Source organism: Planococcus sp. S3-L1, assembly GCF_030063085.1.
GTDB lineage: Bacteria > Bacillota > Bacilli > Bacillales_A > Planococcaceae > Planococcus > Planococcus kocurii.
This window is the reverse complement of sequence record NZ_JASISN010000008.1, coordinates 57,672-113,420: the sequence shown is the minus strand read 5'-3', so window position 1 is coordinate 113,420 and position 55,749 is coordinate 57,672. Positions and strand designations below refer to the sequence as shown.

The following is a 55,749-nucleotide window of genomic DNA, read 5'->3' as shown; positions in this document are numbered from 1 at the left end:
TAATGGAGTGATTAAAATGAGCAAAGCAAAAGCGAAACCGAAAAGTGGTACGGGTCAGGGAACTGGCAAAAAAGGATGGACTCGCTGGAAATCTGGCGCCAACAAAGCCAAGAGCTTTAAACCGTATACGAGCAAAAATACTAAAAAAGCGGACGAGCCGAAAACAGAAAAAGAACTAGCTTCTGAATGGGTCGATGCATAGATAGGAAAGTAGGGGGAGTTGCTCAACTGGCAGCTCTTTTTTATTTGATGTGAAATCGCAATGGATGATAAGAATTTTTGTCTCATGAGTGGTAAAATTAGTAAGAATGAATGAGTTATTTTCGCGTATTGGTAAATACTGAAAGTTTTTTCGAAAAAGTGTAAAATGAGTAATAGATAGTTTCCGAAACGAAAGGGGTGAAGGGATATGACGAATGGACCAACTTCGTTAGTAAGTATTCCAGAAAAAGAAAAAATGTATCAAGAAATCGTGAATTATTCCGACGAGACAACAATTATCCATTCAAATCAGAAGGTTTTATATATAAACAAATCAGGTGCTGAATTTTTTAAAGCGAAGCAAGAAGAAGTTGTAGGGGCAGATGTAGTAGGAGTTTTTACAGATGACTTTAAAGAATTAATCACGAAACGGATTCAAAAAGGAATGGAAGATCGAACGATTGGAGAATTAATGGAGACGACTGTTAGACGTTTTGACGGAACTTTAGCCGATGTAGAATTGTATTGTTACCCGGTTCAGTACGGAGAAACGATAGCAATCCAGTCTATTATGCGGGACATCACGCTTCAGAAAAAAATGTCGCATGACTTTTTGCAACTTAAAAACGAAATTTCGGCACCAATTGTTCCGATCATTGATGGACTAGCTGTACTACCACTTGTAGGATCAGTCGATGGGGACCGAAGTATGCGCCTGCTCGATGTTATCCCGCAGAAAGTTCAAGGAGAAAATTTGCACTGTCTCATTATTGATGTTTCGGGGATTTACAATATCGATAATGTGGTTGCAGAATTTCTATACAAAATTGATCAAATCATGCGCTTATTAGGTATTCAAATTATTTTTACAGGAATTCGACCAGAACTGGCATTAAAAGCTGTCGATGTGCGCATAGACTTTAGCAAATTAAAGACAATAGGCACAGTAAAACAAGCTTTAAAACAATATTTGTTAGCTAATTAAAACGAGTTTTTAAATAGTCTTGTTAAAAGTATGAAAGTGGTTTATAGTGTATAGATACAATATTTAGTGTTTTTTATCATATTAATAACTATATGTAGTAAAAATAGTGATGAAGGTGCCTGAGAAGGCTTAAAAGGGAATCCGATAATACCGGAGCTGTACCCGCAACTGTAAGTGCTGACGAGCTATCACAATCCACTGTCCAATGGACGGGAAGGAGATAGCAGAGGACGACGCACAAGCCAGGAGACCTGCCTTTGTTTTAAGTTTATGATCTTCTCCGGGAGTTGAGAAGGATAACGAAGATATTCTGCGTAAGCAGCTGGTTTTTTGCTGCCTTTATTCGCTATTCTGCGTTTTCCAACCCATCCTCCTTGAGAGGATGGGTTTTTTTGTTTTACATAGAAGGAGGAAATGCAATCATGACAGAACCATTAGCAGCAGGTGTAGCAAGAACCATTCAAACAAAGTTAGTGTTGCCACCTGATACGAATCATTTAGGAACGATATTCGGTGGAACCGTACTCGCGTATATTGATGAAATTGCCGCGATTACTGCCATGAGGCACAGCGGAAAAGCAGTCGTAACAGCTTCGATTGATACGGTAAATTTTTTATCTTCTGCTAAAGTAGGGGACATCTTCATCCTAGAAGGTGTTGTGATATCGACAGGTAGAACATCGATGGAAGTGTACGTTAAAGCTGAATGCCAACAAATTGAAACCGGCAATAGAAATTTGACGACGACAGCCATTTTGACAATGGTTGCAGTCGACGGTGACGGCAAACCGACGCCAGTCGTTGGTGTTATACCGGAAACTCCTGCTGAAAAAGAATTATTCAAAAGCGCACAAGAGCGGAAGCAACGACGCATGAAAGTAAACGAATTCGCAAAGGAGTTATGCTGATATGAATATGAAAACAGATACAACAGAAATGGACGCAGTAGAAAAAGCGCTCAAGCGAGCAACTGAGGTTTATGGACTAGATACGCGCGAGCTACTAGAGCGAGCAGCAAAACTCGCTGAACAAGCAAAAGGCGAGCAATCCTTACTTTATGCATTAAATCGTATCACCATGGACGAGCCAGACTGGACTTACGTAGCGGCAGAGTTGTATGTCAGTGATTTGTATAAGAAAGCCGCAAGCAGCCGCAATTATTCCGCTACTGAAAAATATGGTGACTTTTATAAGTTAATCAAAGTATTAACACAAGTCGGGATCTACTCAAAAGAGCTCTTAGCTTCTTATTCACAAGAGGAGATTACAGAAATAGGTCAAGAAATCGAGCCGAGTCGGGATTTGCTATTTAACTACATCGGTTTGTTTTTACTGGCAGATCGTTATTTGGCAAAAGACTATGAAGGGCAGTTGTTTGAACTCCCGCAAGAGCGCTTTTTAGTTATTGCCATGACGTTGATGCAAAATGAGCCGCAAGAGCGTCGATTAGAGCTTGTTAAAGAAGCGTATTGGGCGATGAGTCATTTGTATATGACCGTTGCGACTCCAACTTTATCGAATGCAGGTAAAAGTTTTGGGCAATTGTCTTCGTGCTTTATCGATACGGTAGACGATTCTTTAGACGGCATTTACTTAAACAACTGGGATATCGCGCGTCTTAGTAAAGATGGTGGGGGCATCGGCATTTATTACGGCAAAGTAAGAGCGTTAGGCTCAGACATTAAAAAATTCAAAGGCAATTCCTCAGGCGTTGTACCGTGGATTCGCTTGCTTAACGATACGGCGGTCAGTGTGGATCAATTAGGTCAGCGTCAAGGAGCTGTCGCGATTTACTTAGATGTCTTCCATAAAGACATTATGAATGGCTTCTTGGATTTGAAAACCAATAATGGCGATGAGCGCCGTAAAGCACATGATATTTTCACAGGTGTGTCACTTCCAGATTTGTTTATGGAGCGTTTGCAAGAAAAAGACGAAAACGGACGCAGTATTGGCGAGTGGCATACGTTTTGTCCGCACCAAGTTAAGCAAGTGATGGGTTGGAAAGACGCAAATGGCAATGCCTTAGGACTTGAAGATTTTTACGATGAAAAAGACACCAAATACTTTAGCGAAAAATACCAAGAAGCAGTTGATCATCCGTTGTTGCCGCGTAAAACTTACCGCGCAATGGAGATTATGGCGCGCATCATGGTGTCTCAGCTAGAAACTGGCACACCGTATATGTTTTACCGTGACGAAGTCAATCGTCAAAACCCGAACAAGCACACAAGAGGTCGCGGGCTGACATCGATTTATTGCAGTAACTTATGTACAGAAATTATGCAAAATATGTCAGCTACTACTATTGTTAAAGAATATACTGATGAAGACGGCAACCTCGTCATGATCCGCAAACCAGGCGATTTTGTGGTTTGTAATTTGTCATCGATCAACTTGCCAAGAGCGGTTGGAGCGGACGTATTAGCGCGTTTAGTGCCGATTCAAACACGCATGCTTGATAATGTCATTGACTTGAATACGATTTCAGTAGGACAAGCTGAAGCAACAAATAAAAAATACCGCGCAATTGGTTTAGGAACGTTCGGATGGCACCACTTACTTGCACTTGAAGGCATCCATTGGGAAAGTGAAAAAGCGGTTGAGTTTGCCGATAAGCTTTACGAGGAAATTGCTTATCAAACGATACGTGCTTCTATGCAACTAGCAGAAGAAAAAGGCGCGTTCAGTCAGTTTTTAGGTTCTGAATGGCACACAGGCGAGTATTTTGAACGTCGCAACTACACAAGTGAGCGGTGGAATGACTTGCAACAGCAAGTGGCAACAACAGGAGTTCGAAATGGCTGGATGATGGCTGTTGCACCTAACTCATCAACTGCGAAAATTGGTGGTTCAACAGACGGCATTGATCCGCTATACGCAGTGGAATACGCAGAAGAGAAAAAGAATTTCAAATTTAAAGTGACTGCACCAGACTTGGATCACAACACGTATGATTATTATCGTCGTTCGCGTCACGTATTGGACCAAAAATGGAGCATTCGACAAAATGCAGCGCGTCAACGCCATATTGATCAATCGATTAGCTTTAACTTTTATGTGCCGCACACGATTAAAGCAAAAGAGTTGTTGGAATTACATTTAGAAGCATGGAAGCAAAACTTAAAAACGACTTACTATGTCCGCAGTACGTCTCAGGCAGAAATCGAAGAATGCGAAGCATGCCAAAGCTAAAGGAGAATGATCATGACCATACATGAACCGTTAACAAAGATTAAATTATTAAATCCGGAGCACCCAAACAAATCGACTGGCGTGTTGAACGGCCAGTCTTCGGGGCTGTTAAACTGGAACGACATTGCTTATCCGCAAATGTATGATTTGTATCAAGCATTGCTTGCTAACTTCTGGAAAGCACAAGAAATTAATATGCAAGACGACATCAAGCAATGGGATAGCTTGAGCGATGTAGAAAAGGATGTCTTTTTACGGATCAACACGCAATTAGCGTCACTCGACAGCTTGCAAACACCAACAATGAGTCAAGCAATGGATTATGTGACCGATTCGAGCTTCAAAGCCATTTTTGCCGTCATTTCTCAGCAAGAAGCGGTACACACGGAGTCATATTCGTATATATTGAGTTCACTGGTATCCGTAAGCGAACAAAACGCACGCTTCGATCAAGCGAAAAGCGATCCGGTTGTTCAGAAACGAAATGAATTGATATTAGACGCATACGAGGAATTTCGACAAAATCCAACGCCGCAAAACTTATTTAAGCTGAGCGTCAATTCCATCAATCTCGAAGGCATTTATTTTTATGCTGGCTTTGCGTTTTTCTACCATTTGGCGCGTCAGCAAAAAATGCTAAAAACCAGTACGATGATTAGCTATATTCAACGCGACGAAATGCAGCATGCCTATTTTATCGCGCAATTTATCCGCATTATGCTGACAGAAAATCCGGAATTGCATACAGATGAAAACATTCAATATATTTATACAACGATCGACAAAGCAGTACAGCTAGAAAAAGAATGGGCGCATTACATTTTGGCTGATATTGAGGGCTTGGATTTGGTTGAGTTTGAGGGCTACGTTGAGTATTTGGCCAATAAGCGTCTGCGTCAGCTAGGACTAGATAATTTATACGAAGAACGCAGCAATCCGATGCCTTGGATTCACGTATTTGGTGATGACATGATGAACGACACAAAATCGGATTTCTTTGAACAGAAATCACGCACGTATACGAAAGTGTCGCAGTCGAATGGTTTTGACGAGCTATAAGCCGAAACTGGCGATTGTCTATGCTTCTGTTACCGGCAACACAGAACAACTAGCAGAGATGCTACAAGCAGCTATTTTGCAACAAGGACTTCATACCGAGCTATACAAAATAGAAGATTTTCCACTAGCAGCCTTGTCGGATTTCGATACGCTGTTAATTGGAACGTATACGTGGGGAAGTGGTGAAATTCCTGGAGAACTGCGCGATTTATATCATGCGATTGAAAAACTAGAACACAAAGAATTACAAACGGCGGTTTTCGGGACGGGCGATAGTTTTTTCGCAGAGTTTTGTGGAGCAGTCGATCGTTTTCGAGACATGCTGTACGTAAAGACAACACTAGTTGCCAGTTTGAAAGTAGAATTGACACCGCAGCCGCGTGACTTTATTCGCTGTGAAAAATTAGCTGAGCTGATTCAATCTACTAAATGACAAAACCCAGATAGTGAACTAGCCCCTAAACGATAGCCACTTTTAATGTGAGCCATTTAGGGTTTTTTTATTTTCCGAAAAGTGTTTACTTTTCGGAAACAGGGTATAGAAGATAAAAGAGCGAAAATGTAAATTCTCTCTACTTCCAGTCGTATAAAACGTTGGAACTTTTTGTTGTGAACTTTTATTTGCTGTATTTTAAGATGCCAGATACACCTATACGAGAGAGCAGATTAAAAAGTACGGAAATTCGGCGTTCCCGTCAAAAAAATCTACTCCATAGATGTCTATAAATGTAATCATATATATCGTTAATGATTTGGCTGGATGTAACAGACAATAGTGCTGTAAACAACGCCGAAGAGAATCGTACGGTTCTTTTCGGCGTTTTTCTGTCTACATTTCTTTTCCAAAAGGATAGATAAGTTTGTGCAAAAAATAGAGAGGGTGAGCTGGATGAAGCAATTGCAACAATTAGCTGAACGAGTAGGTATGCTGATGAATGCAGAGGTAGAGTTGCAGGCAGGAGAATGTTTAGTTAAAAGAAAAAGAACAATCAATATTGTTTCTCATAATAAAAATTTTAGTTGTACGTTAGATCACGATATTTCTTTTAAACATGTACAAGAAAATGGAGATGCACTCAATCAGGCAGAGATTTTTTTGCTGCCAAGCGAGCTAGATTCGTTTATCAATGCGCTTCATCAATATCCGATTCCATTGCCAACGACTTATCAGCATCGTGTGGATACGAATCCGGACATCATCTGCGTTTACTTGTCGTCAGAAGAACCACCTGAAGATTTTGCTAGGAGACTAGCAACTGCTCTCGATGCCATTCAACAAAATTCTTTAGTTTGAAGGACTAGCGAAAGAGGGGGGTATTGGTGATTCACAGATATAGAAAATCGCATGAAAAAATTGCAATGGGTTTGCTAGCATACATGCCCCAAGAGCGAAATGTGAAACAGTTGAAAAAGACGATGGCGCTATACAACGAGCGTCCGAATTGGCAACTTTTCTTCTGGAAAGCAGACAATTACTATGTGGGCATTATTGGTATTCACGTAGAAGACGACGAGTTTTTCACAGTCCAGCATATTTCCGTGCTTCCTTCATTTCGAGGAGAAGGTATTGGTCATGAAATGATAGTATCTGTCGGAAGAGTAATGGGGAACCGCCAAGCAAAACCTTCTAAAGAAACAAAGAATTTTATGACGAAATGCAGCGCATAAAGGGGGTTTCAAAATAGATTGATGGAGAAAAATGATTGGTTTTCCTCCATCAATTTTTATTTTGTAGCCCTAGTAAAAGCAGGCTAATTGGAACGGGGGCGGAAAAGGGCAAACATCACTACGCTAAATTCGTCGCAAAGACATTGCTCAAACTCTTGTATTTGCTATGGATAAATTTCCATCAAACGCTTTTCACAGCGTATAATAAAAATAGCGAAACGATTCACTAAAGTAGAGTTAAGAGGTGTGCCCGTGATTATCATCATCGATAACCAAGATTCATTTACTTATAATCTCGTTCATTATTTTGAGCAGTTGGACGACGCTGTAATCGTTTTTCAAAATGACGAACTTACTGTAACACGACTAGAAAATCTCGCGCCGGACCTCATTGTACTGTCACCTGGACCTGGACGTCCGACTGCAACTGGCGCGAGTCAAGCTGTATTGACAGAGCTAAGTGGACAGATCCCAATACTAGGTGTTTGCCTTGGCCATCAAACTATTATTGAACATTTTGGAGGACAGGTTGTAAAAGGAAGTCGGCCAATGCACGGGAAAGTTTCCATCTTAACGCATGATGAAGGCGGATTGTTTAAAGGAATAACCAATCCAACAGCTGTCACTCGCTATCATTCACTAGTAGCACAAGAACCTCTTCCTACCTGTTTAGTCGTGACCGCACGTTCAGAAGACGGAGCAGTCATGGCCGTTCGGCACCAAAGCATGCCGGTTGAAGGCATCCAGTTTCATCCAGAATCGATTTTAACAGCTGAAGGCTTTGCCATGCTGAAAAATTGCTATGAACTTGCGAAGTGGTGGAAAGAAAATAATAAGGGAGGTGCTGGAAATGTCAAACCCTCACCTATTGTATGAGTTTCGAAATGAAGCAGGCGAAATTGAACCGCTTTTTTTTAGTGAGCCAGTAAGCATCTTCGAAACAGCTGTATTAGCAGAAGTGCCAACAATTATGGATAAGGTAGAGAAGGCAGTCGGAGATGGATTTTACGCAGCGGGCTATGTTTCTTATGAAGCAGCTCCAGCTTTTCACCCCGAAATGCGCGTGCAGTCACAAGGAGAAATGCCACTCGTTTGGTTTGGCATTTTCAATGAACCCCAACAATATGCACCTGTTGAAGAACTACAAACATATGCTGTTTCAGAATGGAACATGACGAGCTCTATCGATCACTACAAAACAGGCATTCAGCAAATCAAGCAGGCAATTGAAAGAGGTGACACGTACCAAGTAAATTACACAGAACGGCTGTCTGCAAAGTTCACAGGGAACGATTTGGCATTTTATCGTCAACTAGCGAGAAACCAACAAGCAGATTACGGGGCCTATTTAAACCTCGGCAGGTTCCGTGTACTTTCCGCGTCTCCAGAACTGTTTTTTAAAGTGCAGGGAGGCAAAATTACTGCTAAACCAATGAAAGGCACAGCATCAAGAGGTCGCACGACACATGAAGATAACGAGCACGTAAAGGCATTAGTAAGTTCTGAAAAAGAACAGGCTGAGAATTTAATGATTGTCGATTTGCTTCGAAACGATATGAGCCGATTAGCTAAAAAAGGAACAGTCAAAACAGAGGCACTGTTTACAGTAGAAACGTATCCAACAGTTCATCAGTTAACATCTACAGTTCAAGCGGAACTAGATGAAACAGCGACAATTTTAAACTGGTTTCAAGCCTTATTTCCATGTGGTTCGATTACCGGTGCACCTAAAATTAGCACGATGAAATACATAGCTGATTTAGAACAAACACCACGAGAAGTATATTGTGGCGCTATCGGATTTATAACGCCTGAAAAACAAGCCGTCTTTAATGTGCCAATTCGAACCGTTGTCATCGACCGGGAAAGAGATACTGCGCGTTTCGGAGTGGGTGGGGGTATTACATGGGATTCAACTTCTGAAGGGGAATTTCAAGAACTTCATACAAAGGCACAAGTGCTAACAGCGAAAAGGCCTGTGTTTCATTTGTTAGAATCCTTGAAACTAGAAGACGGAAATTATCCATTGCTGCCGTATCATTTAGCTCGTCTTAAAGATTCCGCAGAATATTTTCATTTCCCGGGAAATATTCAGAAAATCGAAAGTGAATTAGGGAGACTTGCAGAGAAACATGCAGTAGGGTTATACAAAATTCGGTTGCTAGTGGATAAAGACGGTCAAATAGAGCTGCAAGCACAAAACATAATACCCATCGCTCAACCAGTCAAGTGCATCTGGGCGCCTCGCGCGGTAGATAGTCGTGATCCGTTTTTATTCCACAAAACGACGCATCGTGATGTATACGAGCAGGCGTCTGGAAAACTACCAGAAGGAATATTTTCGACCATTTTATGGAATGAACAGCAGCAGATTACAGAATTTACGATTGGGAACGCAGTGCTCGAAAAAAACGGTAAGTTTTTTACGCCTCCGGTTTCTTGCGGCTTGTTAGCAGGAACATTTCGACAGCAATTGGTAGACCGGCAAGTTATCGAAGAAAAAATGATAACTAAAGAAGAACTGGCTGACTGCGACGCTTTGTGGTTGGTCAATAGTGTACGAGGATGGCTAGCTGTAGAGCTAGTAAATGACCACGATGTAACTAGTTTGACGCTGTAGCGTGTGAATATGAAAAAGCCCAGCCGAGAAAAATTCTCTCGCTGGGCTTTTTCATTTTTATTCAAAATCAATTTTGTAATCATCAGCTTTAATTATTTTCAGCTTACGTGTGAAGATGTACAGCAAACCAACATTCAAAATGACTGGAAGTACTAGAAATGTACTGAGCATGACTGCAACATTACGGCCACTCCAACCACCTTCTGCTAGGTTTATGTAATTCAATGGACCAACGAGACCAGACAATCCAAAACCGGCACTATAAGGAGTGCCTTGTATGTTCAAGATGCCGGCCAAAGCGCCTAGAACAGCAGCTGTAATGACCATGGGTATGGCGATTTGTGGTTTCATTAAAAAGTTTTTCATTTGAATTTTCGGAGACCCGAGTACGTGCACGAGTGCGGTTCCTAGAGAATTGGCTTTATAGCTCGAAATAGCCAAGCCGATCCCTGCTGCCACGATCCCCAAATTTGCAGCGCCTGCCCCGACACCAGATAGCATGATAACTGTAGCAATCCCAACGGTGGATACCGGGAGTAGAATGACAACGCAAAAAATCATTGCAATAATAGCCCCCATGACTATGGGCTGCAAAGAAGTAGTATGCGCAACCAGTGAGCCGATCAACCCAGTCGATTGTTTCATCATTGGTAGCAATAAATAACCAATCATTCCGGGAATCATAATACTTAAAGTAGGCATTAATAGAATCGCGTACGCTTTTAGTTTATCGCCGATTAATTGGACAAACAACACTGCCAATGCCGCTGTAATGGCAATATTGACGACAATGCCAATCCCATTTAACGTCATAACGCCTTCTGCCGTTTTTTCGACGACACCGCTACCAACCATAGCTGCAAGGCCGACACTTGCTGTTTGAATTGGAGTTAATTTAAAAGAAATACCAACCATGACGCCAACTGTTACGGGCAATAAGCTCATGGTGAAAATTGTAATATCAAACAAATGCTGCAATGGAGGAAAGTGCGGGATCAATAGCTTTAAAATCTCGCCTAATAATGCGTTGGGAATTAGGGCTACGACCACGCCAATACTTACACCATTCAACAGTTTACTCATAAACTCTTTCATCTCTGCAACTCCTACCTTGCTTAGTTAAATTATGTTACTACTATAATGAATGCTAGAGTATAAAGCAATGAAAATTTAGTGAATTAACGCGTTGGTGTACGAAAGTATTTAATTGGACAGAATAAAAGACAGTAAACTAACTAAAATTGAAAATAGCGTATAATGACCATAGTGAAAGTAGATAGAAAAGGGAGGGGTATTTATTTCGGTTAATAAAGAGACGCAAATTTTAGATGAATTAATGGAAAAAATCACATTAAAAAAATTTGTTGCTGGTGAAAAATTGCCTTCAGAAAACGAACTAGCGAATTGGTATGGCGTGCCCCGTATGACTGTCCGCGCAGCGTTGACTAAGCTAGAAGAACGTGGTTTTATCTTTTCAAAACAAGGCAAAGGAAGATTTTTAAAAGAAAAGTCTACGCTGATCAAGTTGCATTTAACCGGAAAAGTGAGTTTTACTGAAAAAATGCAACAAGCTGGTTATGATTTGAAGACGCGTCTTATTCGTTGTGAAGAAGCTCCGTACGAAGAAAAAATTTACAATTTGTTGGAGTGTGAATCAACAGACAAGGTCTACAAGGTTTCAAGAATTCGGATAATCGGTGGACAGCCCATTGCTATTCATCATTCTTTTGTCAGTGAGAAAATATTTTCTGAAATAGCAACAGAAGGACCTCATATTCGTTCAATGTTTGCGTACTATCGACAACATGGCTATAGCGAATTTGTCGACAGCAACACCTTATTAAGCATCTCTTTTCCAACTTCGGCAGAGCAACAGCTTCTGCTTTGTAAAAGCATGGTGCCTCTTTTGTTAGTAGAGAATGACTGTATTGATGAAAAGACGGGTAAAGTGCTTGAGCATACGAAAATTTTGTATCGCAGTGATAAATTTACATACGATATTACGATGAATTAAACAAGTCACACCCTCTCATACGTAATAAAAGCAGGTAGAGAAAACGATTCAGTTTCCTCTACCTGCTTTTTGGGTTGTCCAATTGTTAAGCGCCTTTACAAAAGCTTAACGACAGCTTAAAACACGGCCACTTGGCGACAAGTTACGATGAACTTACAGACGAGGAGGCAGTGAACATGAAAAGGCGCAGACGAACAGAAATTCTTATTCAAGGCGATGGCAGATTGGCAAAAGAAATGGCAACCAGTGTCACAAATAAATACGAATATCGTGAAGTAACAGCTCCTGAACAAGGAATGATTATGGTGAAGATGAGAGAATCTGCTAAAAACTCTTTGTTTTATATGGGGGAAGTCCTAATAACAGAAGCAAAAGTAGAAATTTCAGGAGAAATTGGGACAGGTCTATTAGTCGGAATGGACGAATTGCGCGCTGAATATTTGGCGATTATTGATGCAGCCTTTAAAGCGCAACTTCCTGAAATGCAGGATTGGGAACTAAGATTGCTAGAAGAAGAACAGCAAATCAACAAAGCCAAAGCCCAGCAACAAGCTGAACTTTTCAAAACAAAAGTTAACTTCGAAACGATGGAAGTCTAAGCAACAGCCTAAAAACTAACTGAGCAGGAGAGATAATATGGCGATTGATCGAATACATGACTTGCAGCAAGTTTATCGAAAAATAGTACATAGTATGTCACGACCAGGAACTATTTCTACCATTAAACAACAAACAAAAAATGTGGACGTTGATTTTGGCTGTACGGACGCACTTATTTTGAGTGCGATGGCACTGTTGGATGCTGAAGTCACATTTCATGTAATAGCGAAAAATAGAACAGACTTAATCGGTAAAATTTCTGAGTATACTTCAGCACGTTTTGCATCAGTGCAAGCAGCCGATTTTATTATCGTCTTAAAAGAAGATAAAGAAATAGACATTTTAGAGGCGATGATACAGTGCAAAATCGGTAATTTGATTGATCCGCATCAATCGGCAACTTGGATCATTGAAAGTGCGAATTTGGTTAATGAAGGGCCCCTGCAGTTGACTGGACCAGGAATACGGACAGAAGCTCACTTACAAACCGACCAATCCAATCAGTTTTGGCAAACGAGAGACAGTCGCATCAAAGAGTATCCAATGGGCATCGATCTCATTTTTGCAGACAAAGCGGCTCAAATCGCTTGTATACCGAGAAGCGTTTCGGCAATTCCGATGGAGGTGAAATAGATGGGCTATGTTCCTGTAAAAGGTGGAACTCAGGCGATTGATGCTTCGATTAAACGCCTGACGTACGAACGATTAAAAGGTCAAGAAATTTTGGAAATCAAGACAATTTTGTCGACAATGGGCAGTATGGTGGATCAAGTAATGTCGGAAAGCAGTCTGTACTCACCAGAACTAGCAGCTTTGGCTATCAAACAAGGTGAAGGCAGTATGGAAGAAGCCGTTTTCTTGATGCGTGCGCATCGTTCGACTTTGCCGCGTCATTACTATAGTGAGACGGTCGAAGTTGAGACGATGCTTGTCGAACGGCGAATATCGGCAAGCTTTAAAGACGTTCCCGGTGGCCAATTGTTAGGTGCTACGTACGATTACACACACCGTTTGTTGGACTTCGGAATGATGGAAGAAAACGCTGAAGTTAATCGAAAGTGGCTGCAAGATTACCGAGACAGTTTGTCAGTCATCCAATCGGGACAAGAGGTTGTCTATTTCCCAAAAGTTGTCGACTACCTACGTGAAGAAGGCTTGTTCGAAACATTCGAACCGGATAATGCGCAACCTACTGATGTTACTAAACAAAGTTTGCAGTTTCCAACAACGAGAAGTGCCCGTTTACAAGTAATGACACGGGGCCAAACAGGAGCTGTTACTTCATTTGGATATGCATCGTTACGAGGATATGGAGAAGTCCATCCGACTGTCGGCGAAGTTCGTGTCGGAAAAGTTCCAATTTATACAGCTCATCCGAACAAAACGGATTTGGACCCCGAAGACCAATTTTATATCGGTGAAATACGCATAACCGAAGTAGAGTCATTTGTACCGGTCACTGTAAAAAACACCAACAATGAAGATGCATTGGAATTTGAAATTGGTTACGGTGTTTGTTACGGCCAAAACGAAACCAAAGCGATTGCGATGAGTATTCTAGATCAGTGCCTAGAACATCCAAACACCGAATTCCCAACTCATGACGAGGAGTTCGTCTTATTACATATCGATTCAGTAGAATCTACTGGTTTTATTTCTCATTTGAAATTACCGCATTACGTCACGTTTCAATCTAAACTAGACAGTATTCGCCAAGTAAAAAAGGAGGGAACGGCAGTTGAGAGCTAATACGCATTTTGCCTTTTTTGATGAAGGTTCTAAAAAAGAGATTCGACGAGCTACATTGAAAGCTGTGGCGATTCCGGGATACCAAGTACCTTTCGCTTCAAGGGAAATGCCGATTGCACGTGGTTGGGGAACAGGCGGCCTGCAGTTGACGCTGTCTTTAATCGGCCAATCGGATGTACTAAAAGTCATCGACCAAGGGGCTGACGAGTCAGTCAATGCAGTCAGTATTAAAAAACTCGTTCAAGAAACGACAGGTGTTCAACTCACTGATCAAACTGAAAATGCTGATTTGATTCAGTCACGCCACCGAATCCCTGAAGTGCCGTTGACAAAAGATCAAATCCTAATTCTTCAAGTACCTATACCTGAACCTTTGCGACCTGTTGAAGCAAGCGAATACAAAACAAAGCGCATGCATGCTGAAGATGATTATAGCGGAGCTTGGCTAATGTTGTTCGAGCAAATTGTGAAATACGGCAAAACCGCAACTTATGCAGATCATCCAGTTTATGTGAATGGACGCTATGTCATGGCACCAAGTCCGATTCCGCGTTTTGACAATCCTAAAATGCATCATTCAGAAGCCTTGATTTTACTCGGTGCGGGACGTGAAAAGAAAATTTACGCCGTTCCACCTTATACAGCTGTCGAATCATTAGCATTTGATGATTATCCGTTTGCTGTCGAATCATTTAATGGACAAGGATGCCGTCTTTGCGGCACAGGAGACGTTTTCTTAGATGAATTAATTGATCAAGAAACAGGGGAAACTGTCTACCAATGCAACGACACGAGTTATTGTATGGATCAGTTGAACAGCAAAGAGAAAGTCGGGGTGACGAGCAGCTATGCGTGAAGAACCCATTTTGAAAGTCCGCAATCTACGCAAACAATTTGGACCCGGTTGTCCCCATTGCGACAATTTGGATGCCGCTCAATTAGAGAAAAATTTCTGTGCGAAATGTGGCACAGTTTATGCAGTGCGCGATGTATCTCTTGATTTATACCCAGGCGAAATTCTAGGGATTGTCGGAGAAAGCGGAAGCGGGAAATCAACGTTAATGCAATGTCTTTACTTTGACACTGACGTTGCGTCAGGGAATGCGTATATTGATAAACCCGCTTTAGCTGGTATCAATGTATTTGAATTGTCTTCTCAACAAAAGCGTTCCATTCGCAACCACGACTACGGAATGGTTTATCAGAATCCAGTCCATGGGTTAAAAATGAATTTTTCTTCTGTCGGAAATATTGCTGAAAAACTAATTGCAGCAGGCAATCGAAATGTTGGAGAAATGGAAATGATCAGTAAAAGATTGCTTGATAATGTCCATATTCCACTCCACCGCATGAAAGAAGAACCACGCAATTTTTCAGGAGGAATGCAGCAACGTGTTCAAATTGCAAAAGCATTATCAAATAATCCTCCTATTCTATTTTTAGATGAAGTGACGACCGGTCTCGATTTATCTGTACAAGCTAATGTTTTGGATTTAATTAAAAAAATACAACGGGAACTTGGCATCAGCATGATCATTGTGTCACACGATTTGGCAGTTATTCGCATGCTTGCAGACCGAACGATTGTCATGCTAAATGGCGAAATTATCGAACAAGGATTGACCGATCAAGTATTAGAAGACCCACAACATGCATACACGCAGCAACTTGTGTACTCACTACTCTAGGAGGATCGATACTTTGTATATTATTCATAACGGCAAAATCGTAACCGAGCAAACGATACTAGAAGGATTTGTAGTCGTAGTTGAAGGAGAACTTATCCGAGCAATCATTCCTAAAGAGCAAATCGGTGATTATCCAGAAGCCCGACTGATCGATGCCCGCGGAGGATACATCTCTCCCGGCTTTATCGACATTCATTCTGATTACATCGAAACAATCGCTTCACCGCGTCCGACAAGCATGATGGATTTTGATATTAGTTTACGAGAAGCGGAAAAAATTCTCATCAGCCATGGCATCACGACAATGTTTCATTCGTTATCGTTCTATAAAGAAGATGTTTTTTCACACAAGCCGATGCGCAACCCTACGAACATCCAACGAATGGTAGATGCTATCGAAACGACGCATAACCGACTGCATTTAATTCGCCACCGTTTGCATGCACGCTTTGAAATCGACAACATCGATGAAGTAGACCAGTTGGTGAAAAACATTGAAGATGGCAAAGTACACTTGCTGTCATTTATGGACCACACACCCGGACAAGGCCAGTACCGCAATCTAGAAGTCTACCGAGAAACGTTAAAGGGCTACCGAGACATTTCAGATGAAGACGTCAATGTGCTTATTGCAGAGCGACAAAGCATGGAATGCCTAACAACTCAAAAAATAAAAGAAGTAGCAGATATTGCACGGGCTCATGGAATCGCGGTCGCTTCACATGATGACGATGACATTAAAAAACTCGATTTGGTAAAAAGCTTTGGCACAACCATCAGCGAGTTTCCCATCACACTAGAAGTTGCGGCAAAAGCAAAAGAATTGGGCATTCATACCATTGCCGGCGCTCCAAACGTCATGCTAGGTGGCTCGCATTCAGGCAACCTATCCGCTGCAGAAGCTATCAGCCAAGGGTGTATGGACATTTTATGCAGCGATTACTACCCACCCGCGCTGCTGCACGCCGTCTTTGACCTTCACGAGAAGTATGGCAACAACTTACACGAGATGTTCATGATGGTTACCTTGAATCCCGCAAAAGCAGTGAAAATGGACGATGAACTAGGCTCCATTAAAGTCGGAAAAAGAGCGGACCTCCTAGTAATCGAGCGAATGGACGACGGCTACCCAATGCTAACCACCACAATGGTCAATGGCGTATTGATCACCACAACAAACTACCGAATTAAATAAGAAAAGCGCAAGCGCCCGTGTAGATTCGACGGGCATAATCTAAGTTTCTACACATAGTAACGGAATGTGACGACGTCTAACGATTCCACAACCCAAGAAGACTATGGTAGTTCTCGCTGGTTGCCTTGACGTGGAGGCGCTCTACTCCTAGGAAACACGAGCGCATCCACGCTAAGCAGCTGTCTCAAGCTAAAAACAGGAGGCAATACAATGACAATGTTAGAAATAACAGGCTTTGAGAAACGGTTCACAATTCATCATCTAAACAAAATAATGCCAGCTATAAAAGATATTAACTTCTCTTTAAAAGCAGCCGAATTCATTGGCATCGTTGGAAAAAGCGGTAGCGGTAAATCTACCATTCTGAAAAGCATTTACCGTACATACTTACCTGACCGCGGAGAAATTCTCTACAACTCTGCGGCTTTCGGAAAAATCGACCTGTCACATATTACCGAACGACAAATGCTCCATTTGCGAAAATATGAAATCGGCTACGTGTCGCAGTTTTTGAACGTCATGCCGAGAACTACGTGTCGTCAATTGGTAACCAACGCTTTACTAGAAATGGGTTCAGCAGCATCAATCGCACACGAAGAAGCGGAAAAAGCATTGGCTCATTTTGAAATTGATCCGAAACTTTGGGATAGCTACCCCAATACATTTTCAGGCGGTGAAAAATTACGTTTGAACATTGCAATGGCAACTGTAAAAAAACCGCGCTTGCTCTTGCTCGATGAACCGACTGCCAGCCTTGATTATCAATCAAAACTGAAAGTGCGGGAAATTATTGAAAAGTTAAAAGCCAATGGCACGACACTTGTTGGAATTTTTCATGATATTGAATTCATGGAAGGGCTTTGCGACAAAGTTTACGACATGCAAACAAGAACACTGACCGTTACTGACAAAGTAGGTGTTGGCACTGAAAGCTGACCTGCATGTACATAGCCACTATTCAGATGGAGCAGATTCGGTCACAGACGTCATAAAAAAAGCCGAAAAAGCAGGAGTCACGACTATCAGCTTTGTCGACCATGACACAGTTGCGGGTTGGCAAGAGCAGCAACGTGTCGCTGAAGCCTATGGAATACAAGCTATACCAGGCATTGAAATTTCGGCTTATGATTTCAAACGACAGCGAAAAGTGCACATACTCGGCTATCATTTCCGTCCGGAAGCATCCGCTATTTCTAAGTTATGCAAAGGACTATCAGAACTTCGCCACAGCCATTCAATGTGGCAGATGGACAGGATCAAAGAAGCAGGATTTCAATTGGATGTAGAAGCAGTTATCGAATCGGCTAACCCTTCAGCCACCGTTTACAAACAGCACATCATGCAACAATTAACAGATGATCATTACATCACTAAAGAATATCAAACCCTTTACAAACGTCTATTTAAAGGGAATGGCGTTGCAGCAGGTGACATTGAGTATGTCGCAGCGGTTTATGCTGTTCGGGCCATTGTCTCTGACGGAGGCGTAGCAGTTGTGGCACATCCTGGACAGTTAAATTCATTTGATTTGATACCTGAATTACTTGATGCAGGTCTTGGTGGAATTGAACGTAATCATTTTGATCATTCACTGGAAGATCAGCAGAAGGTAGAAGAATTAGCGAGGCGATACGGTTTGGTCATGACCGGTGGTAGCGATTATCACGGCGCTTTCGGTACAGCAGTAGAGCCAGGAGCGATTGTTAGTCCTGAAGATCTTACCCATCGTTAAAACTCTGTAAAGTTCCTGTAAATTTCAGTATTTTGTCGTGGAAATATGTTGTACTGTAACCAACAAATAGAATTTCTTGTCTATTCCAGACAAATCCAAAGGAGAATCGACTATGACAAAGAGAAGTTCAGCACTGGCTATACTTGTAGGATCAGCTTTACTGTTAGGTGCTTGTACAGATGGCAACGCAGAGGCAGGCAAATCAGAAGTTGACGATGTGATCAAAGTAGTTTGGTATCCAAATGAGTCTGGATCGGATATGACATCATCTCGTGATGAAATTGGAGAAGCCATCGAACAAGCAACCGGTAAAGAAGTCGAACATCAGTTAACAACCGATTACGCCATTGCGATTGAAACCATGGTCAACAATAATGCGGATTTGGCATTTATGGGAGCGCAAGGCTATATTGAAGCCAAAAATGGCAATGATGCAATTGAACCTTTAGTCGTACCAACAGGAGAATCTGGCACGCTTGACGACGCGGTCTACCACAGTTGGTTAGCGGTCAATGCGGATAACCAAGAAGAGTTCATGGTGGATGGAGAATTCTCACTAGACACATTAGAACAAAAAAAAATGTCCTTTGTTTCTAATAGCTCTACATCAGGGTTTGTTATCCCATCTTCTACCATCATCAATCATTTTGCTGACAAGCCGGGTTATGAAGACTTAGTCGCAGAAGATATGATGGAAGGCGGTCCGTTGTTTTCTCAAGTACTTTTTGGAAATTCTCACCAAGGCTCAGCTGTTAATTTACTAAACGACAGTGTAGAAGTGGCATCGTTTTGCGACACTTGTGCTGAAAATTACGTAGAAGTAACAGAAGGCGAAGCCAATAAAGTCGGTTCGATCTATAAAGTTAAAGACGATGCGACTGAACCATTTAACACAGTAGCAGGAAGTGAATTCGCATTGATGGATGTTATTCCTGTACTCAATGCACCATTTGTAGCCAATTTAGACGTGATGGGTCAAGAAGATTACGATACGTTAAAAGAACTATTCAGTTCAGACGAAATTGCAAACAATGAAAAAATATTCGTTCCGGAAGAATCCGGAAAACCAGGATTGTTCTTCAAGTCAGCAAACGAACGATTTGTATCAGTTGAAGATGATTGGTTTGATGCCATTCGTAAATTGTCGAAGTAACAACCAAAAGACAGCAGCGCATTCCTTCTACTGGGAATGCGCTGTCTGACAAACGAGGCGAGAAGGAGACGGTGAGCATGGCTTTATTGCAAATCAAAGATCTTGGTAAATCCTATAATCCCCATACGAAAATTCTTCAAGGGCTGAATTTTGAAGTGGAAGCTGGCGAATTTCTTTCTGTAATCGGACCTTCTGGTGCAGGAAAATCGACACTACTTCGATGCATTAACCGGATGGTGGAAATTGATGAAGGACAAGTTATTTTTAACGGTCAGAACGTAGGAGATTTGAATAAAAAAGAACTGCGAAAACTGCGTACTAACATGGGCATGATTTTTCAACATTATAATTTAGTGCCCCGTTTATCGGTCATTGAGAATGTATTGCATGGTCGCTTTGGCTATAAAACGACATTTCAAGGAGTATTGGGTCGATTTACAGAACAAGAAAAAGAACACGCTTTTTTCTTGTTGGAAAAGCTAGGCATTGAAGATCACGCCTATAAACGGTGCGATCAATTAAGTGGCGGTCAACAACAACGCGTCGGCATCGCGCGTTCACTGATTCAAGAACCAAAAATTGTCTTATGTGACGAACCGATTGCCTCACTCGATCCAAATGCCTCAAAAGTTATTATGGATCATTTAAAATCGATTACACAAGAACTCGGCATCACTTGTATCGTCAATCTTCACCAAGTTGAAATTGCCAAAAGTTATTCCGACCGAATCATTGGATTGAACAAAGGCGGAATCGTGTTTGATGGACCAAGTTACCGCTTGCACCGAAGTCACACGGACATCATTTACGGTACTGAGACACAGACGAGCCCAGAAATCAGAGAATTGATTACGGTTTAAGGAGCAACTACAGTGAGTGAAAAAACAATAAAAGCCAATCGCAAATGGCACACAATCTTTTTTGTCTTTCTGATTGCTGTGATGACTTTTGCTTCTATCACAATTACCGACTTCAACATTTTTCATGGCATTGCGACTTTGCCAAAAGCCATCGCATGGATTTTCTCGAATATGTGGATTAGCCAGGAAACATGGGAACGCCTGCCAACCATTTTGGAGAAATTGCTGGAAACTGTTCTTGTATCGATTGCAGCCACGACTACAGGAACAGTCGTCGCATTCTTTTTAAGTCTGATGGGATCAAAAACGACAGGGACGAGCACAATTTGGGGTGCATTTGCACGCTTTGTGGCATCTGTATCACGGAATATTCCAGTCGTGGCGTGGGCGCTAATTTTATTGCTGTCATTTGGACAAAACTCAATGACTGGATACTTGGCTTTGTTCGTAGGGTCTGTCGGATTTTTAACGAGAGCTTTTATCGAGTCCATAGACGAAGCGAGTCAAAGTGCTGTCGAGGCGTTACGCGCAACCGGGGCAACATATTTTCAAATTGTTTTTAAAGCGGTTGTGCCGCAATGTTTGCCCCAGCTGATCAGTTGGATCCTGTTTATGATTGAAACTAATATTCGCAGCGCAACCTTAGTAGGTATTTTAACGGGTACCGGCATTGGCTACACGTTCGACTTGTATTATAAAACGTTGAATTACAATGCTGTGGCTCTTGTTACCTTTAGCATTATTCTTGCGGTGATTGTCATCGAGCTGATGTCAAACTATATCAGGAAGGTGATTATTTAATGGAGGCAAGTACATACATAAAACGCGGAGCAAGTGGACGAATAGCCATCAAAATGGGAAGCAGACCCGAACGCATCATGAAATGGACGGTTACCACGCTTGTCATATTGACGGTCATTGCCTTTTTGCTATTTGACTACACAGGACTTGATTTGACGACAGCTATTCCAGAAACGCTTGATAACTTAAAAACAATGTTTTTGGAGCCGGCGCTTAGCCATTTCACATGGGGACAAGCCTTTTATCAACTAGGTGTCACGCTAGGACTGGCTTTTTTATCGACAATTTTTGGAGGAATTATTGCCTTTTTCCTAGCTTTGCTTGCAGCTGCCAATTTATCTAAGCCTTGGATTTCAAAAACAGTGCGTATCATGGTGGCTTTTATACGAGCGGTTCCTACGGTCCTGTGGGTATTAATCTTTGCCATTGCTGCAGGACTTGGTAGCGAGGCGGCCATACTTGGGATGTTGTTTCACTCGATTGCCTACTTGGTCAAAGCTTTTTCAGAAGCATTTGAAGAAGTAGATCAAGGTATTATTGAAGCCCTACGCGCAACAGGAGCTAATTGGTGGCATATCGTTATCCATGCCGTTTTGCCTTCAACTTTTACGTATTTATTGTCTTGGACGTTCCTCCGTTTTGAAATTAATTTCTCAGTGGCTGTTGCTATGGGAGCAGCTGCAGGAGCGGGCGGCATTGGTTTCGAATTATTTATGGCTTCGGGATTCTATTTCGATTTACGTGAAGTAGGAATGATTACGTATATGGTGTTAATTTTCGCCATCATTTTGGAGGTTTTCTCCACAAAAATGAAAGACCGTTACTTCCCTGCTGCTAAATAAAAGAGATGAAAAGAAGAGTAACTTTAAAAAATAATAAGTTGTAATGTTCAGACCATTGAGGTTTAATGAGGAGTGACAGAGTTTTCCAATCCAAGGAGGCAGAACAGATGAACTTAGCAGGAAAAGTGGCAATCGTAACAGGTGGCGCATCCGGAATTGGTTTGGCAACAGCAAAGGCATTTCTTGATAAAGGCGCAAAAGTAGTCATTGCGGATTTTAACGAAGAAGGCGGCAAGCAAGCACAACAGCAACTAGAACAAAGCGATGCTGAAATTGTGTTTGTCAAAGTTGATGTAGCAAGTGAAGAATCGGTTGAACAATTAGTCGCTACTACAGTCGAACGTTACGGCAGAGTTGACATCATGGTCAATAATGCAGGCATCGGTGTACTAGGTGTTACTCATGAGTTGACGTATGAAGACTATCATAAAGTCATCTCCGTCAATCAAGACGGTGTCTTTTTCGGAGCCAAGCATGCGATCAAAAACATGTTAGAACATGGGGATGGTGGGGTTATTATCAACACGTCTTCTATTTTGGGCTCTGTTGGGGAAGGTGGCGCTTTTGCCTACAACGCCTCAAAAGGGGCTGTAAACCTTATGACCAAATCGTTGGCATTGCAATATGCTGAACACAAAATTCGAGTTAATGCGGTTGCACCAGGTTATGTAGAATCAGGCATGGTTAGTAAAGAAGCTTTGGGTGATTTTTATGATGCTTTAGTGGATAAGCATCCTGTCGGTAGGCTCGGACAGCCAGAAGAAATTGCACACGCGATTGTGTTCTTAGTCGAAAATGAATTTGTGACTGGCAGCACGTTAATGGTCGACGGTGGTTATACGACGCAGTAAATAAGCAAACCAAAAGAGCTGCCACGCGCAGCTTTTTTTTTATGTCTCTAATCGACAATCGGCTAAATGGAAAACCTATACGGGATAAAGTAAAATAAAACCACAAGCAACTTTTTTCCTTATAGACATAAAAAATGTAAGGAGTGATGGCATGATCCATGCAACAGAAACAGATAATCCTATTAATCGCGCAGTAGAGAACCCAAAAGCTTTTATTCGGAATGACCAATACAATTTTATCAAAGACCAAACAAAGATTTTAGTAGTAGGGCAGACGAGTGCAACTGATGCAGAAGTGTTGAGTGTATTGCGGCATCTTGCGCACGAAAAAGTCTTTAAACAATTTCCGATACTTACCGATCAACAAAAGAAAATTCTCAACCCATTGGTACAAGTCAAGGAACTGAGCGATGCGGAATCATTTTTAGAACAGCTCCAGCCGTACATCGTGCCATTTAAAGCAGTTACTGCAGATAACGTGAAGAAATTATTTCCTAAAGCGAAAAAGCTAAAAGGGCCAAAGCTAGAAAATACGAACTTCTATAAAACTTCTTATCTTGCTTGGACAGAAAGTGCTAATCTGATGTATTTAGTAGCCGATTTAACAGATCAGCTGATTGGCGTTCAAGGAAGCTTTACGCGTAGTACAAAGCAAGGCATTTGCACCATCTGCAATAGTCATAGCCAAGTGGGGCTGTTCATCGCCAAAACGAAAACTTCAGGATCAGAACAGTTTATCAAACGTGGCAATTATATTTGCCAAGACGCTGAAGTCTGTAACGGTCAGGTCAAAACACTAGACCGACTAAATGACTTTGTTGGACAGTTTCAGAAATAGCGAAAGACAAAAAACCGCCCCTACAGTCGCAAAACGATGTGGGGCGGTTTCTTCATAGAGAACAAGCTATTAAAATGCATATTGGAACAACGCATAATAGAGAGGACCGAGCAATACGAGCATCAGCAGTCCAGAAAAAACGGTCATAGACAGAGTTCCGGCTTCAGCTTCTTCTTCAGTAAATCGGGCTTTGATAAAGAAGAAAAACAGCAAGTCCCACACGACCACTACAGCCAAAACAACTTGCCAGACAATGGGCGTAAAAATTTGAGAGTGCGTGACAAAGCCGAATAAGCCGATCCACGCAATAACTGTGAATGCCAGATCAATTAGAAAAACAGGACTTTTGTAGCCACCGTGAATGAAAAACCCAATCGTTGATGTGGCCAGAAAAGCAGCGTACATGTACCATAAAATTTCTACCATACTATTATTCCTTCTTTCATAGACATGTTACCCATTATAAAAGAAGGTGAAGAAAAATAAAATTCTTTCGCTTGAGATTTTTCAGACTGAAAAGGCAAGATTGAGGATGCATCTTCAGCTGGATGGCTATAGAATAAGAAAAACAGTGAAAAGTTGAAGAAGATTAGCTGAATAAATCAGGAAACGAAAATTTAAGAATGGAGCGGAAGGAAGTGACATCATGGAGACACTGCCATTTTCTTTTGATGAAATGTGGGAGAAGGTTATAGCTTGTGACCGAAAGTATGATGGGCTTTTTTACACTGGGGTGAAAACGACCAAAATCTACTGCAGACCTTCTTGTCGTTCTCGAAAGCCTAAAAAGATCAATGTTGAATTTTATTCGACTATGGATAAAGCACAGGCAAAAGGATTTCGGGCTTGTAAAAGATGTCAACCTGAAACCGAATATTCTCCTGCCGAAGAGCTTACGCGTGAAGTGATGACTTACTTAACCAATCATTATAGAAAAAGCATCAGTCTACAGGAAGTAGCGGATTATGTCGGCATGAGTCCTTCTTATTTAGAGCGTGTATTTAAGCAGGAGACTCTCGAAACACCGCGCGCTTGTTTAGAGAAAATTCGAATCGACAAAGCGGTACAGCTATTGGTGTCTACAGATTTATCCAATCTTGATATATGCTTTAGTGTGGGATTTCAAAGTCCCTCTAATTTTTATAAAATATTCCGTAAGCTCAAAGCCCACTCGCCAAGTGAATTTCGCAAGCTGAGCGAGCCTGTTGCTTTATGATGAAAAAGCAGAGTGAGCTGTATATGGAAATTTCGACACCTGTTGATTTTAATTTTATGGAATGTCTCGTTCATCTTGGCAGATCTTCACAAGAAAACTTGTACCGGGTTCAAAACGCTCGTGTGACAAAGGTGCTAAAGCTTAACAATGAACTCGTCTTGTTCCACATGACCCCAGTAAAGGGTGCTTTGCGCTTGGCGTTTCCGCTCGGAGCGCCGACTGCCAGCAATAGCGAATTGGTTAGAGCTTACGTTGAGGATTGGTTTGATCTGCAGACGGATCTTCAGGATTTTTATGCAATGGCACAAACAGACTCCCTATTAAGTGCATTGGTCCAGCAGTACCGAGGTTTACGAGTCATCGGTGTTCCAGACTTGTTTGAAGCCTTAGTATGGGCAGTTATGGGTCAACAAATCAATCTGACTTTCGCTTATACATTAAAGAAACGATTTGTTGAAAGTTATGGAGAGTCGTTGATTTATGAAGAGGAACGTTATTGGACCTTTCCAAGTCCCGAGAAAATTGCCTTATTGTCTGTTACTGACTTAAGAGCATTGCAATTAACTGGCCGAAAAGCAGAATACATTTTGGGCATTGCTTTAGCGATGACAAATGGTACGCTGAGCAAAGAGCAATTACTACAAGAACAGGACATGGAGCGTTCGTTACTGGAAATCCGAGGCATTGGCGCCTGGTCGGCCAACTATGTCATGATGAAATGCCTGCACAGCCAAACGGCTTTTCCGCTCGCAGATGTCGGCTTACACAACGCGTTAAAAGTTCAGTTGAACATGGAGCGAAAACCAACACAGGTAGAAATTACAAAATTTGCGGAAAAATGGCGAGGCTGGGAAGCCTATGCCACATTCTATTTATGGAGGTCTTTGTTATGAGCCACTTGCATCAGGTTGAATTTGAATCACCGATTGGCATCATCGAAATTGTTGGCACAGACGAGGCAATTCTGTCGATCTCGTTTAGCGAGAAAAGTGAAATTAACTATCCGATTTCTCCAGATAGCCCGCAAGTCATCACCGATTGCCAACAACAGTTGGAAGAATACTTTAAAGGGCAACGCATGAAATTCACGATTCCTTTTCTCTCTACAGGAACCGAATTCCAACGAAAAGTGTGGACTGCGTTAATCGATGTACCTTATGCGGAAACTGTTTCTTACGGCGCTATCGCCAAAGCGGTTGGTAGCGAGAAAGCGGTTCGAGCAGTAGGCAACGCCAACAGCAAAAACAAACTCAGTATTATCGTACCATGCCACCGAATTATTGGAGCAAACGGTAAACTAACGGGTTATGCTGGCACGTTGCCCCGAAAAGAATGGCTACTAGATCACGAGAAAGCCTATAAAGAAAATCAGTCTAAGTAACAATTAAAAAATGCCGAAGAAAAGTATTTCACTTTTCTTCGGCATTTTTATTTGAATGATGTGTTTATTAATTCTTTACTGCTAATGCTTTTTTAGATTCGTTCAAGTCAACATCGACAGAAGAGACGTGGTAACGCTTTGTGTCATCTGTTTTAATAGAAACGTTTTTTCTATCGAACAACGAAACAGTTTCAATTTTTTTCAATTCGCCTGTTTGAATATTTTCTTCGTAGATGCGGTAACCGATAATCGCATCGTCACGCACGGCATGCCATGAAAGATTGAAATCCGTAGCGACAACATTTTCTGGAGACGCCGGCTGCTTGTCTGTCACACTAGAATCAGAAACCAATTCAGCTGTCACGACTAAACGTTCTTCGTGAGAGCCGATGTCGCGGTTGTAATCCCCTGTACAAGTAATCAAACTAAGCAGTCGTTTATCTGAGCTACCAAATATTTTTTCGATTGGTGCATCATCTGTTTCATAGCTCGTTAAATTTTTAACTTCGTAAATCATTTCACGGCCATCTGGACCTATTACTGTTACAGTTTCTCCGACTTTCACTTTATCGAGTTCATAAAAAACAGCTGGACCCGTTAAACTGTCAACATGTCCTGCTAAAACAGCGTGGCCTTTTGCGCCAGCTTTATAACCAGGCTCGAACCAGCCAACTTGATCTACATCTTCAGGAACTCCCATTTGGCCATTGTCTAAAATACCCGTTGACTCGATAGCTGCATCGACGCCGATTGAGGGAATTTTAATTTGAAAAGGTTCCATCCCCTGTATGCTTTGCTGACGTTCGCGTTGTAGCATTTGTAATTTTTCACGTTGTTCCGGAAGAATGGGGAACTCAGCAATCTTATCAACATAATTGCCTGTTACTTCTTCTTTCTTAGGAACTTCTTTTTTCTCTTCAACTTTTTTGACCTGCTCCATCTGCTCTTCAAAAGTCGGGCTAGCGGCCAAAGGTTTCAATAGGATAAACAAAGCAAGACATAAAATTACGGCTGTAGTTATAGTGACAAGCTGCTTCATTTGTCATTCCTCCTTTCCAATCGGGAAAAGAGAGAGCAATTCGCTCTCTCTGAAATTTTACTGCTGATTTTTTGTTTGGCGATAAGTAATTGTACCAGCTGCCAAAAGAATCAGTGTGCTTAATGTAATCCAAAGAATCATCGAGTTCGATTGGTTAGCCGTACCACCTAGTCCAGTGGCTGGCATTTGTTCAGGTGCAGTGTTTTCAAAGTTCTCAGGGAATTGATCAACAACTGCGCCACTCAATCCTTTACCGATATCGAACATAATTGCATAACCTGTACGGTATGTTTCGTAAGACATTTCGTAGTCACCCGATACGTATTGTTGGAACGTGTCGATAACTGAAGTTTCATGTGCTTTTACGCCTGCAATTGTTTCATCTAAAGGCATGCGGTCTTCTGTTGCGCTATTTAAAAATGTTCCAAGGTCCGTTGCAAATGTGTTAGTCAACGTAGCTGTCGCTTCGTCAGCAGCTTCTTTGTCATCAGCTGCTACAGCGATAACAAGATCACCTTGAACCGAAATGTGTTGGTTGTTCCAAAGTTCAACAAATTGGTTGCTGGCTTCTTCACCATAAACAGAAGCAAGTGCTGCACGAAACTCTTCTGTGTTTTGATCCTGTGCCCAATCGGCAAAGTCAAAGTCTTCAGCACCATTATACCCTTTTGTCATGCTCAATTGTGCTAAAGCGAAATGCTCAGCAGCGATACGGTTTACAGTAGAACGGAAATCACCAGCTGGTGTGTTTGGATCTGAAAACTGATCCGGGAACTGAGTCGAAATGGCTCCACTAATCGCGCTACCGGCTCCAAAGATTTGTGTGAAACCATCTAGGTAAGACGTATAAGCCGCAACATAATCTCCTTCTACGTAAAGATCAAATGTATTTTGGACAAAATCTTCGTGCTCGCGAAGAGCTGCAGTTGCGCCGTCTTCTGCAAGATTGCCTTCTGTCGCTGTGCCAAGAAATGCGCCCATGTCATCAACAAAAGATTGAATTTCGTCTAACGCTTCTTCTTTCATTGCGTCATCGCCATCTCTAACTGCCGCAGCGTAATCGTCTGTTCCTGTGTTGTGCTTGTCAAAAATTTCCACAAATGCCGCTCCGCCTTCTTCACCGTATACAGAAGCAATCACCGGCTCCATGTCCGCTGCGTTCTCATCAAGCGCTGCAATTGCCGCTTCTGCTGCTCCGTCTTCATCGTAAATTTTCATCATCGAATCGACAGCCAATGCGTAATGTTCCGATAATAATGAGTCCAATGTTGCGCGAAGTTCCACGCCCGTCGTTTCAGTTGGTGATGCTTCAGCCGCCAATACGTTTGTTGCCATGCCTGGTATTAAAAGCGCTGCCCCTAATACAGGTACAAAGATTTTATTCCATTTCATAATAAAAACACTCCTCTTTTTTTAAGTTCTTATAAACATAACGGAGAAGGTTTAAATTTAGATCACATTTTAATTGAAAAATTAGCAAGGAATTTCTTTTCGACAGTAAATGGCGTGATTTGGACAGTATTCAGTCTCATTTGGACAGTATTTGATGCGAAACGGACAGTATTTGTTCTAATTCGGACAGTATATCCAATTAACTGGAAATAAAGGTGCGAAAAAATGAAATTCTCTTGATAAAAACACCCGAGGGCGGTTTTTATCACTATTCAGCGCGGATATCTTCAAAAGCATCTAGTATTTGAACATCTTCTGGAGAAATAGTGAAATCCAATTGGCTATTTTCTAAGATGCGTTCTTCGTTTGTCGATTTCGGGAGGGGCAAGGTGTTTTTTTCTAAACAATAACGAATGCACAATTGCGCAGGCGTTACGTCGTATTTTGTAGCCATTTCCTTGAGTTTAGGACTATCCAAAATTTGACCAGTCGCCAGCGGAGAATAAGCTTCGACCACAATATTATGCTTTGCACAAAACGCTAGCAAGCTCTTTTGATCGCGCCCGACGTAAAACGGAATTTGATTCGCCATTGGCACAATTTCGCAAGCATCGATAAGTGCTTGAATATCGCTTTCCGCAAAATTGGAAACACCGATTGCGCGGATTTTGCCTTCTTTATAAAGCTTCTCCATTGCTTTCCACGATTCAATATTGCCTTCTGTGCAATCTTTGCCAATGTCATCCCAAGGCCACGGCGCATGAATCAAATAAAGATCCAAGAAATCCACGCCGAGATTTGAAACGGTTTCTTCAAAAGCCACTAGAGTCGCTTCATATCCTTTTGTTTGGGCAGGAAGCTTACTAGTAATAAAAACGTTTTCCCGGGAAATATCAAAATCTTTAATCGCCTTGCCGACATTTTCTTCATTCTTATATGCTAACGCCGTATCAATATGCGTGTAGCCAGTTTTCAATGCAATGGTCACTGCACTGTAAGCTTCTTCGTTTGGAATTTGCCACGTACCAAAGCCGATATTGGGAACTGCAACCCCATTATGAAATGTGAAAACCTGATCGTTTGCCATTAAATAATTTCCTCCTTTTGATTTAGCAACTGGGTGTGGAATATAAGCTGTTTAAAAAAGTTATAAACAATAAAACAAGGCACCTCGATTTGTCGTCCAGGTGCCCAGTAGGTTTAATGTTGCGCAGGTTTTTTAGTTTTCATCAGAACTCTTAAGGAAATTTAACAACTCATTATTGAAACGCTCTGGTTCATCTGCGTTGATGCCATGTCCGCTGTCTTCGAAAGGAACGAGCACTGAATTGGGGATTTGTTTGTCCATTTCTTCAGCCAGTTCGTAAGCACAGATCTGATCTTTTTTCCCGTGGAAAATAGCCGTTGGCACAGTAATGCCTGCTAACTCATCGCGCAAGTCCTCATCTCTTAAGGCAATCGCGGATTTAATGGTTGAGTGAGCACCGGCTTCGAGTCCAAGCGTTTGGAACCAATGCAGAAATTCCGGTGATTTTTTCTGTTCAAAGAACATATCTGCGAATTGCCCAAGAAATGCCGGACGATCTTCTTTAAGTTGATCAATAATGCCGTCTACTTCTTCCGGCTTCAAGTTGTGTTTAAAATCATCGCGTTGTGTAAATAATGGAGCCGCTGCTGCTAATAGCATCAGTTTATCAACGCCTTGCTGATTGAAATTCGTTAAGTAACGAATGGCAATCGGCCCGCCCATTGAAAATCCGGCAAGCACAAAATGATCAAGTTTTAAATAATCGACAACCGCTTTGACATCGTTCGCTGCCATGTCGTAATCGTAGCTCGACCACGGCTTGTCTGATTTCCCGTAACCTCTGAGATCAATGCCGATAAATCGAAAGTTTTGCTCCGCAAGCACGCTTACTTGCGACTCAAATGCTTTGCTATTTAAAGGCCAGCCGTGAATAAAGACGACCGGTTGCCCCGATCCAATGTCTTCCACATAAACGTTTACGCCATCTTCCACTTCAATATAATGTCCCACTTAGTTCTCCTCCTTTAATGTAAAACAGTATTAATGTAGAACTTCCCGCTGTCGAATTAAAGTAAACAATTGGAAATGGAAAGCCTGGCTTTTCAGTTTAGCTGGAGATGGTCGGGGGAATCTAATTAGTAGAAAATACAGATTCAGAAGGAGGCAATTATGGATTATATCTATTTAGGAAACTCAGGCTTGCGGGTTCCGAAGTACATACTTGGAACGGTTCCTTTTAGCGGGACAAATGGCTTTGACGCTGCAGGCAATATCGACGAAAAAACAGCACGGCGCATGGTAGACATGTCACTTGAGGCCGGCATCAACATGTTTGATACTGCCAATTTGTATTCAAAAGGCGATGCAGAGCGCGTGTTAGGGTCAGCCATTAAAGGGCGCCGTGACGAATTATTGCTAACATCGAAAACAGGCTTTCCACTCGGAGAAAACCCTAACGCAAGAGGAGCTTCAAGAAGCAATATTTTAACATCTATCGACCAATCACTTGAGCGGTTAGGTACAGATTATCTTGATGTCTATTTTGTTCATTTGTGGGACGGGCAAACGCCGGTCGAAGAAACAGTCGAAACTATGACAAGTCTCGTTAAATCCGGTAAAATTCGCCATTGGGGCGTATCAAACTATAGCGGCTGGGCACTGGCGCGAACGTTTACGGTTGCAGAGCAATCTGGCTTTATTCCACCCATTACCCAACAAATTTACTACACACCAGAAGCACGAGAAGCAGAATACGAACTACTTCCCGCAGGCAGTGAGCTTGGCATTGGCTCGATGATCTGGAGTCCACTCGGTGAAGGACTGCTAAACGGCAAAATTGGTCGCAACAAACAAGCACCGGCGAATACACGTCAAGGAGCTGGATGGCCAGAACCGTGGGTGCAAAATCAGGAACGACTTTACAAAGTAATCGATGCGTTAGAAAGAGTTGCAGCCAATCACAATGCGTCAGTGCCGCAAATTGCTTATGCATGGGTCCGGGACCGGCCAAATGTCGGTCCGATTGTCATCGCTGCGCGCAACGAAGAGCAGCTAAAAGAAAACATTACTTCTTTTGAAATTCAACTAACACAAGAAGAGCATGACCGCGTTGAATCGGTGGCACGACCAGCTCCACTTTATCCGAACTGGCACCGTGCCATGAATTCGTTTGACATGGGCAGCCCGTCTGAAAAAACGTATTTAGCAGGATATAAACAATCGTTGGGCATTGATGACTAATCCGCAGGTTTAATAAAGAAGAGACGAGGGAATTCTTATACTATAATGAGTACCCCAAAAGACTGCCAGGTCATAAAAAACTGGCAGTCTTTGTTGCGTTAATTGGTGATGTGTCGTTATTTTTTTGTCTAACGAGTTGAATGAAAAGTAATGTTTCTAAAATCATGTAGTCATTTCACCACTTTATATCAATGGCTGAAAAGATCTCGTTCGCTAGTAACTGCTGTGATTCGGACAGTATTCAGTCCTATTCGGACAGTATTTGAGCAAAATCGGACAGTATTTCTACTAAATCGGACGGTATATCCAAATAATTGGAAATGATGAGCGGAAGATAAGTAAAAAATATTGATTTCAATGGGATTTCTCAGTATACGAAGTCTCTGATAATAAAACCTCGAGAAAATCCGAAACTTCTCTTTAATTCGACTCGTAAATACAGGTACAGGAAATAAAAGGAGGCATTATTTTGTGGCCAATCGTATTTACGTTACTAGCAGTCGCAGCATTAAGCATCTCAATCAATAAAATCATCAAAACGAAAGAGACAACCCATACAGACCCTAAAAGTAGAGTGACAGCGATTTGTTTTTTACTAATCAGTATCGTTAACTTAGTCGGCTATTGGTTAAACTTTCTCGGTGTTATCACTATGGCGCTAACCCTAACATTGCTAGTCACTGGTGCTTACTTTGTTCGCTATATGCAAACAGATCATCGAGAAAATCATTTGGGGAAGGAGTGAAATCATGCCAACTTGTGAAAATTGTGGTCAAAAATGGCCGTGGAAAACAGGGGTGAAAAATATAGCCAAGTTTCGTAATAAAGCCAAGTGTCCTTATTGCGAAAAGACCCAATACCTCATACCTAAGTCGAGAAAGCTAACCGCCATTTCTAGTTACATGCCAGCATTGCTCATTATCGCATTAACGCTAATTTTAGACCTTGATGGCTTAGGCATTTTCTTTCTTGCAACCGCGTTAATGCTCGTGTTTTTAGGGTTGTATCCATTTATGATGAAACTTTCGAATGACGACCCTATGTCGACTTATAAAATGTAGGGGCTATACTCACTGTTTTGTTTAGTAGAGTGTACATAAGGGAAAACTTATTAAAGCGATGCAATTTTTGAAAACTATAAATCAGGAGGCGTAATCCTTATGGACGAAAAAACACGTAAAAAAACAACGCTGTTCTCCATCTTGAATTTGATTTTTTATTTCCTAACCTTAGGGGTAAATTATCTTGGGTCATCTGGATTTTTTAATGGCATGAGTCAAAAGGATTTATCAGACAAGTATATGACGCTCATCTCACCGGCACCTTTCACGTTTTCGATTTGGGGCGTGATTTATACGCTACTCCTAGTGACATTGGTTTATTTCTTTATTAAACGAAAAGATCAACATGTAGGTAAACTCATTCGATTGGTATCGCCCTTATTTATTGCCAGTGCAGTATTCAATATGGCGTGGATTATCGTGTTCTCCTACGAATTACTTGGACTTTCAACTTTCCTAATTTTGGGATTGCTGTTTTCATTGATCCTGATCGTCAAAAAGATCACGAACAATCGCTCTCAATTTCCGAGTACGCTGGCAGGCATCAGTTTTACCCTTTACAGCTCATGGGTTTTTATCGCGACAATCGTTAACTCATCGTTATTTTTAGTCCAACAAGAGTGGGGCGGATTCGGACTATCCGATTCAATTTGGACAATCATCATTTTGTTTGTTGCTATTGGATTTGTGTTCTACTACTTGGCTCTATACAAAAACGCCGCATTTCCACTTCCAATCGCATGGGCTTTCTTTGGTATCTATAGCGCGTACGCGAGCGGGGTATTAGACGCATCGATGATAACAACGATTCAAGCAGTTTTAGTGGCTGGAATCGTCTCATTGTTGATTTCCAGCATATGGACATTTTTTAAAAACGACAAAGCGCTTTTTCCGAGAACAACAAGTTAATAAAAGTAATTAAATAAGAACAGCCACAAAGTCTCCTTTGAAGAGATTTTGTGGCTGTTTTAATTTATCTCTCTACAACTGTTCTTTCAGTAAAAGATTGGGTAGTAGCTTTTTCAAGATTATTGATTTTAATAAGGAGGCTATTTCACAACTTTAACTTAATCTCGTGAAAATTTGATTCGCTAGTAAATAGCGTGATTTGGACAGTATTCATCCCTATTCGGACAGTATTCGCTGTGAAACGGACAGTATTTCTACTAAACTCGACAGTATATCCAAATAAATGGGGATTATTCGAGTAGAATAAGTGGAAAGCATTGATTTCAAAAGAGTTTTCCCAAAATCCAGCCTAAATATAAATTTTCTATCAATACAACCTTTAGGAAACCCAAAATTTTCTTTATTCAGCTCGTAAATAATAAAGAGGACGTTAGTTTGTCGCCAATCATATTCACTTTACTAGCAGTCGGAGCATTTGGAATTTTGCTCATTATAAATCATTCATGGGAGAAACACAGACCTTAAAGGCGCATTACGAAGCGGTATTCTACCATCAACTGACTAATCACTTGAACGATTAGCTCGCTGACTTGGAATCCACTCGGTCAAGGATTAATGGGAGGCAATAAAGAAGCGCCTGTCAACACGCAGATGGGTAGCACTTCTGAGAAATCCTATTTGAAAGGGTATAAAAGTCGATAGGATTAAGCGAATAATGGAATTTCATAAAAGGCTTTCCGTAAGATCGGAGGCCTTTTTCTATTGAATTCACAAGTCGGTGAACCAGCTAAAGGAAGCCTATCGGTAAAAAATGACCATGAAAAGTATGATATACTTAGAAAATATCAAAGAAACATAATTTCCCAACAACAACAAAATAACGGGTATTTCTATGCGTTGAATAAAGTGAAAATTCTAATGGTTATGGATTTACGGACAATAAAGACAATTAATGTGCTCTAGTATTTAAAGAATGCGGATTAGATAACTTATGAATGCGGCAGGTTTCCGCGCTCTTAAGTCGTCTTATTTTTTTAACAAGATAAATGCTTTTAACAAGTATAGTTGTCGAATCAAGCTTCAATTCAGCTAGTGGTTTTTAAATATAGAAGGGAGGTGTTTCAATGGAAAAGTGGCTTCGATTTCTTGAGGTAAATGCTCCGCGTATTTTAGAGCTGACAATTGATCATGCTGTGCTGGTTTCTTTAGCAATTATCGTGGCACTTTTAATTGGTATTCCACTTGGTATTTACTTGACTACGAACCAGTACCTAGCAGACACAGTTCTTCAAATTGCTTCTATTACATTAACAATTCCAAGTATCGCACTTTTTGGCGTAATGATTCCTATTTTTTCTCTTATCAATCAAGGAATTGGCTTTGTGCCAGCTTTCGTTGCGCTAGTCTTGTATTCACAACTGCCGATTATCCGCAATACGTATACGGGCATCAAAAACGTTAATCCAGAAATGCGCGATGCTGCGATTGGCATGGGTATGAAAACGCATCAGCGCTTGTTGCGTGTCGAAATTCCAAATGCTATGCCCGTTATTATGGCAGGCGTACGAACAGCTGTCATCATGAATATCGGGATAGCCGTCATCGCTTCGTATATCGGCGCGGGCGGCCTTGGGGTTTTAATTACACAAGGAATTAGCAGAGGTGACAACTACTTAATCATCAGTGGCTCTATCGCTGTTGCAATACTCGCCATCATTGCAGATTCCATCTTATTATTGATTCAAAAACGTTTTACCATTAAAGCGTTAACCGATTAACTCCAGAGAGGTGAGCATATGATTTCATTTAAGAATGTAGCAAAACGATATGGTGACGAGATCGTAGCCGTCAACGATGTTGATTTTACTGTTGAAGAAGGAAAAATCGTTGTATTGCTCGGTCCTTCCGGCTGTGGAAAAACAACGCTATTGCGAATGGTCAACCGGTTGGAGTCTATTTCAGAAGGCGAAATCATTATTAATAATGAAAACTCCAAAGATTTAGATGCCATCGAGTTAAGAAGGAAAATTGGATACGTCATTCAAAGCAACGGGCTTTTTCCTAATATGACAATTGAAGAAAACGTTATGCTCGTTCCTGATCTTTTAGGGTGGAGTAAAAAAGATAAGCGTGGGCGCTTTGAATATTTGATGAAACTGATTGGACTAGATGCCCATGATTACGGCAAGCGCCTGCCGCACGAATTGTCGGGTGGTCAGCAGCAACGTATCGGGGTTGTGCGTGCGCTTGCAGCCGATCCGCCTGTCATGCTAATGGATGAACCTTTTGGTGCACTAGATCCCATTATCAGAGACAAGATTCAAGAAGAATTTCTACAAATTCAGCGAGAAGTGAAAAAAACCATTCTGTTTGTCAGTCACGACATTGACGAAGCGATCAAAATGGCAGATAAAATCGTACTTTTGCGTGACGGAGAAATTATGCAATTTGATACGCCTTCGAAAATGTTATCGCATCCCAAAAATGAATTTGTCTCTCAATTTTTTGGCAAAGATCGCGCCATTAAAAGTTTAAGCTTACACACGGTAGAAGATTTACAAAAAATCATTGGACTTGGTCCGGTTGACGAATCGATTCAAGATACGAAAACGATCAATATCCATCAGGATTTACGCAATACGTTGTCGATGCTGATGAATCAAGAAGCAGATCAAGTAATTGTGAAAAACGATCAGAATGAAAATATTGGCACAATCACAATCGATCTTGTTCAAAAATACCTACATTTCGAAATAAAAGGGAAAATGTCCGCATCTCAGGAAGGGTGATTCGGTGAATCGAAAAAAATGGATAGGCAATATTGTCAAATACGCGCTTTATGCATTGGTCGCCACATTCTTTATTTGGGCAGTTGCCAATAGCTATTTTGACTACATCTTTACTCAATCAGGAACATTTTTGGTGTTGCTGAGACAGCATATTGTTTTAGTACTGGTCTCTTCAATTCTCGCTATTTTGATAGCTGTACCAGCAGGCATTCTCATCACTAGACCCAAATTCAAAAAAGCCGAATGGTTGGTTTCCAATGTCGCCAATTTGGGACAAACGATTCCCAGTCTAGCAGTTCTGGCATTAATGATTAGTATTTTAGGTATCGGTTTTAAATCGGCCGTTTTTGCATTGTTTATTTATTCGATCCTGCCAATTTTCAGAAACACAGTGGCAGGCATTGACTCTATTGACAAGAATATGATCGATGCGGCAAAAGGGATGGGAATGAAACCTTATCAGATTTTATTTCGTGTCGAGCTTCCTAATTCGGCTTACTCCATCCTTGCCGGCATCCGAACGGCTGTTGTCTTGAACATTGGTACAGCGGCTCTAGCCTATGTGGTTGGTGCAGGTGGACTTGGTGTTTGGATCTTTACTGGGATTAACTTATTTGATAACGGCTTCCTGATTTCTGGAGCCATCCCTGTAACTTTATTGGCGATTTTAGCTGATTATATTTTGCGTAAAATCGAATATCTCGTTGTGCCAAAAGGATCGAGGCGTATTGAGGAAGCTTAGCAATAGGGATAGGAGGTATTGAAATTTGTCATGAACTTACTCAAACTGGTCCCTCTGCTGATTGCTGCGGTGATCTTGTCGGCCTGTTCAGGAATAGGCGTGACCGGAAAAGAAGTGACGGTCGGGGGAAAAAACTATACGGAACAATACTTACTGTCAGAGATGACGGCATTCTTATTAGTAGATGAAGGCTTTAAAGTCAACCAAATGAACAACCTTGGCAGTAGTGTCGTTCGTTCAGCATTAGAAAATGGTCAAGTAGACATGATGTGGGAATACACGGGAACGGCACTTATTACGTATATGGGCGAAGAATCCATTGCTGACCCCGATGCTGCTTTTGAAAAGGTAAAAGAAAATGATATCAAAAACGACATCCACTGGATGAATATGTCGGGTGTCAACAATACCTATGCGCTCGCGATGAGAAGCGAACAATCAGAAGAACTCGGCATCAAATCCATCAGTGATCTTTCAGACTATGTCAACGAAAATCCTGGAAAGTTGACGATGGCCGCTGATGCTGAGTTTGCAAATCGTTCAGACGGCTTGCCAGGTGTAGAAGAGACCTATGGTTTTGAATTTGGTTCTAGCCAAGTGCGTCAAATGGACTTAGGATTGACGCAACGGACATTAGACAATGAGCAAGTTGACGTTTCAGTAGCCTTTGAAACAGATGCTACGATCAGAAATTATGACTTAGTCGTGTTAGAAGATGACAAACGATTCTTTCCGCCATACCGAGCAGCTGTCGCGATCAATCAAGAAGTGTTTGAAGAGTACCCAGAAATTGAAGAAATTACAGCTCGCTTGGCAGAAAGCCTAAACAGCGACATTATGAGAGAACTGAATTACCTCGTCGATATTGAAGGGCAAAGTGTTTCTGTAGTTGCTTACGACTGGCTTGTTGAAAATGACTTTTTAGAAGAAGAGTAGCTGGCTGTAAAGTAGAAAAAGAGAAAAACGTACTCTGTTTAGAGCTGTTACAAAGCTCTAAATGAAAGTACGTTTTTTTGTGGGGAAATTTGTAACGTTGTATACCAAATTGTGTCCGGTTTTTACAATAAGGGATGAGTGTAAACATTTTTTATGTGACTAATAGATTATCTGAATTAAACCAGCCACCAGATTTCTTTGGAAGAGATTTTTATGGTTGGTTTTAGTTGAGGCTAGGATCTGTTTTTAATTCGCTAGTAAACAGCGTAATTTGGACAGTATTCATCCCTATTCGGACAGTATTCGCTGTGAAACGGACAGTATTTCTACTAAACTCGACAGTATATCCAAATAAATGGGAATTATTAGAATGGAATAAGTAGAAAGCATTGATTTCAAAAGAGTTTCACGCTACATACGAAATCTATAGCAGTAAAACCTCTACAAAATCTGGAATTTCTCTTCATTCTGCTCGTAATTACGAAAAAAGGATGCACTATTTTGTGGCCAATCGTAGTTACGCTACTAGTAGTTGTAGAATTAGGCATCTTGTTCAATAAAATTATAAAAATAATGGAAGATGATAAAACCTGTGGGAACAAAAAAACACTGAATTTAGCGCTATTTTAAAGCTCTAAATTCAGTGCTTTTTTATATTGAAATAAAGAAGTAACCCTATATGTTCTTCACACTCTCTTAACAATCTTTACGAATCGTTAGTAAAGACTCCATACTGGCTCAATGTTTGTTCGTTATGATTATTAGTGTAATCAAACAAAAACAAACAAAAACAAATAGGGGGTTTCAAAATGGTCTTTAAGCAAATTTTAAAAAAGAGTGTGTTGGGAATTATGGCAGTAAGTGTATTGGCGGCATGCTCTGGTGATAAAGAAAGTGTAAGTGCACAAGTTGATGGAAATTCCTTAACGAAAGAAGAAGTCATCGAAAAAGCAAAAGTAGAAGGCGAAGTAAATTCTGTCGGCATGCCTGACACATGGGCAAACTGGGTAGAAACGTGGAGTGAAATAGAAACTGAGTTTGACATAACTCATACCGATACAGATATGTCGAGTGCAGAAGAATTGGCAAAGTTCGAAGCGGAAAAAGACAATGCTTCTGCTGATATGGGCGATGTCGGAGTCGCATTTGGACCGATTGCTGAAGAAAAAGGATTGACGCAAGCGTATAAAACAAGTTACTGGGAGGATATTCCGGAATGGGCAAAAGATGATGAAGGGCATTGGATCGTTGGCTATACCGGAACGATGGCATTCCTAACCGATACCAACAATGTTGAAAATCCTCCGAAATCTTGGGAAGACCTTAAAAACGGTGAGTATATTGTAAGCATTGGTGATGCCTTAACGGCAAATCAAGCACAATTTGCTATTTTAGGGGCAGCAATGGCTTTTGGTGGAGATGAAAAAAATCTGCAACCAGGTATCGACTTTTTTGCGGAATTGGCGGAACAAGGACGTTTGCAAGGAGATCCAACAGTCGCAAACCTTGAAAAAGGCGAGATTGATGTTGCCATCATGTGGGATTTCAATGCATTAGGCTATAGCAATCAAATCGATGAATCCCGATTTGATATTGTCATTCCTGAAGAAGGATCCATTATGTCAGGTTACGCTACAGTAATTAACAAGTATGCTCAAAATCCTCATGCTGCGATGTTGGCAAGAGAGTATATTCTGTCAGATGAAGGACAAGAAAATTTAGCAAAGGGCTATGCTCGTCCTATTCGTGAAAATGTAGAACTTTCCTCAGAAGTAAAAGCAATGCTATTACCGGATGAAATGTATACCAACACACAGCCAGTTAAAGACCAAGCGGCTTGGGAAGAAGCAACTAAGAATATTCCTCAAATGTGGCAAGAACAGGTATTAATCCATGGCAACTAATCGCGTGGTTCTGATTGTTATAGATGCACTTCGGTTTGATACGGCTTGTAGCCATATGGGGTATTTACAACATTTAGTAGAACATGAAAAAGCTGCGCGTTATAAAGTGCGCTCAGAAGTTCCATCACTTTCCAGGCCTTTATACGAAACCATTTTGACAGGTACACCTCCTGTCGTCCATGGGGTTAATAGCAATCGAACGGTACGGTTATCCACGCAACAAAGTTTATTCCATTTGGCGAAAGACAGCGGGAGAACAACGGCCGCTGCCGCCTATCATTGGGTAAGTGAATTGTATAATTCCGCTCCTTTCAATGAAATTCAAGATCGCATTCAACTAGATACGGAATTGCCGATTGAAAATGGGTTTTTTTACTTTGAAGATCATTACCCCGATAGCCATTTGTTTGCGGAAGCCTCGTGGCTCATGGAAAAAAAACAACCTGATTTTCTTTATATTCACCCGATGAACGTAGATGATGACGGTCACAAATTTACTGCGGATTCAAAAGAATACCGGAATCGGGTACTTGCCGTGGATGCATTGTTATCAACGTTTATCCCGTTGTGCAAAGAAAGCGGGTACGACATTATCATTACGGCGGACCATGGAATGACGGCAGATGGCAATCATGGCGGAAATACAGCGGAGGATCGCCATGTGCCATTGTTTATAGTCTCAGAAAAAATAACTGCGGGAATATCTGATGAACTCGTTTCACAATTGATGATTGCGCCGTTAGTCTGTCAGTTATTAGGAATCGAACCGTCAAAAGCCATGATGCCTTTAAAAATGGAAGAATGTCTTCGTGCTTGAATTGTAGTGCTTACGATAGTTCATGTACCTAGATATAAAAAAAAGTAAAATGACAATTTTAATGGAAGCAGTGATCATTTGACACCTAAAAATAAATCCTTATTTTTACTTATTCCGTTCATGCTGTTAATCGTGATGTTTTTTGTTTTGCCTTTAGTGAATATGTTCTTATCGAGTTTTACTGACAGCGAGGGCTTTACGTTAAATCAGTACAAAACGGTTTTGTTCAACAGCTATATCTTACAAGGATTCAAAAACAGCATTACGTTATCGGCTGTTTCTGCGCTTGTCGCGCTTGTCGTTTCGTTATTTGCGGTTTACGCAATGATGCGCTTTACAGATCCCGTAAAAGAGCGAATTTTAGTCATGATTAATTTGACATCGAATTTTTCAGGTATTCCACTGGCTTTTGCATTTATTGTGTTGCTTGGCAACAGTGGGCTGTTTACCTTATTGTTTGAGAAATGGAACATAGATGCGCTTGCTTCTTTTTCTCTATATAGCTGGAGCGGCTTGCTACTGATTTATATTTATTTTCAGTTGCCATTATCCCTCATGCTGCTGTATCCGATTTATTATGGAATTCAACAGCAATGGAAAGAAGCTGCTGCCTTATTAGGTGCGAATACAGTTCAATTTTGGATGAAAATTGGTATTCCAGTGATGCTCCCAGGAATTGTGGGGACTTTTAGTGTGTTGTTTGCGAATGCAATGGGCGCTTATGCATCGGCCTATGCGTTAACGGGAAGTGACTATAATTTAGCAGCTATCCGAATTGGAACGTTGCTATCGGGTGATATTTTTGCCCAACCGGAACTGGCCAGTGCCATCGCCGTGTTACTTGGAGCCACGATGATTTCGGCAATGGTTCTCAGTGAATGGAGCATTAAGAAAACGAGGAGAAATTTATGATAAAGAAAAAGGGAGTAGCTGACTTGTTCTTGCTGTTTCTCATGTTGTATTTACTATTGCCCATTGTGGCCACTGCGCTTTATGCTTTTGCGACGGAATGGAACAGGACAGTTTTACCAGAAGGGTTAACTTTTAAATGGCTCGCGATTCTATTTCAAGACGTGGAGTTTATCCAAGCGTTTGGACGTTCGGTATTGTTGTCAGGGAGTGCTGTAGTTCTTGCTTTTTTTTTCGTAGTCCCCGCAATATTTGTGATTGTGCTGTATTTTCCGAAATATGAAAAATGGATGCAAACCATTGTTGTGTTAGTTTATGCCTTCCCGGGTGTTATTTTAGCGGTTGGCTTGATCCGTACATATACGCAACTAGGGATACCGATGATTTTGGCAGTGTTAGGTGTCTATATCATCAGTATTTTTCCGTACATTTATCAAGGAACTCGCAACAGTCTTAGAAATGTTAATGCCAAACAATTATTAGATGCAGCGGAATTATTAGGTGCTTCAAAACGTCAAGCTTTTGTTAAAGTCTTGCTGCCGGCCATATATCCAGGATTATTTGTTGGTGCTTTGTTATCGTTCTCGATTTTATTTGGAGAATTTGTGCTGATTAACTTAGTTGTCGGCTCGCGATTTGAAACCGTTCAAATTTACTTGATGGAAAAATTGAGTACAAGCGGACATATAGCAAGTGCCGTTGTCTTTGTTTATCTTGTTTTAATGGGGATTTTGACATTGGCGATCTCCGTGTTGACTAAACAATCGAAAGGTCTGGTGAAGTCATGAGTTATGTTCAAATAGAAAACTTGCAAAAAAATTACGGCACCTCGACGGTTCTTTCTTCGATTGATATGTCGATTGAAAGAGGAGAATTCGTTACCCTTTTAGGGCCGAGCGGTTGTGGAAAAAGCACCATTTTACGAATACTGGCAGGGTTAACAGAAGCAACGTCTGGTAGTGTGAAAATTGAAGACAAACACATGGAAAAAGTTCCGACCAAAAAACGTGAAATAGGCATGGTGTTTCAATCCTACGCCTTGTTCCCTAATATGACAGTGCATGAAAATGTAGCGTTCGGCTTAACGATCAATAAAACACCTGCGGCAGAAATCAAAAAAAGAGTGAAAGAAATTTTAGAAGTTGTTCACCTATCCGATAAAGAAAAAGCATATCCTCACGAATTATCCGGCGGTCAACAGCAACGAGTTGCTTTAGCGCGTGCGTTAATCGTTAAACCGAAAGTGTTACTTTTAGATGAGCCATTAAGTGCGTTAGATGCACAAATTCGAAAAAAACTGCAAGCGGATCTGCGTTCGATTCAAAGTCAAATGGGGATTACGATGATTCTCGTGACGCATGACCAAGAAGAAGCGATGGCCGTCTCTGACAAGATTTTCGTCATGAATAAAGGCGAAATTGCGCAATGTGGAACGCCTACTGACATTTACACGAAGCCCCAAACTGAATTTATTGCAAATTTTATCGGACATTACAATGTTTTCAGCAAAACACAATTAGAAGAGCTGATTGGAAAAAACTTAACGAAAACAGGCGACAAACTAGCCATTCGTCCGGAAGCAATATCGTTTGAAGGAACTGACGCTGACTACCGGATAAAAGCGGTTGCTAAAAAATCAGCCATGAGTGGAAATGTTATTCGAACGGTTTTTCTGTCAGGAGACCGTGAGTTTTCTGTCGAACAATTGCACCGTCGCGGACAGTCTATCGAAGTTGGAAAAGAATACGACTGCTATATCTCTCCGGAAGATGTGATTTATCTGCAATGACCTACTTAAAAATGGAGAGATTTCAATACATAGTTAAGCAATTACAAGAAAAACAGAAAATATCGGTCGTGGATATTGCCGAACAGCTGGACGTCGCACCAGAAACGATACGTAGAGATTTGGGCGAATTGGAAAACCGCCAATTATTAACTCGAGTTCACGGAGGGGCTATTCCGTTTTTGAAACTTCGAACGGAACCGCAGTTTAAGCGGAAACTGGATATGCAAAAAAGAGTCAAGCAACTAATTGCAAAAGCCGCTGCTAGCCGTATTGAAGATGGGGATACCATTGGCGTTGATGTAGGAACGACCACTGTGCATTTGGCCGATTATTTGGAGGGCGTGCACAACTTAACGGTCGTAACAAATTCGCTTGCTGCTGCCGAACGTTTTAATCTAGCATTAGAAGAAAGGCGGATAACGGGAAAAGTATTGTTACTCGGAGGCATCACCAATCCGGCACAGTCTTCAGTGGCAGGACCGGTAACTGTCGAGTGGTTAACGAAAATGAGTCTCGACAAAGTTTTTTTATCGTGTGGCGGAGTGAAAAATGGAACTGTTTTTGACTTTGATATGGATGAATCAATCGTATCGTCAAAGATGGTGAAACAAAGCAACAGCAGGATCTTATTAACTGATGCAACTAAAATCGGAGAACAATCGTTTTACAGCATCTGCAGTTTGGACGAACTAACAGAAGTGCTCTGTGATCAATCGTGTCCAGAAGACTGGTCGGAATACGAGTCGCTGTGGACAGTCGTGAAAGGTGGAGTAGAATAATGAAAATGGATTTTCATGTTCACTTAGAAGAAGGACCCTATACAGTCAAGTGGTTGGAACGAACGGCTAAAACTTTGTCATCTTTTGGAGCACCGGCCGATTTAGAAAAAGGGTCAAAAGCATTCATGCGCTGGCAAACAAAGCAATTGCAAAAGCGAGTTGACCAAGGTTGCTTTAGCAGTTTTTGGTTGGATTTGTATTTAGAAAAGGCAAAGCAATTAGGTTTGAAGAAAGTTGGCATCGTGGATCATTTATACCGCTTTAAAGAAACACGGAGTTATTTTGAAAAGAATATGATTTTGGATCCTATACACCCAATCGGAAGGGCTCAATCAGCGTGGTTAAATCATGTCATGACCGAAAATATGGTTGATTTTGTTGAGGCAATCGAAAAAGAAAAAGAAAAGTGGCGGCTGCAAGGAATTGAGTTAAAACTCGGAATAGAAGCAGATTATTTTGAAGGATGCGAAACAGAACTAACCGAATTATTAGGAGAATACGCGTGGGATTTTGTTATCGGATCTGTTCACTTTGTCGATGGTTGGGGATTCGATAATCCTCAAACTGCGGATGTGTTTCTAAAATATGATTTAAAAGAATTGTATAATCGGTTTTACATCATAGTAGAAAACGCAATTCGTTCAGAGTTATTTGATTTTGTCGCTCATTTGGACAACTTAAAAGTCTTTAACTACCAAGTACAAGATATAAGCTTCAACCAAGTATGGCATGAAAAGATAGCCAACGCACTTGTCGAAACAAACACGGCAACTGAAGTGAATGCGGGGCTGTATTATCGGTATCCAGTAAAAGAGATGTGTCCAGGACCTTCTTTTTTAACAACTTTAGTAGAACGAGGAGTCGAATTTACCTTATCTTCTGATAGCCATTACCCCGACGATCTTGGGAATTACACTGCGGATAACAAGGAAATGTTGAAAAAACTAGGTGTGAAAAGCTTAGTAAGCTTTGATCAGCGAGCAAAAAAATCTCATCTTATCTAATTTAGCGACCCTAAAAACGAAATAATGAACAAGAAAACCAGATACTAAAATGCACTGAACCCTAAGCTTAAGGTTCAGTGCGTTTTTAATGTCACGATCATGTAGTTGCAAGTCCGTCATACTCACCTATTTTGTGTTCTGATATTGAACCTCCAACTTCATTATGAGAATTATTATACGTATGCGCAACATTGTCGCCATTATAATCTAATGTATCAAAAATTGGATCGCCCTCTGTAGTTCTTGGAACAATACAAATTTTATCTTCTTTTTCATTTGTAAGATTTCGGGTAAATGCTCTGAATTTATCCGAATTAACGATGAGTTCTCCTTGCTCGAACACCATGTCGCTATCCTAACAGGATTACAGGAACTTTAGAATAGGGCCAATAAAATGAAAGACAAAACTTTTCGCAACACGTAACCCGCTTACATAGGGACAGCCTGAACTTATAAAGTTCATTTTGTAAACAGTATAAAATAAAGATGGGTTATAATGGAAAAAGTTCTGTGTTAAGATAGATTCAAAGAGATGAATTTACTCTGTGGAGGTGTCAACATGAAACTCGTAATCGAAGAACTAAACAAATCCTTTAACAACAAACATGTGTTAAAAGGCATCAACTTAACGATTAACTCAGGACAGATTTTTGGTTATTTAGGAAGAAACGGTGCTGGAAAAACGACATCGATGCGAATTTTGATGGATGTGTTTGAGGCGGATACCGGTTCGATTACAATAGACGGCAACACATTCAAGCCGACCGATTATCGCATTGGCTATTTGCCTGAAGAACGCGGCATGTACTCGAAATTCAAAGTAAAAGATCAGTTGATTTATTTTGCGGAGTTGCGCGGGGCAAACAAAAAAGATGCCGAGCATTCCATGAAAAAATGGGCAGAAGAATTTGGCATTGCGATTTATTTAGACCAAAAACTCGAGACGCTGTCTAAAGGGAACCAACAAAAAGTGCAAATTACGCAAGCGTTTATTTGCGAACCGGATATTTTGATATTGGATGAGCCATTTTCTGGGCTGGATCCGGTAAATTCAAAAATTTTCCAAGATTCGTTATTAAATTACATTCGTGAAGATCGCATCATTATTTTTTCTTCCCATCAAATGGGGTACATCGAGTCGTTTTGCGATGACATAGCCATTATCAACAACGGCAAGATTGTATTAGGTGGAGATTTAAACGACATTCGAAAACGAATGGGCAAAGGCAAGCTGCGCTTACGGTTTGCAGACCAAGACAACTTGAGTTTTCTGTCAGGCTATGACTACACCCTTGAAAAACAAGACATTATTTTAACGCTTCAACCAAACGAAACGAAACGCTCGTTTGTTGAAGACCTATTTAGCCAAGGGATAGAACTCACAATGTTTATGGATTACTTACCAAGTCTTCAAGAAATTTTTATTGAGAAAACAGGTGATCAAAATGAAAAAGCTTAAAACCGTTTTTACGTTTGAATTCCTTGGCATGATACGAAAGAAAAGCTTGCTCATTACCACGGCCATCATGTGCATCATTACACTGCTCATCACCACCATTCCGAGCTTCATGATTTGGTTTGGAAGTGACGAAGAAGAAGACACCGCGAAAAACGAAGAATTTGTCGTCGTTTATGCAAATAAAGAAATTAAAGACGCCGTCAGTCCGGTGTTCGGAAAAGAAAGCTACGCAACTGAAGACGAATTGAGAAAAGCTGTACAAAACGAAGAAGAAACAGCCGGGTTTGTCGTAAAAGATTACGACAGCTACACCTATATCTCTTTTGACAGCACGACGGATTCGACCGAACAACTGGTTTTTGAATCGCGGTTAAAGCAACTGAACGAAACGCGTTTGTTTGAAGAAAAAGGCATCGACAGTCAAGAAGTCCGTGAAATTTTAGCACAACCAATCGAACAAGAAACGGTGTTTCTCGGAAAGGATGCCCAGTCAGGCACCGCCATTGCGTTTGCAGTGATGATCACGATGTACATGCTCATTCTGCTTTACGGGGCGAACGTCGCGACATCCGTAGCGAGAGAAAAAGATTCCCGTACAATGGAGTTGCTCATTACCTCAAGTAATCCCCGAACCCTCATTCTTGGGAAAGTAGGAGCCGTTGGGTTGACTGGAATGCTGCAAGTCGCTGCTATCCTATTATTTGGGGTCATTGGATTTATGGTAAACAAAGAAAATTACCCGCAGTTTGTGTTAGACCTGGTGCAAGGATCAATGACAGCGGACGTATTGCTCGTGTACATCTTGTTCTCCGTAATGGGGTATATTTTATACTTGTTTATTTACGCCGCATTAGGCAGCTTGGTGTCCAAAGTAGAAGATGTTAACTCATCCGTAACACCAATTACGTTCTTGTTTATTTTGGCGTACTTTGCCGCCACATTTGCGATGAACGCACCTGATAACGCAGTCGTAAAAGTCACTTCGTTTATCCCATTTATCTCACTATTTACGATGCCGATTCGGTATATGCTGACCAGTGTGCCGATGACTTCTCTGCTCATTTCAAGTGTGATTATGGTGGGGACCGTCGTCTTGTTCGCCGCGTTATCGATTCATATTTACAAATTCGGTTCCTTGAATTACGGCAACCGCCTCAAGTTCAAAGACGTCGTCAAATCGTTCAAAAAATAAAAAAAATCTTGCGAAAGCAAGGTTTTTTTTATGGACAAATGAATTTCATGCCTTCGTGGCTTGCGATAAATCCTAATCGTGCATAAAAACGATGAGCATCCTTCCGTTTTTTATCTGTGGTTAACTGAACGAGTCCGCAATGTTCGGCTTTGGCAATGGCCATTGCTTCTTTAAACAAAGCTTCGCCAATTTGGGTTCCACGCTGATTTTGAGCAACACGCACACCTTCAATTTGGGCGCGTTTCATGCCTTGCCTTGCTAGACCCGGAATAATCGTCAGCTGAAGACAGCCAATAATTGAAGCTCCTTCAACAGCTAACAGGAGCTGGTTTCCAACTTGAGCTTCTATCGCGTTAAACGCTTCGATGTAAGAGTCTGGCAAAGGAGTTTCATACCGTTCACGCGTAGTACCCAATTCGTCATCTGCTAGAAGCTGAACAATGTTAGGTAGGTCCTCTATAACAGCTTTTCGGAAAATCATTCGAAATTCACTCCTTTTTTATTTGACGACTTTACGATTGCTAGCTGGATGATTTTTCTTGTAATTTAAAATCATGAGTGGCATGCCAAGTATGGCTGCAATCAAAACCGGTACAAATCGGTTGTTTAGCAGGCAGTAAAGAAGTACGATGGCGTAAATTGTCATAATTAGCGAGTGGTAGGCGTAATATTTTTTCAATTCTAGTCCTCCTGTTCTATATCCATCCTTGATCCAAAGTAAAGCTCGAGGTAGCCGTCAGGACGAAGACCTGTTCATCCGAGTAACCAAAAAAGCGCTGACGATAAAATAATAAATAGCCAAAATAGCTAGCGCGTCTGTTGCGACAACGAGTAACTCACCATTTCGAATGACAAATCGCCACAGCAACGAACTGAACAGAAATAGTACGGGAAACAAAATGAAGTAACCTACGAAAACCAATTTTGGGTGGTTCATGCGCATTCACTCCTATGGCCTCAACACTAGCTGGAGATGAACCAACACTCAAGCTTTAAGATTTTTCCATTTTCACGTCATCAAAAGCCTTATGCACAACGCGGGCGTACAGAAACTTCGCAGGGTACAACGCTAGAATAATAGCGACTACTTGAATGACGGTCTTGCTCCATCCCGTCATGTGCAACAGATCCAAGATTAAAAAATTAGCGAGCAGAATAAGCCCAAACACAACGGCAACAGCAATCGCCAATGCGAATGAAAGCTGCAGCCAGTGAGAAGACGACAACTTTCCAAGTTTTTTAATGCTGCCATCGCGAACAGAAAAAGAAAGATGAGCTAAGGGAAGCAACAACAAAAACCAGCTCGAATAACCAAAACCAATCCACGAAACCGCGATTGCGAAAAGAAGTCCCCATCCCATCAAGTTCCATGCTTTTTTGTTCATGTGTCTGTTCCTCCTTGGTAAAAATTCAAAATGTCTATAACCTTATTACGAATCAGCTGCGCATTCGTTTCATTGTTTCAAGCAAAATGCCTAGGGCTAAAAAAATAGACTTATTCTCTGGAGTTTTTCTAAAATGTACGCACAGAAATAGCAGGGAAGTGATACAATGAGAACGTGCGTTCCTTTCGGTAAGGAAGGAACCTGACCAGAACGTGTATGTAACAAAAGGAGAGTGTGCCCATGAAAACTACAGGAATCGTAAGAAACACAGACTCACTTGGACGCATCGTCATTCCGAAAGAACTGAGAAGCGGAATGGAAATGAGCGTTGGAGATCCCGTGGAGATTTTAGTAGAAGAAGATGTGATTGTGTTGAGAAAATACCAACCCGCCGGTGCTTGTTTGGTAACAGGTGAGGTATTAGCGGAAAACAAAGAATTTGCGCCAGGGCTCACCTTAAGTCTGACAGGCGCGCGCATTCTCTTGCAAGAGCTGCAAAACAAGAAAGCGAATCTTGGATCAACAAAGAAGGCATGACCGAAATCGTTAAATACATGGGAAGTGAATGAAGAAAAGACTGTCAGAGCATCAAAACCCGGCAGTCTTTTTCTAATGGAATGATTTATCCCGATTTTTGCGTTTCTCCGTATGTTACGAATAAAGTTAGTAAAAATGCAAAAAAAGATTAACAAACTTCTCCCTAACACATGTGGAAGTTTGCGAAGGTAAAATGATGAACAGCAAAATGCAAGTAACCAAAAATGTATAAAATGCAGGATTGGATGAGTAAATGAGGAAATAAAACGACCCACCGTGATTCGCATTGTGAAGAGGCATGGTGGGTTCTGTAAGCTTCACTATATAAAAGTGGCTACTCTTGGATCTTCTCAACTCGATCGGCGTGACAACGCAGCCAAGCTGATCGACTTTCCTCATAATACAGGTACTCTTCATCATAAGACTTCTTCATTTCTGTAATCATCATACTCTTACTCATTCTACTTATCATGAAGCAACGCGTCCAATTTATGAACCGCTTGGAAGAGGTTATAGTCCGAGGAGAAACCAATTGATATAAAGATTTTCACGGCGGTCATTCCAGTCAAATGCTTACTGTGGAATATGAAAAACAGGTGCAGCCTATTGAAGCGCATGCACCTGTCTTCTTATTCGTAGATATCTTTTCGATGTCTAACATCGATAATGGTAATAATGATCTTTTCGTCTTCGATCAACGCTAGAATACGGTAATCACCAACCCGATAACGCCACTTGCCTTTGTGGTTTGCAACCAATGCCTTGCCCTGTATTCGTGGATCGTCGGTATCCTTCAAGTTCTTTTCAATCCAGCCAATCAGGAGAGAGGCCTGGTACCGGTCCATCTTTTTTAATTTCTTCAACGCGACATCTGAGAAATGAACTGCATACATGGTTGGTTATAAACCCAATTCTTTTTTGACGTCATCCAAGGAATGGGTTGTTTCCATAGTGGCAAGGAGCCGGTCAAAGTTTTCGACATCCAGTTCATCTTCAATCTTCTCGATGATGGCATTCCGCATCAAATCCGAAACAGATGTGTTTTTCAGTTTGGCGTAGTCGCGGATGAGTTTGCTGTCGCGGTCATCCACACGCAAAGAAATAGTGGCCATGAATAAAACCCCCCTTTTGCTCTTTGTAATACATTGTATTACATTTTGTTTTGTTTGTAAAATGATAGATTTTGAATTCTTGTATACAGCGATTCTCGTTGAAGTTCAATACATATACGCAGTTTGATAGAGAAAATAGAGGAATATGAATATCTATTAAAAGGTCCTTGAGCGAGTTTTGATTAATTCATCCAATAATAAAACTTCTCGAAATCTGTAGAGAAAATAACTCGCTTATATTATGAAACAAATTAAAGTCATTAAGTAAATTATAACTACGACACAAAAACTAATGAGAATGCTTGGATTGTAGATAGTAGAACTATAGAATATCTCTATAGATTGTATAAAAGCGGTATACTAATGGAAAGTAGTACTAAAAGGAAGTTAAGTAAGGAAAGGAGGATGAAATGACTTAAATAATTAGACAATTTAAGTCATTTTAGCTATAATACATATGACAGAAATTTATTTTTCAAGAACTATCGACAATCAGCAACAAGTATTACCTTTCATTGAAAAGCTGGCAGAAGAGGATACAGATCTTGGAGTATTGATTTATCAGGGATTTGCGGATCTCGCAGAAGCGCCAGAAACAATGTTTCCACTAGGTGAAACAAAGCCTTATCGGATAAAACGCACTTTTCGTGGTCGCGAAGTAGATGTGGAGTTAGTAAAACGTCTTTCGGAACCTCGGATTTTTGAAATGAAGGCTGATAATGGAGCTGAATTTCATCGGTTTATTTACTTTCCTTATTATTATAAAGCAGAGCCTTGTTATGTATTTGTTTACGGATTTACGAAAGTCCACGGAAAACCAGATATGACAAATTTTTATATGCAAAGAGCAAAACAATTATATAATCATGTCAAACGGACGAAGCGAGAAAAAGACTTCTTTGAGGGGTGAGAAAAATGGCAACTTTAAATGATTTGAGAAACCGTCTGATACAGAATACGGCAATAAAAGAAGCATTAGAAAGCGCTGAATACAGTCGGAGTCGAAACGTCTTTAAAAGACGTATGGAATTAGGGCTTTCCCAAATAGAACTTGCTGATAAAGCAGATGTTACTCAGAAAACCATCAGCCGGATTGAAGGTGGCGACCAAGGGATACGTCCAAGTACAATTATAAAAGTATATACAGCATTGAATCTAAAGGAAGATGGGACTCCCCTTGCTAAAGAGTATGTTGTACATCATTAAAACAGTAAGGTAGGGTTTTGAAAGTGAAATTTGCATGTAAGAAAACAGAAAGGCTACTACAGTAGCCTTTTTTGTTTTATCTCCCTCAAAAATAAAATTATTATATAAGTACAGCCAATAGAGGATTGTCGATACTGATTTTCCGAGTAAAACCTTTCCTTTGAATTCACTTATTCCATCGAAATTTTTGTACTAAAACTGTCTCCACCACAACCTTAACTAAAAAGCTTTTCTCACAGACCATCCTAAATACGCGCCTTCATATTTCTTCGAATACAAAGACATAAGCTCAGTTTGGTAATCAATAACGGCCAAAGCGTCTGTTTTGGTTACTTTTAAATGGCTACACGCACAATTTTTCGTATCGACAAAAAGAGTGAAACCAGTTTCAGATAGTTCATTGATACACTCATCTGTCTTGTCATTCGGTATGACAAGCGTATGGGTGATGTGACAGGTATTGTCCTGAAATAAATCAATGTTCGTTTCTTTTACTTGTAGCTGGTCGGCTTTAATTCTCTTCTCTTTCTCATCAGTAGTTTCAACGTAAGTGTATAATCCTTCTTCAAAAGCATAATCTATTTCAATCCGGTTATAGTCTAAAATCCACTTTCTGAACTTATGATATAGGGGGGCAAGCGTATCCTTATTTAAGCCGAAAACGTCACATCCACGATCGTCATACATGTGAAATACGATGTCTTTTTCTGTGTTCATAAAGTATACAGATTCGCCAATAGAAGGATCTCGACCTTGCTCATAATTCCCAATGCCTTTCAGTATTTCTCGGTAGTTAATAGAGGCTAATTTTGCATAGACAATTTTCACGTTGAATTCATTTTTTAGTTCTATCGTGTTGCCTGTTAACTCGTCAACATCCTCATCGATATCGTACAAAATGTCCTCTTCAATCCTTTGGGTGCTTAGTAAATCAGTAAGATACGTTGGCGTGTTATTTCCAAACATACTATCTTCTGTCCCACCGTAATCTTTGATGTAAAGATAAATAAAATCGTCCGGCTTGAATACCTCTTCGAACAAGCTAGTCACTCTTGTCGTAACTTGATCGATTCTTTCGTCAGTTCCATTTTCATGCGGACTGCCTAGATCAAACCTTACATACAACTCACTCGTTAAGTCTGGGAAATTGCTTTCTAGGTACTTCAATAAGGTCTCTTTCATTCGTATTCCTTTCTTAAATGGATTCTGTCCTAAATTTGAATTAATACTATTTATTTTTGTTTTTCAGTTCTAACAGAATAGGCGTTATATTCAATAAAATCGATAGGATGGTTAACATCCACAACGCGCCTGCCATTATCGGAACCACATCTAGTAAAGCAGACCAATCTTCCGCCTCTACCCAGCTCGACACCATACTATAATCCGCGACCACAGTTAACGCTGTAAAAGATAAGCCCATGGCCATCGCCAATTTATAATCTTTGCCTGTTGCATACATAGCAAGATTTATACAAGTTGCTGTTATTGCGATAACGCCTAGTAGAAACCACATAGCTATCCCTCCATTTACGCGAAACATGATTAGTAAGTAAGACAGAATGAGCAGGCAATTAGTTTCTTAATACAAATGGAAATTTACTTAAATATGCAGTCTTGAAAAAACTTGAAAAAATAAGTTCCTTTTTTAGTTCTCCTCTCCATATTCTGAATCCTCCTACGTCATATAAAAAAGAGGGGATGGATTGCAGATGTGGATGCAAAAACTCACTTGCTTGCTTCCATAACTGCAAAGTAATTATGTTCACTGTCCGCAAAGTTGAATACTCTGCCAGTAGGCATTTCCACTATTTTTCCGGTAGTAACGCCTTGATTTGTTAAGTCGGTATATAATTTATCGAGATTTCCGGTTGAGAACATTAAAGAGGGTGTACCTAGATTTAGTTCCGGAGACATCTTAGCAATTCCTTTTTTATCGTGTAAAATAATACTTGTCTCTGAGTCCTTCGATGGAGCAATTTCGATCCATCTCATGCCATGAGTAGTTTCTTCCGCAATAATACTGAAGCCTACTTTTTTTGTCCAAAAACGTATTGCTTTATCTTGATCGTTTACATAAAGCATAATTTGACCGATTTTGTTAATCATTAAGGTTTCTCCTCCTTCTTTTTTTAAGTTTACCCATTTTAGTTATCAATTGATAAGTATTTCAATGAACCTAGGCGACCAGTAGTAAATACCGTTTTTGTTAGGTGGAAAAGCAAGGGAATTAGGAAATGCATAGGAAAAGTGAAACGACTCTAGGCAAAGATAAAAGTTAAAAGAATGTGCAACATAATGGGATGCGTTTATAGGAACTATACGATAAAGCTATGAAAAAGAAGATTATGATGGAACTGGCGCGCTGGGGTTCAGTATAATCGTCTAGTCTGAAAGGAAATGAAAAATGAGTATAGAAGTCATTGTACAAAATGAACAGGAAGCAATCCAAGCAGAAAAAATGGGAGCAGCTAGACTAGAACTTGTCTCCTCCATCGATGAGGGAGGGTTAACACCGAGCTTTGAAACCATCAAGCAAGTGTTGAACAGTGTGACGGTACCGGTTCAAGTAATGATACGTCCTCACAGTCGAGATTTTTTTTATAGCGATTCAGAAATGAACACAATCATCGAAGATGTCAAAAATGTGTTGAATTTGGGTGGTCACGGAATTGTATTTGGAGCTTTAACAAAGGATTACGCAATAGATGAACAAGCACTAGAAAAAGTCATTGCGGTGTCTGATCAGCTCGATATCACATTCCACCGCGCTTTTGATGAAATTGACGATCAGCTGTATGCATATAGGGCATTAGCGAACTACAAAAAACAAGTGAAACGAATTTTAACATCTGGTGGTCATGTGGATTGT

65 protein-coding genes and 1 riboswitch (1 of these 66 cut by a window edge) are annotated in these 55,749 nt (G+C 40.9%); of the genes, 49 read left to right on the top strand and 16 right to left on the bottom strand.

What is annotated here, in order from left to right; translation table 11 throughout:
* The first annotated feature begins 16 nt into the window (after nt 1-16).
* The 10 genes from QMF37_RS09930 to pabB all read left to right on the top strand — a co-directional run bounded on the left by QMF37_RS09930 (nt 17) and on the right by pabB (nt 9,728).
* Nucleotides 17-202, top strand: a complete 186-nt coding sequence (locus QMF37_RS09930) for a DUF3934 family protein (RefSeq protein WP_058384017.1) — start codon at nt 17-19, stop codon at nt 200-202.
* A gap of 207 nt (nt 203-409) precedes the next feature.
* Nucleotides 410-1,186, top strand: a complete 777-nt coding sequence (locus QMF37_RS09925; RefSeq protein ID WP_071152854.1) for a PAS domain S-box protein — start codon at nt 410-412, stop codon at nt 1,184-1,186.
* A 96-nt stretch (nt 1,187-1,282) separates the two neighbouring features.
* Nucleotides 1,283-1,459: riboswitch (cobalamin riboswitch) on the top strand.
* Nucleotides 1,460-1,608: 149 nt separating this feature from the next.
* Complete coding sequence (locus QMF37_RS09920; RefSeq protein WP_071152853.1) at nt 1,609-2,094, top strand: acyl-CoA thioesterase; 486 nt, start codon at nt 1,609-1,611, stop codon at nt 2,092-2,094.
* A gap of 1 nt (nt 2,095) precedes the next feature.
* Complete coding sequence (locus tag QMF37_RS09915) at nt 2,096-4,381, top strand: ribonucleoside-diphosphate reductase subunit alpha (RefSeq protein WP_078080779.1); 2,286 nt, start codon at nt 2,096-2,098, stop codon at nt 4,379-4,381.
* A gap of 12 nt (nt 4,382-4,393) precedes the next feature.
* A complete protein-coding gene (locus QMF37_RS09910; protein ID WP_071152852.1) occupies nt 4,394-5,440 on the top strand; it encodes a ribonucleotide-diphosphate reductase subunit beta in 1,047 nt (348 codons plus the stop codon).
* On the top strand, nt 5,421-5,873 hold the full coding sequence (locus QMF37_RS09905) for a flavodoxin domain-containing protein (protein WP_071152851.1): 453 nt from the start codon (nt 5,421-5,423) through the stop codon (nt 5,871-5,873). The genes QMF37_RS09910 and QMF37_RS09905 overlap by 20 nt, the downstream gene beginning before the upstream one ends.
* 456 nt (nt 5,874-6,329) lie before the next feature.
* Nucleotides 6,330-6,734, top strand: a complete 405-nt coding sequence (locus QMF37_RS09900) for a DUF1259 domain-containing protein (protein ID WP_071152850.1) — start codon at nt 6,330-6,332, stop codon at nt 6,732-6,734.
* A gap of 26 nt (nt 6,735-6,760) precedes the next feature.
* The gene (locus QMF37_RS09895) at nt 6,761-7,108 is read left to right on the top strand and encodes a GNAT family N-acetyltransferase (RefSeq protein WP_071152849.1); all 348 of its coding nucleotides are present in this window, start codon (nt 6,761-6,763) and stop codon (nt 7,106-7,108) included.
* Nucleotides 7,109-7,360: 252 nt separating this feature from the next.
* Nucleotides 7,361-7,984, top strand: a complete 624-nt coding sequence (locus QMF37_RS09890) for an anthranilate synthase component II (RefSeq protein ID WP_071152847.1) — start codon at nt 7,361-7,363, stop codon at nt 7,982-7,984.
* The gene (gene pabB / locus QMF37_RS09885; protein ID WP_071152846.1) at nt 7,959-9,728 is read left to right on the top strand and encodes an aminodeoxychorismate synthase component I; all 1,770 of its coding nucleotides are present in this window, start codon (nt 7,959-7,961) and stop codon (nt 9,726-9,728) included. The genes QMF37_RS09890 and pabB overlap by 26 nt, the downstream gene beginning before the upstream one ends.
* 57 nt (nt 9,729-9,785) lie before the next feature.
* Here the strand turns inward: pabB and QMF37_RS09880 are convergent, their stop codons facing one another.
* Nucleotides 9,786-10,823, bottom strand: a complete 1,038-nt coding sequence (locus QMF37_RS09880; RefSeq protein WP_071152845.1) for a PTS sugar transporter subunit IIC — start codon at nt 10,821-10,823, stop codon at nt 9,786-9,788.
* Between the two features lie 181 nt (nt 10,824-11,004).
* On the opposite strand from QMF37_RS09880, the gene QMF37_RS09875 reads away from it, so the two are divergent.
* The 15 genes from QMF37_RS09875 to QMF37_RS09805 all read left to right on the top strand — a co-directional run bounded on the left by QMF37_RS09875 (nt 11,005) and on the right by QMF37_RS09805 (nt 24,051).
* Nucleotides 11,005-11,742: a GntR family transcriptional regulator gene (locus QMF37_RS09875; RefSeq protein WP_342743356.1), complete on the top strand. Its 738-nt coding sequence runs from the start codon at nt 11,005-11,007 to the stop codon at nt 11,740-11,742.
* Between the two features lie 176 nt (nt 11,743-11,918).
* The gene (phnG, locus tag QMF37_RS09870) at nt 11,919-12,341 is read left to right on the top strand and encodes a phosphonate C-P lyase system protein PhnG (RefSeq protein ID WP_071152843.1); all 423 of its coding nucleotides are present in this window, start codon (nt 11,919-11,921) and stop codon (nt 12,339-12,341) included.
* A gap of 37 nt (nt 12,342-12,378) precedes the next feature.
* Complete coding sequence (gene phnH / locus QMF37_RS09865) at nt 12,379-12,975, top strand: phosphonate C-P lyase system protein PhnH (protein ID WP_071152842.1); 597 nt, start codon at nt 12,379-12,381, stop codon at nt 12,973-12,975.
* Complete coding sequence (locus QMF37_RS09860; protein ID WP_071152841.1) at nt 12,976-14,091, top strand: carbon-phosphorus lyase complex subunit PhnI; 1,116 nt, start codon at nt 12,976-12,978, stop codon at nt 14,089-14,091.
* Nucleotides 14,081-14,947, top strand: coding sequence for an alpha-D-ribose 1-methylphosphonate 5-phosphate C-P-lyase PhnJ (locus QMF37_RS09855; RefSeq protein ID WP_071152840.1), 867 nt, complete (start codon nt 14,081-14,083; stop codon nt 14,945-14,947). Before QMF37_RS09860 ends, QMF37_RS09855 begins: the two co-directional genes overlap by 11 nt.
* The gene (locus QMF37_RS09850; RefSeq protein ID WP_283478173.1) at nt 14,940-15,779 is read left to right on the top strand and encodes an ATP-binding cassette domain-containing protein; all 840 of its coding nucleotides are present in this window, start codon (nt 14,940-14,942) and stop codon (nt 15,777-15,779) included. The genes QMF37_RS09855 and QMF37_RS09850 overlap by 8 nt, the downstream gene beginning before the upstream one ends.
* Before the next feature lie 13 nt (nt 15,780-15,792).
* The gene (gene phnM / locus QMF37_RS09845) at nt 15,793-16,974 is read left to right on the top strand and encodes a phosphonate metabolism protein PhnM (RefSeq protein ID WP_071152839.1); all 1,182 of its coding nucleotides are present in this window, start codon (nt 15,793-15,795) and stop codon (nt 16,972-16,974) included.
* Between the two features lie 210 nt (nt 16,975-17,184).
* Nucleotides 17,185-17,910 carry a phosphonate C-P lyase system protein PhnL gene (locus tag QMF37_RS09840; RefSeq protein ID WP_058384035.1) on the top strand — a complete coding sequence of 242 codons (726 nt, stop codon included), beginning with the start codon at nt 17,185-17,187 and terminating at the stop codon, nt 17,908-17,910.
* Nucleotides 17,900-18,706 carry a PHP domain-containing protein gene (locus tag QMF37_RS09835; RefSeq protein WP_283478209.1) on the top strand — a complete coding sequence of 269 codons (807 nt, stop codon included), beginning with the start codon at nt 17,900-17,902 and terminating at the stop codon, nt 18,704-18,706. Before QMF37_RS09840 ends, QMF37_RS09835 begins: the two co-directional genes overlap by 11 nt.
* A 112-nt stretch (nt 18,707-18,818) precedes the next feature.
* Nucleotides 18,819-19,859 carry a PhnD/SsuA/transferrin family substrate-binding protein gene (locus QMF37_RS09830; protein ID WP_283478170.1) on the top strand — a complete coding sequence of 347 codons (1,041 nt, stop codon included), beginning with the start codon at nt 18,819-18,821 and terminating at the stop codon, nt 19,857-19,859.
* A gap of 77 nt (nt 19,860-19,936) precedes the next feature.
* Nucleotides 19,937-20,719, top strand: a complete 783-nt coding sequence (phnC, locus tag QMF37_RS09825; protein WP_058384037.1) for a phosphonate ABC transporter ATP-binding protein — start codon at nt 19,937-19,939, stop codon at nt 20,717-20,719.
* A 12-nt stretch (nt 20,720-20,731) separates the two neighbouring features.
* A complete protein-coding gene (gene phnE, locus QMF37_RS09820) occupies nt 20,732-21,520 on the top strand; it encodes a phosphonate ABC transporter, permease protein PhnE (protein ID WP_071152837.1) in 789 nt (262 codons plus the stop codon).
* Entirely contained in the window at nt 21,520-22,362 is an 843-nt protein-coding gene (phnE, locus tag QMF37_RS09815; protein WP_071152836.1) for a phosphonate ABC transporter, permease protein PhnE, read from the top strand. Before phnE (QMF37_RS09820) ends, phnE (QMF37_RS09815) begins: the two co-directional genes overlap by 1 nt.
* 107 nt (nt 22,363-22,469) lie before the next feature.
* Nucleotides 22,470-23,213 carry an SDR family NAD(P)-dependent oxidoreductase gene (locus tag QMF37_RS09810; RefSeq protein WP_071152835.1) on the top strand — a complete coding sequence of 248 codons (744 nt, stop codon included), beginning with the start codon at nt 22,470-22,472 and terminating at the stop codon, nt 23,211-23,213.
* A 151-nt stretch (nt 23,214-23,364) separates the two neighbouring features.
* On the top strand, nt 23,365-24,051 hold the full coding sequence (locus QMF37_RS09805) for a FusB/FusC family EF-G-binding protein (protein WP_071152834.1): 687 nt from the start codon (nt 23,365-23,367) through the stop codon (nt 24,049-24,051).
* A gap of 69 nt (nt 24,052-24,120) precedes the next feature.
* On the opposite strand, the gene QMF37_RS09800 is transcribed toward QMF37_RS09805, so the two are convergent.
* On the bottom strand, nt 24,121-24,477 hold the full coding sequence (locus QMF37_RS09800; RefSeq protein ID WP_071152833.1) for a hypothetical protein: 357 nt from the start codon (nt 24,475-24,477) through the stop codon (nt 24,121-24,123).
* 220 nt (nt 24,478-24,697) lie between these two features.
* Here QMF37_RS09800 and QMF37_RS09795 point away from each other — a divergent pair, with 220 nt between their 5' ends.
* The 3 genes from QMF37_RS09795 to QMF37_RS09785 are packed head-to-tail and all read left to right on the top strand — an operon-like array spanning nt 24,698 to nt 26,648.
* Nucleotides 24,698-25,267 carry a bifunctional transcriptional activator/DNA repair enzyme AdaA gene (locus QMF37_RS09795; RefSeq protein ID WP_071152832.1) on the top strand — a complete coding sequence of 190 codons (570 nt, stop codon included), beginning with the start codon at nt 24,698-24,700 and terminating at the stop codon, nt 25,265-25,267.
* A complete protein-coding gene (locus tag QMF37_RS09790) occupies nt 25,264-26,160 on the top strand; it encodes a DNA-3-methyladenine glycosylase family protein (RefSeq protein ID WP_071152831.1) in 897 nt (298 codons plus the stop codon). Before QMF37_RS09795 ends, QMF37_RS09790 begins: the two co-directional genes overlap by 4 nt.
* The gene (locus tag QMF37_RS09785) at nt 26,157-26,648 is read left to right on the top strand and encodes a methylated-DNA--[protein]-cysteine S-methyltransferase (protein WP_071152830.1); all 492 of its coding nucleotides are present in this window, start codon (nt 26,157-26,159) and stop codon (nt 26,646-26,648) included. Before QMF37_RS09790 ends, QMF37_RS09785 begins: the two co-directional genes overlap by 4 nt.
* Nucleotides 26,649-26,715: 67 nt before the next feature.
* On the opposite strand, the gene QMF37_RS09780 is transcribed toward QMF37_RS09785, so the two are convergent.
* The 4 genes from QMF37_RS09780 to QMF37_RS09765 all read right to left on the bottom strand — a co-directional run bounded on the left by QMF37_RS09780 (nt 26,716) and on the right by QMF37_RS09765 (nt 31,117).
* Entirely contained in the window at nt 26,716-27,687 is a 972-nt protein-coding gene (locus QMF37_RS09780) for a class F sortase (protein ID WP_078080777.1), read from the bottom strand.
* 57 nt (nt 27,688-27,744) lie between these two features.
* Nucleotides 27,745-29,079 (bottom strand): hypothetical protein, encoded by a 1,335-nt coding sequence (locus tag QMF37_RS09775; protein ID WP_078080776.1) that lies wholly within the window; start codon nt 29,077-29,079, stop codon nt 27,745-27,747.
* A gap of 268 nt (nt 29,080-29,347) precedes the next feature.
* Nucleotides 29,348-30,166, bottom strand: coding sequence for an aldo/keto reductase (locus tag QMF37_RS09770; RefSeq protein ID WP_071152829.1), 819 nt, complete (start codon nt 30,164-30,166; stop codon nt 29,348-29,350).
* A 132-nt stretch (nt 30,167-30,298) separates the two neighbouring features.
* On the bottom strand, nt 30,299-31,117 hold the full coding sequence (locus QMF37_RS09765) for an alpha/beta fold hydrolase (protein ID WP_071152828.1): 819 nt from the start codon (nt 31,115-31,117) through the stop codon (nt 30,299-30,301).
* A gap of 159 nt (nt 31,118-31,276) precedes the next feature.
* Between QMF37_RS09765 and QMF37_RS09760 the strand changes: the two genes are divergently transcribed.
* The 15 genes from QMF37_RS09760 (at nt 31,277) to QMF37_RS09690 (ending at nt 45,986) form a co-directional block, all read left to right on the top strand.
* Nucleotides 31,277-32,347: an aldo/keto reductase gene (locus QMF37_RS09760; RefSeq protein ID WP_283478159.1), complete on the top strand. Its 1,071-nt coding sequence runs from the start codon at nt 31,277-31,279 to the stop codon at nt 32,345-32,347.
* A gap of 469 nt (nt 32,348-32,816) precedes the next feature.
* On the top strand, nt 32,817-33,092 hold the full coding sequence (locus QMF37_RS09755) for a hypothetical protein (protein ID WP_078080775.1): 276 nt from the start codon (nt 32,817-32,819) through the stop codon (nt 33,090-33,092).
* 4 nt (nt 33,093-33,096) lie between these two features.
* Entirely contained in the window at nt 33,097-33,408 is a 312-nt protein-coding gene (locus tag QMF37_RS09750) for a TIGR04104 family putative zinc finger protein (protein WP_071152825.1), read from the top strand.
* A 99-nt stretch (nt 33,409-33,507) separates the two neighbouring features.
* The gene (locus QMF37_RS09745; RefSeq protein ID WP_071152824.1) at nt 33,508-34,317 is read left to right on the top strand and encodes a TspO/MBR family protein; all 810 of its coding nucleotides are present in this window, start codon (nt 33,508-33,510) and stop codon (nt 34,315-34,317) included.
* 1,124 nt (nt 34,318-35,441) lie between these two features.
* Nucleotides 35,442-36,095 (top strand): ABC transporter permease, encoded by a 654-nt coding sequence (locus QMF37_RS09740; RefSeq protein ID WP_008496180.1) that lies wholly within the window; start codon nt 35,442-35,444, stop codon nt 36,093-36,095.
* A gap of 18 nt (nt 36,096-36,113) precedes the next feature.
* On the top strand, nt 36,114-37,106 hold the full coding sequence (locus QMF37_RS09735) for an ABC transporter ATP-binding protein (RefSeq protein WP_078080774.1): 993 nt from the start codon (nt 36,114-36,116) through the stop codon (nt 37,104-37,106).
* Nucleotides 37,107-37,110: 4 nt separating this feature from the next.
* Nucleotides 37,111-37,848, top strand: coding sequence for an ABC transporter permease (locus QMF37_RS09730; protein ID WP_071152822.1), 738 nt, complete (start codon nt 37,111-37,113; stop codon nt 37,846-37,848).
* Nucleotides 37,849-37,878: 30 nt separating this feature from the next.
* Nucleotides 37,879-38,784, top strand: a complete 906-nt coding sequence (locus tag QMF37_RS09725) for an ABC transporter substrate-binding protein (RefSeq protein WP_262499835.1) — start codon at nt 37,879-37,881, stop codon at nt 38,782-38,784.
* 809 nt (nt 38,785-39,593) lie between these two features.
* Entirely contained in the window at nt 39,594-40,688 is a 1,095-nt protein-coding gene (locus QMF37_RS09720) for an ABC transporter substrate-binding protein (RefSeq protein WP_078080773.1), read from the top strand.
* Nucleotides 40,678-41,505: an alkaline phosphatase family protein gene (locus QMF37_RS09715; protein WP_078080772.1), complete on the top strand. Its 828-nt coding sequence runs from the start codon at nt 40,678-40,680 to the stop codon at nt 41,503-41,505. Before QMF37_RS09720 ends, QMF37_RS09715 begins: the two co-directional genes overlap by 11 nt.
* Before the next feature lie 135 nt (nt 41,506-41,640).
* Complete coding sequence (locus QMF37_RS09710; protein WP_245830301.1) at nt 41,641-42,417, top strand: ABC transporter permease; 777 nt, start codon at nt 41,641-41,643, stop codon at nt 42,415-42,417.
* A complete protein-coding gene (locus QMF37_RS09705; RefSeq protein ID WP_071152963.1) occupies nt 42,417-43,202 on the top strand; it encodes an ABC transporter permease in 786 nt (261 codons plus the stop codon). Before QMF37_RS09710 ends, QMF37_RS09705 begins: the two co-directional genes overlap by 1 nt.
* Nucleotides 43,199-44,203, top strand: a complete 1,005-nt coding sequence (locus QMF37_RS09700) for an ABC transporter ATP-binding protein (RefSeq protein WP_283478148.1) — start codon at nt 43,199-43,201, stop codon at nt 44,201-44,203. Before QMF37_RS09705 ends, QMF37_RS09700 begins: the two co-directional genes overlap by 4 nt.
* Nucleotides 44,200-44,982, top strand: coding sequence for a DeoR/GlpR family DNA-binding transcription regulator (locus QMF37_RS09695; RefSeq protein ID WP_071152819.1), 783 nt, complete (start codon nt 44,200-44,202; stop codon nt 44,980-44,982). Before QMF37_RS09700 ends, QMF37_RS09695 begins: the two co-directional genes overlap by 4 nt.
* The gene (locus QMF37_RS09690) at nt 44,982-45,986 is read left to right on the top strand and encodes a histidinol phosphate phosphatase domain-containing protein (protein WP_071152818.1); all 1,005 of its coding nucleotides are present in this window, start codon (nt 44,982-44,984) and stop codon (nt 45,984-45,986) included. The genes QMF37_RS09695 and QMF37_RS09690 overlap by 1 nt, the downstream gene beginning before the upstream one ends.
* Nucleotides 45,987-46,083: 97 nt before the next feature.
* Here QMF37_RS09690 and QMF37_RS09685 read toward each other — a convergent pair whose 3' ends face one another.
* Nucleotides 46,084-46,332, bottom strand: a complete 249-nt coding sequence (locus QMF37_RS09685; RefSeq protein ID WP_071152817.1) for a DUF4362 domain-containing protein — start codon at nt 46,330-46,332, stop codon at nt 46,084-46,086.
* 213 nt (nt 46,333-46,545) lie between these two features.
* Here QMF37_RS09685 and QMF37_RS09680 point away from each other — a divergent pair, with 213 nt between their 5' ends.
* Both QMF37_RS09680 and QMF37_RS09675 read left to right on the top strand, forming a co-directional pair.
* A complete protein-coding gene (locus QMF37_RS09680) occupies nt 46,546-47,445 on the top strand; it encodes an ABC transporter ATP-binding protein (RefSeq protein WP_071152816.1) in 900 nt (299 codons plus the stop codon).
* The gene (locus QMF37_RS09675) at nt 47,432-48,637 is read left to right on the top strand and encodes an ABC transporter permease (RefSeq protein WP_071152815.1); all 1,206 of its coding nucleotides are present in this window, start codon (nt 47,432-47,434) and stop codon (nt 48,635-48,637) included. The genes QMF37_RS09680 and QMF37_RS09675 overlap by 14 nt, the downstream gene beginning before the upstream one ends.
* 28 nt (nt 48,638-48,665) lie before the next feature.
* On the opposite strand, the gene QMF37_RS09670 is transcribed toward QMF37_RS09675, so the two are convergent.
* From QMF37_RS09670 to QMF37_RS09655, 4 genes are read right to left on the bottom strand one after another with little or no spacing between them, the layout of a single operon-like run.
* The gene (locus tag QMF37_RS09670; protein ID WP_071152814.1) at nt 48,666-49,118 is read right to left on the bottom strand and encodes a GNAT family N-acetyltransferase; all 453 of its coding nucleotides are present in this window, start codon (nt 49,116-49,118) and stop codon (nt 48,666-48,668) included.
* 18 nt (nt 49,119-49,136) lie between these two features.
* A complete protein-coding gene (locus QMF37_RS09665) occupies nt 49,137-49,316 on the bottom strand; it encodes a hypothetical protein (RefSeq protein ID WP_071152813.1) in 180 nt (59 codons plus the stop codon).
* Between the two features lie 57 nt (nt 49,317-49,373).
* Complete coding sequence (locus QMF37_RS09660) at nt 49,374-49,574, bottom strand: hypothetical protein (RefSeq protein ID WP_071152812.1); 201 nt, start codon at nt 49,572-49,574, stop codon at nt 49,374-49,376.
* Between the two features lie 55 nt (nt 49,575-49,629).
* Nucleotides 49,630-50,022, bottom strand: a complete 393-nt coding sequence (locus tag QMF37_RS09655) for a disulfide bond formation protein DsbD (protein WP_071152811.1) — start codon at nt 50,020-50,022, stop codon at nt 49,630-49,632.
* Between the two features lie 240 nt (nt 50,023-50,262).
* Between QMF37_RS09655 and QMF37_RS09650 the strand changes: the two genes are divergently transcribed.
* Nucleotides 50,263-50,559 (top strand): AbrB/MazE/SpoVT family DNA-binding domain-containing protein, encoded by a 297-nt coding sequence (locus QMF37_RS09650; RefSeq protein ID WP_071152810.1) that lies wholly within the window; start codon nt 50,263-50,265, stop codon nt 50,557-50,559.
* Nucleotides 50,560-51,188: 629 nt separating this feature from the next.
* Here QMF37_RS09650 and QMF37_RS09640 read toward each other — a convergent pair.
* Together QMF37_RS09640 and relB are read right to left on the bottom strand one after the other, a co-directional pair.
* The gene (locus tag QMF37_RS09640) at nt 51,189-51,452 is read right to left on the bottom strand and encodes a type II toxin-antitoxin system RelE family toxin (protein WP_071152809.1); all 264 of its coding nucleotides are present in this window, start codon (nt 51,450-51,452) and stop codon (nt 51,189-51,191) included.
* Nucleotides 51,453-51,458: 6 nt separating this feature from the next.
* Nucleotides 51,459-51,671, bottom strand: coding sequence for a type II toxin-antitoxin system RelB family antitoxin (gene relB, locus QMF37_RS09635; RefSeq protein ID WP_071152808.1), 213 nt, complete (start codon nt 51,669-51,671; stop codon nt 51,459-51,461).
* A gap of 457 nt (nt 51,672-52,128) precedes the next feature.
* On the opposite strand from relB, the gene QMF37_RS09630 reads away from it, so the two are divergent.
* Nucleotides 52,129-52,581, top strand: coding sequence for a hypothetical protein (locus QMF37_RS09630; protein ID WP_071152807.1), 453 nt, complete (start codon nt 52,129-52,131; stop codon nt 52,579-52,581).
* Between the two features lie 5 nt (nt 52,582-52,586).
* A complete protein-coding gene (locus QMF37_RS09625) occupies nt 52,587-52,877 on the top strand; it encodes a helix-turn-helix domain-containing protein (RefSeq protein ID WP_071152806.1) in 291 nt (96 codons plus the stop codon).
* A gap of 219 nt (nt 52,878-53,096) precedes the next feature.
* Here QMF37_RS09625 and QMF37_RS09620 read toward each other — a convergent pair whose 3' ends face one another.
* The 3 genes from QMF37_RS09620 to QMF37_RS09610 all read right to left on the bottom strand — a co-directional run bounded on the left by QMF37_RS09620 (nt 53,097) and on the right by QMF37_RS09610 (nt 54,986).
* Nucleotides 53,097-54,059, bottom strand: a complete 963-nt coding sequence (locus QMF37_RS09620) for a DUF3885 domain-containing protein (RefSeq protein WP_071152805.1) — start codon at nt 54,057-54,059, stop codon at nt 53,097-53,099.
* A gap of 46 nt (nt 54,060-54,105) precedes the next feature.
* Nucleotides 54,106-54,393 carry a hypothetical protein gene (locus tag QMF37_RS09615; protein ID WP_071152804.1) on the bottom strand — a complete coding sequence of 96 codons (288 nt, stop codon included), beginning with the start codon at nt 54,391-54,393 and terminating at the stop codon, nt 54,106-54,108.
* Between the two features lie 212 nt (nt 54,394-54,605).
* Nucleotides 54,606-54,986, bottom strand: a complete 381-nt coding sequence (locus tag QMF37_RS09610) for a VOC family protein (protein WP_071152803.1) — start codon at nt 54,984-54,986, stop codon at nt 54,606-54,608.
* 298 nt (nt 54,987-55,284) lie between these two features.
* On the opposite strand from QMF37_RS09610, the gene QMF37_RS09605 reads away from it, so the two are divergent.
* Nucleotides 55,285-55,749: the 5' portion of a copper homeostasis protein CutC gene (locus QMF37_RS09605; RefSeq protein ID WP_071152802.1), read on the top strand. It continues 225 nt past the right edge of the window; the window shows 465 of its 690 coding nt (coding positions 1-465); its start codon is at nt 55,285-55,287; its stop codon lies beyond the right edge, outside the window.

What these genes read in the sequence shown, in the direction of transcription:
- QMF37_RS09930 (WP_058384017.1), top strand. Translation starts at nt 17, where the DNA reads ATGAGCAAAGCAAAAGCGAAACCGAAAAGTGGTACGGGTCAGGGAACT.
- QMF37_RS09925 (WP_071152854.1), top strand. Translation starts at nt 410, where the DNA reads ATGACGAATGGACCAACTTCGTTAGTAAGTATTCCAGAAAAAGAAAAA.
- QMF37_RS09920 (WP_071152853.1), top strand. Translation starts at nt 1,609, where the DNA reads ATGACAGAACCATTAGCAGCAGGTGTAGCAAGAACCATTCAAACAAAG.
- QMF37_RS09915 (WP_078080779.1), top strand. Translation starts at nt 2,096, where the DNA reads ATGAATATGAAAACAGATACAACAGAAATGGACGCAGTAGAAAAAGCG.
- QMF37_RS09910 (WP_071152852.1), top strand. Translation starts at nt 4,394, where the DNA reads ATGACCATACATGAACCGTTAACAAAGATTAAATTATTAAATCCGGAG.
- QMF37_RS09905 (WP_071152851.1), top strand. Translation starts at nt 5,421, where the DNA reads ATGGTTTTGACGAGCTATAAGCCGAAACTGGCGATTGTCTATGCTTCT.
- QMF37_RS09900 (WP_071152850.1), top strand. Translation starts at nt 6,330, where the DNA reads ATGAAGCAATTGCAACAATTAGCTGAACGAGTAGGTATGCTGATGAAT.
- pabB (WP_071152846.1), top strand. Translation starts at nt 7,959, where the DNA reads ATGTCAAACCCTCACCTATTGTATGAGTTTCGAAATGAAGCAGGCGAA.
- QMF37_RS09880 (WP_071152845.1), bottom strand. Translation starts at nt 10,823, where the DNA reads ATGAAAGAGTTTATGAGTAAACTGTTGAATGGTGTAAGTATTGGCGTG.
- phnG (WP_071152843.1), top strand. Translation starts at nt 11,919, where the DNA reads ATGAAAAGGCGCAGACGAACAGAAATTCTTATTCAAGGCGATGGCAGA.
- phnH (WP_071152842.1), top strand. Translation starts at nt 12,379, where the DNA reads ATGGCGATTGATCGAATACATGACTTGCAGCAAGTTTATCGAAAAATA.
- QMF37_RS09860 (WP_071152841.1), top strand. Translation starts at nt 12,976, where the DNA reads ATGGGCTATGTTCCTGTAAAAGGTGGAACTCAGGCGATTGATGCTTCG.
- QMF37_RS09850 (WP_283478173.1), top strand. Translation starts at nt 14,940, where the DNA reads ATGCGTGAAGAACCCATTTTGAAAGTCCGCAATCTACGCAAACAATTT.
- QMF37_RS09840 (WP_058384035.1), top strand. Translation starts at nt 17,185, where the DNA reads ATGACAATGTTAGAAATAACAGGCTTTGAGAAACGGTTCACAATTCAT.
- QMF37_RS09830 (WP_283478170.1), top strand. Translation starts at nt 18,819, where the DNA reads ATGACAAAGAGAAGTTCAGCACTGGCTATACTTGTAGGATCAGCTTTA.
- phnC (WP_058384037.1), top strand. Translation starts at nt 19,937, where the DNA reads ATGGCTTTATTGCAAATCAAAGATCTTGGTAAATCCTATAATCCCCAT.
- phnE (WP_071152836.1), top strand. Translation starts at nt 21,520, where the DNA reads ATGGAGGCAAGTACATACATAAAACGCGGAGCAAGTGGACGAATAGCC.
- QMF37_RS09810 (WP_071152835.1), top strand. Translation starts at nt 22,470, where the DNA reads ATGAACTTAGCAGGAAAAGTGGCAATCGTAACAGGTGGCGCATCCGGA.
- QMF37_RS09805 (WP_071152834.1), top strand. Translation starts at nt 23,365, where the DNA reads ATGATCCATGCAACAGAAACAGATAATCCTATTAATCGCGCAGTAGAG.
- QMF37_RS09800 (WP_071152833.1), bottom strand. Translation starts at nt 24,477, where the DNA reads ATGGTAGAAATTTTATGGTACATGTACGCTGCTTTTCTGGCCACATCA.
- QMF37_RS09795 (WP_071152832.1), top strand. Translation starts at nt 24,698, where the DNA reads ATGGAGACACTGCCATTTTCTTTTGATGAAATGTGGGAGAAGGTTATA.
- QMF37_RS09790 (WP_071152831.1), top strand. Translation starts at nt 25,264, where the DNA reads ATGATGAAAAAGCAGAGTGAGCTGTATATGGAAATTTCGACACCTGTT.
- QMF37_RS09785 (WP_071152830.1), top strand. Translation starts at nt 26,157, where the DNA reads ATGAGCCACTTGCATCAGGTTGAATTTGAATCACCGATTGGCATCATC.
- QMF37_RS09780 (WP_078080777.1), bottom strand. Translation starts at nt 27,687, where the DNA reads ATGAAGCAGCTTGTCACTATAACTACAGCCGTAATTTTATGTCTTGCT.
- QMF37_RS09775 (WP_078080776.1), bottom strand. Translation starts at nt 29,079, where the DNA reads ATGAAATGGAATAAAATCTTTGTACCTGTATTAGGGGCAGCGCTTTTA.
- QMF37_RS09770 (WP_071152829.1), bottom strand. Translation starts at nt 30,166, where the DNA reads ATGGCAAACGATCAGGTTTTCACATTTCATAATGGGGTTGCAGTTCCC.
- QMF37_RS09760 (WP_283478159.1), top strand. Translation starts at nt 31,277, where the DNA reads ATGGATTATATCTATTTAGGAAACTCAGGCTTGCGGGTTCCGAAGTAC.
- QMF37_RS09750 (WP_071152825.1), top strand. Translation starts at nt 33,097, where the DNA reads ATGCCAACTTGTGAAAATTGTGGTCAAAAATGGCCGTGGAAAACAGGG.
- QMF37_RS09745 (WP_071152824.1), top strand. Translation starts at nt 33,508, where the DNA reads ATGGACGAAAAAACACGTAAAAAAACAACGCTGTTCTCCATCTTGAAT.
- QMF37_RS09740 (WP_008496180.1), top strand. Translation starts at nt 35,442, where the DNA reads ATGGAAAAGTGGCTTCGATTTCTTGAGGTAAATGCTCCGCGTATTTTA.
- QMF37_RS09735 (WP_078080774.1), top strand. Translation starts at nt 36,114, where the DNA reads ATGATTTCATTTAAGAATGTAGCAAAACGATATGGTGACGAGATCGTA.
- QMF37_RS09725 (WP_262499835.1), top strand. Translation starts at nt 37,879, where the DNA reads ATGAACTTACTCAAACTGGTCCCTCTGCTGATTGCTGCGGTGATCTTG.
- QMF37_RS09720 (WP_078080773.1), top strand. Translation starts at nt 39,594, where the DNA reads ATGGTCTTTAAGCAAATTTTAAAAAAGAGTGTGTTGGGAATTATGGCA.
- QMF37_RS09715 (WP_078080772.1), top strand. Translation starts at nt 40,678, where the DNA reads ATGGCAACTAATCGCGTGGTTCTGATTGTTATAGATGCACTTCGGTTT.
- QMF37_RS09710 (WP_245830301.1), top strand. Translation starts at nt 41,641, where the DNA reads ATGTTTTTTGTTTTGCCTTTAGTGAATATGTTCTTATCGAGTTTTACT.
- QMF37_RS09700 (WP_283478148.1), top strand. Translation starts at nt 43,199, where the DNA reads ATGAGTTATGTTCAAATAGAAAACTTGCAAAAAAATTACGGCACCTCG.
- QMF37_RS09695 (WP_071152819.1), top strand. Translation starts at nt 44,200, where the DNA reads ATGACCTACTTAAAAATGGAGAGATTTCAATACATAGTTAAGCAATTA.
- QMF37_RS09690 (WP_071152818.1), top strand. Translation starts at nt 44,982, where the DNA reads ATGAAAATGGATTTTCATGTTCACTTAGAAGAAGGACCCTATACAGTC.
- QMF37_RS09685 (WP_071152817.1), bottom strand. Translation starts at nt 46,332, where the DNA reads ATGGTGTTCGAGCAAGGAGAACTCATCGTTAATTCGGATAAATTCAGA.
- QMF37_RS09680 (WP_071152816.1), top strand. Translation starts at nt 46,546, where the DNA reads ATGAAACTCGTAATCGAAGAACTAAACAAATCCTTTAACAACAAACAT.
- QMF37_RS09675 (WP_071152815.1), top strand. Translation starts at nt 47,432, where the DNA reads ATGAAAAAGCTTAAAACCGTTTTTACGTTTGAATTCCTTGGCATGATA.
- QMF37_RS09670 (WP_071152814.1), bottom strand. Translation starts at nt 49,118, where the DNA reads ATGATTTTCCGAAAAGCTGTTATAGAGGACCTACCTAACATTGTTCAG.
- QMF37_RS09660 (WP_071152812.1), bottom strand. Translation starts at nt 49,574, where the DNA reads ATGAACCACCCAAAATTGGTTTTCGTAGGTTACTTCATTTTGTTTCCC.
- QMF37_RS09655 (WP_071152811.1), bottom strand. Translation starts at nt 50,022, where the DNA reads ATGAACAAAAAAGCATGGAACTTGATGGGATGGGGACTTCTTTTCGCA.
- QMF37_RS09650 (WP_071152810.1), top strand. Translation starts at nt 50,263, where the DNA reads ATGAAAACTACAGGAATCGTAAGAAACACAGACTCACTTGGACGCATC.
- QMF37_RS09640 (WP_071152809.1), bottom strand. Translation starts at nt 51,452, where the DNA reads ATGTATGCAGTTCATTTCTCAGATGTCGCGTTGAAGAAATTAAAAAAG.
- relB (WP_071152808.1), bottom strand. Translation starts at nt 51,671, where the DNA reads ATGGCCACTATTTCTTTGCGTGTGGATGACCGCGACAGCAAACTCATC.
- QMF37_RS09630 (WP_071152807.1), top strand. Translation starts at nt 52,129, where the DNA reads ATGACAGAAATTTATTTTTCAAGAACTATCGACAATCAGCAACAAGTA.
- QMF37_RS09625 (WP_071152806.1), top strand. Translation starts at nt 52,587, where the DNA reads ATGGCAACTTTAAATGATTTGAGAAACCGTCTGATACAGAATACGGCA.
- QMF37_RS09620 (WP_071152805.1), bottom strand. Translation starts at nt 54,059, where the DNA reads ATGAAAGAGACCTTATTGAAGTACCTAGAAAGCAATTTCCCAGACTTA.
- QMF37_RS09615 (WP_071152804.1), bottom strand. Translation starts at nt 54,393, where the DNA reads ATGTGGTTTCTACTAGGCGTTATCGCAATAACAGCAACTTGTATAAAT.
- QMF37_RS09610 (WP_071152803.1), bottom strand. Translation starts at nt 54,986, where the DNA reads ATGATTAACAAAATCGGTCAAATTATGCTTTATGTAAACGATCAAGAT.